Below are 57,671 nucleotides of genomic sequence, written 5' to 3' on the forward strand. Positions count from 1 at the left end.
TAATTATGTATTTTTAATCGTCGCTCAATCTATCACCTTAATGAATATATGTCATCTGGTGATCAGGAATGCTAAACATTTCTAATGTAAAACAGAATCTACACAAGCGCTGACAAACGAGAAATTATATCATATGATATTGGTTATCATTACCAATTGATGAGATAGAGATAATGTTACAACGGCAGTTAGAAAGTGCGTGGGCAGTGTTGATACCTGGAGGAATTGTCGCCGCATTGTTGTATCTGGATCTTTCTTTTAGTCAGTGGCGAGTGCTGATTGTGCTGGGATTATTGGTGACGACGGCAATGCTCTACCATAAACGGTTACGTCATTTTGTCTTGTTGCCATCATGCGTTGCATTTGCCAGTGGGCTTGCACTAGTGATGATGAATCTCGAAGCTATGAAATAGGGATGTGAAACAGAGAATGACGAGAGTGAAGCCAGAAGAGGGTGATAAGAATTGGTGCGAAGAGAGGGACTTGAACCCTCACGCCCGTTAGAGCACTAACACCTGAAGCTAGCGCGTCTACCAATTCCGCCACCTTCGCAAATCAAATCTTATCTGATATCGCCTTCGCATTGGTGCGAAGAGAGGGACTTGAACCCTCACGTCCGTAAGAACACTAACACCTGAAGCTAGCGCGTCTACCAATTCCGCCACCTTCGCGCAGTGCGAACGATATCTTGCGTGGTTAATGGTGCGAAGAGAGGGACTTGAACCCTCACGTCCGTAAGAACACTAACACCTGAAGCTAGCGCGTCTACCAATTCCGCCACCTTCGCATACCCACAACACCGAAGTATTGTAACCACGGAGGCGCATTCTAGATGTTTTCTGCGCGTCGTCAACAGTTAATTTAGTGCCGCTTTTCTAATCGCTGCAAAAAGCGGCACAACAACGTGTTAGCGCTTCTTCACGCCACGCATCACAACGGAGCGGTAAACTTTGAAACGGCCTGTCTGAGCGATAACTTCGTGGTTGCCGAAGGTTTCATCCAGCACGTCCGGATACGCCAGGAAGGCGTTCGCCACGATACGCAATTCACCACCCATATTCAGGTGGCGTACTGCGCCACGAATCAGCTGGTGAGCCGCATCCAGGCTGGTTTGTAAACCATCATGGAACGGTGGGTTTGAGATAATCATGTCGAAACGGCCATTCACTTCGGAATAGACGTTACTGGCGATAACTTCGCCTGCAATTTCGTTGGCGGCAAGCGTTGCACGGCTTGCCGCAACGGCTGGTGCAGAAACATCACACAAAGTCAGACGGACTTTTGGTGAATGCTTAGCAAGCGTTACCGCCAACACGCCTGCGCCGCAACCGACATCCAACACTTTGCCTTTGGTGTGCGGTGTCAGCGTGGAAAGCAGCAATTTACTGCCAGTGTCCAGACCGTCACGGCTAAACACGCCAGGCAGAGTTTTTACGGTCAGGCTTTCGTGTTGATACTCATCCCACCAGGAATTCTCATCAAACTGCGGCTGTTTTTCCAGGCGACCATGATAGAAACCGCAACGACGTGCGCTATCAATTTTATTGAGTGGGCTAAATTCGGCGAGCATCTGCTCAGCACTGCGCACACCACTACGGTTTTCACCAACGACAAAAATATCGCTGCCAATTGGCATCAACGATAAAATGTTCATCAGCTGGAACTGAGCTTCTGGCTTATTCTTCGGCCAGTAATAAATTAATGTATTGCAGTCGCCAATGCTGCTGGCGTCAGCCACCAGGCCGTATTGTGCATCTTCGCCCATCTGAGCGCTCAATACCTGCCAGTGGTGAAATTGTTGGGTATGGACGCGACTTGCTGCCGTTTCGAAACGGGCAGGCATGTCGTCTTGTAAATCACCGGCAAACAGCACGCGGCTCTCGGTAAAATCATCGCTATGGCGCAGCAGCACTTCACTTGCCGGGGTTAACGCAGTCATCAAATTACTCCTGGGAAATCAGAACCGGGATTATAGAGCTTTAATGGCGCACATTCGATGAATTTGCTATATTTGCGCCCCAATTGGCACTCTCTACCTGGTTTCGCTATGCCCCATATACCTTTGCGACGTGACTGGTTGTTACAACAGCTGGGCATCACCCAGTGGGAGCTGCGGCGCCCGGCTGCGTTGCAGGGCGAAATCGCGGTCTCGCTGCATGAAAACGTTAAGTTATTGATAATCGCCGAAGATCTTCCTGACTTAAACGATCCTTTCGTTTGCGATGTTTTGCGCAGCCTGAATCTGGATGCACAGCAGATTATGCAACTGACCCCGGAACGAGCTGCAATGCTGCCAGGTGAAAGTCGTTGTAATAGCTGGCGACTGGGTGTGAGTGAACCGCTCCCTATTTCGGGCGCGCAGTTAGCGACCCCGAATTTAAACGAGCTTTATCATAATGGCGCTGCCAGACAGGCGCTGTGGCAACAAATTTGCGAACATGAACACGATTTCTTCCCTCAACACCAGTGACTTGAGCCTGGCTTACGCCATCGAACAACGCAGCCATGCTTTCCCATGGAGTGAAAAAACCTTCGCCAGTAACGAGGGCGAACGCTATTTGAACTTACGACTCGATGTTGACGGTAAAATGGCAGCGTTTGCGGTGACGCAGGTCGTGCTGGATGAAGCGACGTTATTTAATATTGCGGTCGATCCGGATTTCCAACGACAAGGTTTGGGCCGCCAGTTGCTGGAGCATTTAATCAGCGAGCTGGAAGCGCGAGATGTGTTTACCCTGTGGCTTGAAGTGCGCGCCTCGAATACGGCGGCGATTGCGCTTTATGAAAGCCTGGGCTTTAACGAGGCGACGATTCGCCGTAACTATTACCCCACAAAAGAGGGTCGGGAAGATGCCATCATCATGGCATTACCTTTAGGCTGAAACGACAGGTGTGTAAATGAACTGGGACTGGATTTTATTTGATGCTGACGAAACGCTGTTTACCTTTGACGCGTTCGGCGGCTTACAGCGGATGTTTCTCGATTATAGCGTGACGTTTACCGCTGAAGATTTCCAGGATTACCAGGCTGTTAACAAACCTTTGTGGGTCGATTATCAGAACGGTGCTATTAGCGCGCTTCAGTTACAGCATCAGCGTTTTCTGGGCTGGTCGGAAAGATTGTCGGTGCCTGCGGGTGACCTGAACGCTGCGTTTCTCAATGCTATGGCCGAAATTTGTGTGCCGTTGCCCGGTGCTGTTTCGCTGCTTAATGCGTTAAAAGATAAAGTAAAAATCGGTATTATCACCAACGGTTTTACTGCGCTGCAGCAAATCCGCCTGGAACGCACGGGTCTGCGCGATTATTTCGATTTGCTGGTGATTTCCGAACAGGTCGGTGTCGCGAAACCCGATCGTAAGATTTTTGATTACACCTTTGAGCAAATGGGCCATCCGCCGCGCGACCGCGTCATGATGGTTGGCGACACCGCAGAATCAGATATTCTGGGCGGCATGAATGCAGGAATTGCCACCTGCTGGCTCAACGCCCACGGACGAAGCTTACCGGAAGGCATCTCACCGACCTGGGAAGTGACCACACTAAATGAACTGGAGCGATTGTTGTGTAATTGATGATTGCATCACAGCTGATTGTTAAACCTGACCTGATGGGTAAAATAGCCGCCAGGTAACGTTCATTTGCCGCGCAGTTACGCCTGTGCGCAATTCACAGAAGAATTCATTATGACTTTGTCTCCTTTTTTGCAAGAAGTGGGGAAACGCCGCACTTTTGCGATCATTTCTCACCCCGATGCCGGTAAAACGACCATCACGGAAAAAGTGTTGCTGTTCGGACAGGCGATTCAAACTGCGGGTACGGTAAAAGGCCGTGGCTCCAACCAGCATGCAAAATCTGACTGGATGGAAATGGAAAAGCAGCGTGGTATCTCGATTACCACCTCCGTCATGCAGTTCCCGTATCGCGACAGCCTGGTTAACCTGCTGGATACCCCAGGGCACGAAGACTTCTCCGAAGATACTTATCGTACGCTGACCGCGGTTGACTGCTGTTTGATGGTTATTGATGCCGCGAAGGGTGTTGAAGATCGTACCCGTAAGCTGATGGAAGTTACCCGTCTGCGCGATACGCCAATCCTCACTTTTATGAACAAACTTGACCGCGACATCCGTGACCCAATGGAAGTGATGGATGAAGTTGAACGCGAGCTGAAAATTGCCTGTTCACCTATCACCTGGCCAATCGGCTGCGGCAAGCTATTTAAAGGTGTTTATCACCTCTATAAAGACGAAACTTATCTGTACCAGACCGGTAAAGGTCACACCATCCAGGAAGTGCGTATCGTGAAAGGGTTAAACAACCCTGATCTGGATGTGGCGGTAGGTGAAGAACTAGCAGCACAGCTGCGTGACGAGCTGGAACTGGTACAAGGTGCTTCCCACGAATTTGACCGTGAGTTGTTCCTTGAAGGCGAACTGACTCCGGTGTTCTTCGGTACAGCATTGGGTAACTTCGGTGTTGACCATATGCTGGACGGCCTGGTCGAGTGGGCTCCGGCGCCAATGCCACGCAAAACTGATACGCGTGTAGTAGAAGCGGCTGAAGATAAATTCACCGGTTTCGTGTTTAAGATTCAGGCCAACATGGACCCGAAACACCGTGACCGCGTGGCTTTCATGCGTGTGGTTTCCGGCAAGTACGAAAAAGGCATGAAGCTGCGCCAGGTTCGTACCGGTAAAGACGTGGTGATTTCTGATGCGCTGACCTTTATGGCGGGTGACCGTTCGCACGTTGAGGAAGCCTTCCCTGGCGATATCATCGGCCTGCACAACCACGGCACCATTCAAATTGGTGATACCTTCACCCAGGGCGAAATGATGAAGTTCACCGGTATTCCGAACTTCGCACCGGAACTGTTCCGTCGTATTCGTCTGCGTGATCCATTGAAGCAGAAGCAGTTGCTCAAAGGCCTGGTACAGCTTTCTGAAGAGGGCGCGGTACAGGTATTCCGCCCAATCGCCAACAACGATTTGATTGTGGGTGCGGTCGGTGTGCTGCAGTTTGATGTGGTTGTGGCGCGTCTGAAGAGTGAATACAACGTTGAAGCGATTTACGAATCCGTCAACGTTTCGACCGCGCGTTGGGTTGAAAGCACTGATGTGAAGAAGTTTGAAGAATTCAAACGGAAAAACGAAATGCAGTTGGCTCTTGATGGCGGCGACAACCTCGCTTATATCGCTCCAACCATGGTGAACTTGAACCTGACGCAAGATCGTTACCCGGAAGTGACGTTCCGTAAAACTCGCGAGCACTAATCCCCTCTCAGGGCGCGGCAGTCGTCGCGTCCTGCTACTTTTCCCGTCTTATTAATCCCTTACGGATTGTTCTTAATTTCCTGCATTTTCCTTACGTTCCTCCATTCACACCATGCAAATCTGTGATTGTTGTCTATATTTAACAAACCAGTGACAAATTGGTTGGTCGAATATGCCATGTAAACGAAGCTTTCTGGCGGGTTCATCCACTCTAATTTTTGTTGGCGTTATTAAAAACTGAACGGAAAATTTTTGGGCCGTAACACTTGGCCTGAGGTTTAAGGAAAGCCGTTACGTTAAGGCTTGTGCTCAAATTGTGAGCAAAACTATAGGAATTAATCGATGACTATGACTACGACTAAGATTTCTAAAACTCTGTTAGCTGTTGTTCTTGGCTCTGTGCTGGCAAGCGGTAGCGCTTTAGCAGAAGACAAGATGCTTAACAAAACCGAATCGACAGCGGACACAGCAGGCGAAAAAATTGATAGCTCCGTAAAAGACGTCGGTAATTTCATGGATGACAGCGCTATCACTGCGAAAGTGAAAGCCGCCCTGGTCGATCACAAAGATATTAAAAGTACCGATATCTCAGTGAAAACCGACAAAAAAATCGTCACGTTAAGTGGGTTCGTTGAAAGCCAGGCGCAGGCTGAGCAGGCCGTAACAGTTGCCAAAGGCGTGGAAGGGGTCTCTTCTGTCAGCGACAAACTGCATGTGCGTGACGGGGCCGATAAATCAGTCAGCGGTTATGCAGGCGATACTGCTACCACCAGCGAAATTAAAGCTAAACTTTTAGCAGACGACATCGTGCCTTCGCGCCATGTGAAAGTTGAAACCACCGAAGGTGTAGTCCAGCTATCGGGTACTGTGGAATCAAGCGCGCAGTCCGAGCGGGCTGAAAGTGTTGCCAAAGCAGTTGATGGCGTTAAAAGCGTCAAAAACGACCTGAAAGTGAAGTAACCGATCAATCGAAACTTTCTCCTCTGGTTATGCCGGGGGAGTCAGTAACCAAGTAAGCAACATCAATACCAAATATCGCCAATGAGTGCGCATCCCGCACCCATCCAGAAGCGATTCGGGTTCACTATGGTTAAGGAGAGGCTTATGTTTCGTTGGGGCATTATTTTTCTGGTCATTGCGTTGATTGCAGCAGCTCTGGGTTTTGGTACTCTTGCGGGTACTGCGGCAGGTGCTGCAAAAATTGTCTTTGTGGTAGGTATTATTCTGTTCCTGGTTAGCCTGTTTATGGGCCGAAAACGCCCATAGCGATTTTTACGTGCTATAACCATTAGAGACAGACCAGAGAGCCAGTCTATTTAGACTGGCTCTCGCGTTTTTAAGCGACTAACAAATAACCAATAATAAATATCCTTTAGATTAAGGAAAGCAGGGTGGGACAAAGAATACCCGTAACGCTCGGCAACATTGCGCCGCTTGCGCTTCCAACGTTTCGTCCAGGAAAACTCGCCATTATTTGTGAAGGTGGCGGGCAGCGTGGGATATTTACAGCCGGCGTGCTGGACGAGTTTATGCGCGCTAACTTCAACCCGTTCGATCTCTTCTTAGGCACCTCCGCGGGTGCGCAAAACCTTTCCGCTTATGTTTGTCACCAGCCTGGTTATGCCAGAAGAGTGATCACCCGTTTTACCACGACCCGTGAATTTTTTGATCCTCTGCGCTTTGTGCGTGGCGGGCATCTTATCGATCTCGACTGGCTGGTTGAGGCCACATCGTCAAAAATTCCGCTCTCAATGTCGAGCGCGGAAAAACTGTTTGAGTCCGGTAAAGCGTTCTATATGTGCGCCTGTCGCAGTGATGATTACACCCCAGGTTACTTTTCGCCGAACAGCACAAGTTGGCTGAATATCCTCAAAGCCTCCAGCGCCATCCCGGGTTTTTACCGTAGCGGGGTAGAGATTGATGGCATCGGTTATCAGGATGGTGGAATAAGCGATGCGATTCCGGTTCGCGAAGCCGTGCGCCTGGGGGCTGATACGTTGGTGGTTATCCGTACTGTTCCTTCGCAAATGTATTACACGCCTGAATGGTTTAAACGCATGGAGCGCTGGCTTGGCGATAGCAGCCTGCAACCGTTGCTCCATTTGGTGAAACATCACGAGGCAAGTTATCGTGAGATACAGAATTTTATTGAAAAGCCACCGGGCAAACTGCGTATTTTCGAAATCTATCCGCCGAAGCCACTGATGAGCATGGCGCTTGGCAGCCGAATGCCCGCGCTGAATACGGACTATAAAACGGGCCGTTTATGCGGGCGCTATTTCCTTGCTACCGTGGGTAAACTGCTGGCGGCTCAACCGCCGATAAAACGCCATCATCCGCGTATTATCGTGCCAGGCCCGGTTGTGGTGGCGCCGGGAATCGTGACGCATGAGCCTTTATCTCAGGCGGTGATTGAAACCCCAGAGGCGAACGATTCCACCTTTAATAATGAGGGTACGGCGTGACAATGACTTTTTACGATACGCATTGTCACTTCGACTTCCCGCCGTTTAGCAATAACGAAGCCAGTAGTCTGGCGCTTGCTGCACAAGCGGGTGTCGAAAAAATTATCGTTCCAGCCATTGAAGCCGAGCGCTTTGGTGTCGTTCTGGCTCTGGCCGACAATTATCCGCCGTTGTATGCCGCGCTGGGCTTGCACCCGATTGTGATTCACAAACACCAGGATGCGTCACTGGCGTTGCTGGAACATCATCTGCAACAACGTCCGAAAAAGCTTGTGGCAATTGGCGAGATCGGTCTTGATCTCTATATGGATAATCCGCTTTTTGAGAAACAAGAAGCGATGCTCGATGCGCAGTTAAAGCTGGCAAAACGTTATGATTTGCCGGTCATCCTTCATTCACGTCGTACCCACGACAAACTCGCTGCCCATTTAAAACGCCACGATTTACCGCGAGCCGGTGTGGTGCATGGTTTTTCGGGCAGCCTGCAACAGGCTGAACGTTTTGTGGCATTGGGCTACAAGATTGGGGTGGGGGGAACCATAACCTATCCGCGAGCCAGCAAAACGCGCGATGTGATGGCGCAACTACCGCTCAGCGCGTTGGTGCTGGAAACGGATGCGCCCGATATGCCACTCAATGGCTGGCAAGGACAGGCTAATCGTCCGGAACGCATTGTTGAGGTTTTTCAAACCCTTTGTTCTCTCCGTTCTGAACCTGCGGATGTTATCGCAGATACTTTCATTCATAACTGCAATGAATTATTCAATCTGAAATAGTCAGTAACAAAATGTGATCCAGCTCACCTTATAAGATAAACGTTTCCATGAATGTGTATAAATACGTGATTGCCGTTCCATTTGCTGGCTTCCCTGCCGTTATAATCCCGCCAGTTGTCGGTTTTTAGCTCGCTTTCACTTTTATCAACTAATACACAGGGATTCTGTATGCAACTCTTCATGGGATTGATCGGCATGATCGTTCTGCTGCTGATCGCCGTTTTACTTTCCAGTCATCGCAAAGCGATTAATCTTCGCACTGTTCTGGGCGCATGGATTATCCAGGTCGGCATCGGTGCTCTTATCCTGTATGTTCCGGTCGGTCGTAAAGTTCTGTTGGCCATGTCTGAAGGTGTCGCTAACGTTATCGCTTACGGTAACGCCGGTATTTCCTTCCTGTTTGGTGGCCTGGTTTCGGACAAAATGTTCGAAGTCTTTGGCGGCGGCGGCTTTGTATTTGCCCTGCGCGTTCTGCCAATCATTGTCTTCTTTTCCTCACTGATTGCAGTGCTTTACTACTTGGGCATCATGCAGTTAGTGATTCGTGTTCTCGGCGGCGGCCTGCGTAAGTTGCTGAAAACCTCTCGCACTGAATCCCTGTCTGCGACAGCCAACATCTTTGTTGGCCAGACTGAAGCTCCGCTGGTGGTCCGTCCTTATATCGCGACCATGACGCGTTCAGAACTTTTCGCCGTCATGTGTGGTGGTTTGGCATCCGTGGCAGGTTCCGTGTTGGCCGGTTACGCACAAATGGGCGTACCGCTAGAATATCTGATTGCAGCATCCTTCATGGCGGCACCCGGCGGTTTACTGTTTGCAAAAATCATCCTGCCTGAAACAGAAACACCAAACGATGCACCAGAGCTGGAATCCATGAAAAATGATCCAGATCGCCCAGCGAACGTGCTGGATGCTGCGGCATCAGGTGCAGCTTCGGGTATGCAGTTGGCTCTAAACGTAGGCGCAATGTTGCTGGCGTTTGTGGCTCTGATTGCCTTACTGAACGGGATGCTTTCTGGCATTGGCGGCTGGTTGTTTAACTACCCGCAACTGTCGATGGAACTGATCCTTGGTTGGGTGTTCTCACCGCTGGCGTGGGTTATCGGTGTGCCATGGAGCGAAGCTAACGTTGCGGGTTCCTTCATCGGCCAAAAACTGATCATCAACGAATTTGTCGCCTACCTGAACTTCGGGGAATACCTGAAAGATGACGCCACCGTTGCGGCAGCAGGCCTGCAAGTTCTTTCAGATCACACCAAAGCCATTATTTCCTTCGCGCTGTGTGGTTTTGCTAACCTTTCTTCTATCGCTATCCTGATTGGTGGCCTGGGAAGCATGGCTCCAAACCGCCGTCACGATATTGCTCAGCTTGGCCTGAAGGCTGTAGCAGCAGGTACCTTGTCTAACCTGATGAGTGCGACAATTGCCGGGGTGTTCCTGTCATTATAAAAAGGTGATGTTAAAATTATAACATCCCTGTGAAATCAATGGTCGGCACTTTTGCCGGCCATTTTTTTATATTTGAATCACATTTTTACTCTATCTAACCTTGTTAAATCACATATACTGTACAAAGCATGTAATTTCTCCTTTGGCTTTTGTGAAGCGAGACACAATATTATCAAGATGGTGAATGTTATAATTATAACATTACTACATATGATGTGCGGTGAGAAGGATCTCAACGTGACGGTGACCCGTGTTACCTCTGCTCTTCAAGGAACCAAGTCCGCTCCAACGTGTTGAGTTTCGAAGCCAGAGACTTCTATATCTTTTGTTGGAGAGTGTTATGACCGATTTAACTGCAAGCAGTCTGCGTGCCCTGAAATTGATGGACCTGACTACCCTGAACGACGATGACACCAATGAAAAAGTGGTAGCACTTTGTCATCAGGCCAAAACAGCGGTAGGTAATACTGCGGCGATCTGCATTTATCCTCGTTTCATCCCAATTGCTCGTAAAACTCTGAATGCCCAGGGCACTCCTGAGATCCGCATTGCTACCGTGACCAACTTCCCACACGGCAACGACGACATCGAAATTGCGCTGGCTGAAACCCGCGCGGCTATCGCTTACGGTGCCGACGAAGTTGACGTGGTGTTCCCATACCGCGCGCTGATCGCGGGTAACGAACAAGTGGGTTTTGACCTGGTGAAAGCCTGTAAAGAAGCCTGTGCTGCGGCAAACGTTTTGCTGAAAGTGATCATCGAAACCGGCGAGCTGAAAGAAGAAGCCCTGATTCGTAAAGCGTCGGAAATTTCTATCAAAGCCGGTGCTGATTTCATCAAAACCTCAACCGGTAAAGTACCGGTCAATGCCACGCCGGAAAGCGCTCGCATCATGATGGAAGTGATCCGTGACATGGGCGTTGAGAAAACCGTTGGTTTCAAACCAGCCGGTGGCGTGCGTACTGCTGAAGATGCGGCGCTGTTCCTGTCTATCGCGGATGAACTGTTTGGTGCTGACTGGGCTGATTCCCGTCACTACCGTTTTGGTGCGTCCAGCCTGCTCGCGAGCCTGTTAAAAACGCTGGGTCACGGTGACGGCAAAAGCGCCAGCGGCTACTAATTACTCGTCATACTTCAAGCTGCAGGTGCGTTGGCTGCACTCTCTCACCCCAGTCACTTACTCGTGTAAGCTCCTGGGGATTCTTTCCCTTGCCGCCTGCCTGCAACTCGAATTATTTAGAGTAATATTTATTTGCGGCGGTTTCCCCGCCGCATTTCACCTGATGAATTCAGGGGGTTACCTTGTTCCTCGCTCAAGAAATTATTCGTAAAAAACGTGATGGTCATGCGCTAAGCGATGAGGAAATTCGTTTCTTCATCAATGGTATTCGGGATAACACTATCTCTGAAGGGCAGATTGCAGCATTGGCAATGACCATTTTCTTCCACGACATGACTATGCCGGAACGCGTATCTCTGACCATGGCGATGCGAGATTCAGGAACCGTGCTGGACTGGAAGAGCCTCAATCTGAACGGCCCAATCGTTGATAAACACTCAACGGGCGGCGTCGGTGATGTGACTTCATTAATGCTTGGCCCAATGGTGGCGGCATGTGGCGGTTACATCCCAATGATTTCTGGCCGTGGTTTAGGCCATACCGGTGGTACGCTCGATAAACTCGAAGCAATCCCTGGATTTGATATTTTCCCGGACGATAACCGTTTCCGCGACATCATTAAAAACGTCGGCGTGGCAATTATCGGCCAGACAAACTCGCTTGCTCCGGCGGACAAACGCTTCTACGCCACGCGTGACATTACCGCGACCGTAGACTCCATCCCGCTGATTACCGCTTCCATTCTGGCGAAGAAACTGGCCGAAGGCCTGGATGCGCTGGTGATGGACGTGAAAGTCGGCAGCGGTGCATTTATGCCGACTTATGAGCTTTCTGAATTGCTCGCCGAAGCGATTGTTGGCGTGGCAAATGGCGCAGGCGTTAAAACCACTGCGCTGCTGACCGACATGAACCAGGTGCTGGCCTCCAGCGCAGGTAATGCGGTGGAAGTTCGCGAAGCGGTGCAATTCCTGACCGGCGAATACCGCAACCCGCGCCTGCATGAAGTCACCATGGCGCTGTGCGTGGAAATGTTACTTTCCGGCAATCTGGCAAAAGATGACGCCGAAGCCCGCCAGAAACTGCAAGCGGTGCTCGATAACGGTAAAGCGGCTGAAGTGTTTGGTCGCATGGTTGCGGCGCAAAAAGGCCCGACAGACTTCGTCGAAAACTATGCGAAGTACCTGCCAACCGCCGTGCTGAGCAAAGCGGTTTATGCAGATAAAAATGGCTTCATCTCTGAAATGGACACCCGCGCGCTAGGTATGGCGGTGGTAGCGATGGGCGGCGGTCGTCGTCAGGCTTCTGATTCCCTGGATTACAGCGTCGGCTTCACCGATATGGTGCGCCTGGGCGATAGCGTTGAGATTTCTCGCCCGTTAGCGGTGATTCACGCTGCAAGCGAAAGTCAGTGGCAAGAAGCGGCTCGTGCGGTTAAAGCGGCAATTAAAGTTAACGATACGGCACCGGCTAAAACGCCAGACGTTTATCGCCGTATTAGCTAAATGCTGGCATACTGATCTGATCACTTTTTGAAACGCTCTCGGGCGTTTCAGGCGCAACGACGCAGGAGAAATTATGAAACGTGCATTTATTATGGTGCTGGACTCTTTCGGCATTGGCGCGACTGAAGATGCTGACCGCTTTGGCGACGTTGGCTCTGATACCTTCGGCCATATCGCGCAAGCTTGTGCAAATGGCGAAGCCGACAAAGGCCGTAAAGGGCCACTGCATTTGCCTAACCTGACTCGCCTGGGTCTGGTGAAAGCGGCTGAAGGTTCTACCGGTAAAATCCCGGCGGGTATGGACGGTAACGCAGAAGTTATCGGTGCATACGGTTGGGCGCATGAACTTTCGTCTGGTAAAGACACTCCGTCAGGCCACTGGGAAATCGCCGGTGTTCCTGTGCTGTTCGAGTGGGGCTACTTCTCCGATACCCAAAACAGCTTCCCGCAAGAATTGCTGGATAAACTGGTCGAGCGCGCAAACCTGCCAGGTTACCTCGGTAACTGCCACTCTTCCGGTACTGTGATTCTGGATGAACTGGGCGAAGAGCATATGAAAACCGGCAAGCCGATTTTCTATACCTCCGCTGACTCCGTGTTCCAGATTGCCTGCCACGAAGAAACCTACGGCCTCGATAAACTCTACGAACTGTGCGAAATCGCCCGCGAAGAGTTGACCGAAGGCGGCTACAACATTGGTCGCGTTATCGCGCGTCCGTTTGTTGGTGACAAAGCGGGTAACTTCCAGCGTACCGGCAACCGCCATGATCTGGCTGTTGAACCGCCAGCTCCAACCGTGTTGAAAAAACTGGTTGATGAGAAAAATGGTCAGGTTGTTTCCGTGGGTAAAATCGCAGATATCTATGCTGAAGTCGGTATCACCAAAAAAGTGAAAGCGACCGGTCTGGATGCGCTGTTTGACGCGACAATTACCGAGATGAAAGAAGCGGGTGACGACACTATCGTGTTCACCAACTTCGTCGATTTCGACTCCTCTTACGGTCACCGTCGTGACGTAGCAGGTTATGCCGCCGCGCTGGAACTGTTCGACCGTCGTCTGCCAGAACTGATGGAATTGCTGAAAGAGGACGATATTCTGATCCTCACCGCTGACCACGGTTGTGACCCAACCTGGCAAGGTACTGACCATACTCGCGAACACATTCCGGTATTGGTCTACGGCCCGAAAGTGAAAGCTGGCTCTCTGGGCCATCGTGAAACCTTCGCGGATATCGGCCAGACCGTGGCGAAACACTTCGGTGTTTCAGATATGGACTACGGCAAGAACATGCTGTGATACCCGTCATTCTTCGAGCCGCAGGGGTGTTGGCTGCAAAAGCTCACCCCAGTCACTTACTCAAGTAAGCTCCTGGGGATTCGCTTTCTTGCCGCCTACCTGCGACTCGAATTATTTAGGGTATATGGATTACGGATTTGGGTGAGATGTTTTATCCGCCCAGACGTTAACCTCTTAAAACAAGGAATAAAAACATGGCAACGCCACACATTAATGCAGAAATGGGTGATTTCGCAGACGTCGTTTTGATGCCAGGCGACCCGCTGCGCGCAAAACATATCGCTGAAACTTTCCTTGAAGATGTTCGTGAAGTGAACAACGTGCGTGGCATGTTGGGCTTCACCGGGACTTACAAAGGCCGCAAAATTTCTGTAATGGGCCACGGCATGGGTATCCCATCCTGCTCGATTTACACCAAAGAGCTAATCACAGATTTCGGCGTGAAGAAAATCATCCGTGTGGGTTCTTGCGGTGCAGTACGTATGGATGTGAAATTGCGTGACGTGGTTATCGGCATGGGTGCTTGCACCGATTCCAAAGTGAACCGTCTGCGTTTCAAAGACCATGACTTCGCTGCAATCGCTGACTTCGACATGGTGCGTAACGCGGTTGATGCAGCTAAAGCGCTGGGCGTTGATGCTCGCGTGGGCAACATCTTCTCTGCCGACCTGTTCTACTCCCCAGACCCGACTATGTTCGACGTGATGGAAAAATACGGCATCCTGGGTGTGGAAATGGAAGCCGCGGGCATCTACGGCGTGGCAGCAGAATTTGGTGCTAAAGCACTGACCATCTGCACCGTGTCTGACCATATCCGTACTCACGAGCAGACTACTGCTGAAGAGCGCCAGACAACCTTTAACGACATGATCAAGATCGCTCTTGAATCTGTGTTACTGGGCGACAAAGAGTAAGATTTTAAAGGGTGCTCCGGCACCCTTTCTCTTTTCAAATTATCTATTCATTTTAATCCATCTATTCCGCTTATCTGCTTTATCTTTCAATTATATAGCGCTATATATCTATTCAAGTATCTATTCATATGAGCGCTCTGACAGATTTATTGCTGCATGGCCCACAAACTGCAACCTCATTACGCCAGCGTTTGGGTGTCAGCCAGGCGACGTTTTCACGTCTGGTGAATACTGAAAGCGATGTCATAAAAGCAGGCGCTGCCAGAGCGACCCAATATGCCCGGATCAGACCAGTGCGCCAGATCCGGCAATTTCCATTGTGGCAAATAGATGATGCGGGGCAGGCCTGGCGTTTCGGTGACTTGTATCCCATCTGGCGCAGGGAAGCTGTCTGGTGATACTGAATAATGGCACCGCGCAATGGTTTAACGGTATCCCATGGTATTTAACCGATCTGCGTCCTCAGGGTTTTTTGGGGCGAGCGTGGGGGAAGCGCTTAGCACAGCAAACAGGATTACCGGAAGATATTAGCCCGGCGTTTCGCGAGCTTTGCAGAGAGATGTCATTGCAACTTGATACCGTTGAGGCAAGCGTTAAGCGACTCGCCTAGCGCACCGTCTGCGCAATCCACGTGCTCAATTCACGTAATTCCATTTCTTGTTCCGGGAAGTCGGCAATCAGCGTTTCGCATTGCTGTTGCAACATGTCACTGCGATACAAACAGCCCTGCAAACGGGCCGCCAGCGCTTCAAGAGGCGCGGGGTTTAGGCTGTCTGTGAATATTTTCGCTTGGGTGATATGCCCTTTCTCAACGTCGAAATGCAGTTCAACACCACCCCAGGTAAAACGCTGATCCAGTAAATGGCTAAATGCCGGAGCCTGGCCGAAATTCCATTCCCAGCTACTTTGGCGGGCAAAGGTTTCAGCAAAGCCGGGTAGGTCGGGCAGGGCATCAGGAGAAATATGTTCTGCTGCCACTCGTTCGCCGTAGAAGGCAAAAAATGACTCACGTACCGCATCGCAAACTTGCTCGTGTGTCAGGCCAGGCAGCAGATCGCTGAGGTTTGCCACTCGTCCACGTACTGAAGTTATGCCTTTGGCCTGCAGCTTTTTCTGGTCTGGATTCAAGTAGTTTGCCAGGCGGCTTAAATCGGCATTAAGCAATAACGTGCCATGGTGAAATCCCCGATCCATCGTTTCCTTATAAGCCGAGCCGGAAACTTTGCGCACTCCCTCCGCGGTGGCAACTTCCAGATCATTGCGTCCGGAAGCGGTGGCACTGATGCCGAGCGCATTAAGCGCATTCACCACAATTGCCGTCGACACACTTTTGTCGTATTCCGGTTTTCCCGCCATAAAGGTGAAACAGGTGTTGCCCAAATCGTGGAATACCGCGCCACCGCCGCTGCTGCGTCTGGCCAGCCGCACGTTATCTTCTTCCATGCGCCGGGTATTACATTCTTTCCACGGGTTTTGCGCCCGGCCAATGACCACGGTATCCGCGTTGCGCCATAAGAACAGCACGCGCTGGGTTGCAGGCATCTGGCGGAAAATACACTCTTCCACCGCCAGGTTGAACCAGGGATCGTAAGAGTCCGAAATAAGCAGACGTAATGTAGACATAGCAGAAGTCCTTTCTTATTGGGGTTTATTGGCGCTCGGTTCTTCCTCATCTTCTTTTACTTCGGTATTCGCCGTCAGAAGAAAAGGAGATTGTTGCCAGCGGGTGCGTTTGCCCTGCAAAAGCGTGCGCGTCAGCACAATGCCAATTGCCAGCGCCAGTAACATCATCAGGCGCAAAATATTGGTGGTGTTATCCACTTGCTTGGCTTCAGTGGGCAGCGTGTGGGTATCGAGCGTGATGCGCAGATAGCCTACAGGCCCATCTTTATCTTCAATCGGTTGAACAATTTGCTGATTAAAATAACTGCCCGCTTTTTTCCCATCCAGAGCGAGTCGATCGCGCACGGCGATCCCTTCGCCCGCATGTGCGACCTGGCTGCCGCCGTTGTCGTAAACACCTGCATCCAGAATTCGGCTGTCCTGAGTCAATAAATTCAGCACTGTTGAAATCTTTTTCTCATCAGGATTTTCAGACTTCATCAATGGAATCAGGTTATAGCTCACCTGCCGTGCCAGGGTTCTTGCCAGTTCTTCAAGTTGCACGTTCCGGGCTTGTTGATGCCCCTGGCTAAACCACGACGCGCCCTGCATCAGTGCGACTAAAAGTGCGAGGCAGATAAGCACAATCACTGCACGATGCAGCCTAAATTTCATTTTTGCCCGAGCCATAATGCACCTTCAATAAATTGCTTACTTTAATGTTGCCAGAAGCGGCGTGGACAAGGTAGCCTCATGCGTTGTTTTGTTCCGAATACCCTTAATCATTCGAATTGCTGCAGTGTTGGCTGTAATCCGAATGATTAATGCTATCTCTTAAATCTTTCCTGGAGTTGTGATGCCGAATAGTCTGACCTGGTGCGACCTGCCAACCGACGTATCTCTCTGGCCTGGTTTGCCGCTATCGTTAAGTGGCGATGAAGTTATGCCACTCGATTACCGTGCTGGCCGCAGCGGCTGGCTTCTGTATGGTCGGAATCTGGATAAAGAGTGCCTGAATCGCTATCAACGTAAGTTAGGAGCGGCGATGGTTATCGTCACCGCGTGGTGCGTTGAAGATTATCAGGTTATTCGCCTGGCCGGTTCATTAACTCCTCGCGCTACCAAACTTGCCCACGAAGCCGGTCTGGATGTTGCGCCACTGGGCAAAATCCCGCATCTGCGCACGCCTGGCCTGCTGGTGATGGACATGGATTCCACCGCCATCCAAATAGAATGTATCGATGAAATCGCGAAACTGGCTGGCACTGGCGAAATGGTGGCTGAAGTCACCGAGCGCGCGATGCGTGGCGAGCTGGATTTTGCCGCAAGCTTGAAACAACGCGTTGGCACGCTTAAAGGTGCTAACGCGTCTATTCTGCGCCAGGTGCGTGATGAACTACCGTTGATGCCAGGGCTGACGTCACTGGTACTTAAGCTTGAATCTCTTGGCTGGAAAGTTGCGATTGCCTCCGGTGGTTTCACCTTCTTCGCCGAATATCTGCGCGACAAATTGCATTTAGATGCAGTGGTGGCAAACGAGCTGGAAATCTGCGACGGCAAGCTCACTGGCGAAGTCATCGGTCAAATCGTTGATGCACAATTCAAAGCCACAACGCTCCAGCGTCTGGCAGATAAATACGAAATCCCCGTCGCGCAAACCGTCGCGATTGGTGATGGGGCGAATGACTTACCGATGATTCAATCGGCGGGCCTGGGCATTGCTTTCCACGCTAAACCTAAAGTGAATGAGAAAACAGAAGTCACCATCCGTCATGCTGATTTGATGGGCGTATTCTGCATTCTGTCCGGTAGCCTTATCCAGGAAGAACGCTAATGGCAAAAGCTCCGAAACGCGCCTTTGTCTGCAACGAGTGCGGCGCAGACTATCCTCGCTGGCAGGGGCAATGCAGCGCCTGTCACGCATGGAACACGATCACTGAGGTGCGCATTGCCGCCTCGCCGACGGTTGCGCGTAATGAGCGTTTGTCAGGTTATGCCGGTAGTGCGGGCGTCAGTAAAGTTCAAAAACTTTCTGAAATCAGCCTCGAAGAGCTGCCGCGTTTTTCTACTGGTTTTAAAGAGTTTGACCGCGTGTTAGGCGGCGGTGTGGTGCCGGGAAGTGCCATTCTGATTGGTGGTAATCCTGGTGCAGGTAAATCCACGCTGCTGTTGCAAACCTTATGCAAGCTCAGCGAACAGATGAAAACGTTGTACGTCACCGGTGAAGAGTCGCTGCAACAAGTGGCGATGCGCGCCCACCGTCTTGGGTTGCCGACCAATAACCTGAATATGCTTTCGGAAACTGGCATCGAACAAATCTGTATGATTGCCGAAGAAGAAGCGCCGAAGCTGATGGTTATCGACTCCATTCAGGTGATGCACATGGCCGACGTACAGTCGTCGCCTGGCAGTGTGGCGCAGGTGCGTGAGTCAGCCGCTTATCTGACGCGCTTTGCTAAAACGCGCGGTGTGGCGATTATCATGGTCGGCCACGTCACCAAAGATGGTTCGCTTGCCGGGCCAAAAGTGCTCGAACACTGTATCGACTGCTCGGTGATGCTCGATGGCGATGCCGATTCCCGTTTCCGCACGCTGCGCAGCCACAAAAACCGCTTTGGTGCGGTGAATGAGTTAGGCGTGTTTGCCATGACGGAGCAAGGGCTGCGTGAAGTGAGCAACCCTTCCGCTATTTTCCTGAGCCGTGGAGATGAAGTGACGCCCGGCAGTTCGGTGATGGTGGTGTGGGAAGGCACGCGCCCATTGCTGGTAGAGATTCAGGCGCTGGTGGATCAATCCATGATGTCCAACCCGCGCCGTGTCGCCGTGGGTCTTGAGCAAAACCGCCTGGCGATTCTGCTGGCCGTTTTGCACCGCCACGGTGGCCTGCAAATGGCTGACCAGGATGTGTTTGTCAACGTGGTCGGTGGCGTGAAAGTTACCGAAACCAGTGCTGACCTTGCCTTGTTATTGGCGATGGTTTCCAGCCTGCGCAACCGCGCTTTGCCGCAAGATTTGGTGGTGTTTGGTGAAGTCGGGTTAGCCGGGGAAATTCGTCCGGTGCCAAGCGGCCAGGAGCGTATTTCAGAAGCCGCAAAACACGGCTTTAAACGTGCGATTGTGCCGCAGGCCAACGTGCCGAAAAAACTACCGGAAGGGATGCAGGTCTTCGGTGTGAAAAAACTGGCTGATGCGTTGTCGGTGTTTGACGACTTATAATTGATATTTGCCCAATTTTGCAGGAGGCAGCATGTCGTCTTTTGATTATCTGAAGACTGCTATTCGTCAGCAGAGCGTTACGCTACAGCAAGTTGCAGAATCCTGCGGCATGACCAAGGGCTATCTTAGCCAGTTACTGAACGCCAAAATCAAAAGCCCAAGCGCGCAGAAACTGGAAGCATTGCATCGTTTTTTGGGGCTGGAATTTCCACGGCGTGAGAAAAAAGTGGGCGTGGTATTCGGTAAGTTTTATCCGTTGCATACTGGCCATATCTATCTGATTCAGCGCGCGGCAAGCCAGGTTGATGAACTGCATATCATCATGGGCTATGACGAAACCCGCGATCGCTTGCTGTTTGAAGACAGTGCGATGTCGCAGCAACCGACCACCGGTGACCGCCTGCGCTGGCTGTTACAGACCTTCAAGTATCAGAAAAATATCCGCATTCATTCGTTTAACGAAGAAGGGATGGAACCGTATCCGCACGGTTGGGATGTCTGGAGCCGTGGCATCAAAGCGTTCATGGAAAGCAAAGGGATTAACCCCGACTGCATCTATACCTCCGAAGAGAGCGATGCGCCCCGTTTTATTGAACAGCTCGGCATTGAAACGGTGCTTATCGACCCGAAGCGCACCTTCATGAATATCAGCGGCGGCCAGATTCGCGAAAATCCGTTCCGCTATTGGGAATATATTCCCACCGAAGTAAAACCGTTCTTTGTGCGAACCGTGGCTATTCTGGGCGGCGAATCGAGCGGTAAATCGTGGATGGTGAATAAGCTCGCCAACATTTTTAATACCACCAGTGCCTGGGAATATGGGCGTGATTACGTCTTTTCGCACCTTGGCGGTGATGAGATGGCGCTGCAATATTCTGACTACGACAAGATTGCTATTGGGCATGCTCAGTACGTTGATTTTGCCGTTAAATACGCCAATAAAGTGGCATTTATCGATACCGATTTTGTCACCACGCAGGCATTCTGCAAAAAGTATGAAGGCCGCGAACACCCGTTTGTGCAGGCGCTTATTGACGAATACCGTTTTGACCTGGTGATTTTGCTGGAGAACAACACGCCGTGGGTAGCGGATGGTTTACGCAGCCTTGGCAGTGATACCGACAGGAAATCTTTCCAGAACTTGCTGGTGTCGATGCTGAATGAAAACAACATTAGCTACGTGCATGTGGAAGAGTCTGACTACGATTCACGCTTCTTGCGCTGTGTGGATTTGGTGAAGGGCTTAATTGGCGAGCGTGGATAAAACAACCCTCACCCCGGCCCTCTCCCTGAGGGAGAGGGAGAAAACCGTTAATTCCCTCTCCTGGGGGAGAGAGAGAAAACCGTTTAATTCCCTCGCCTGAGGGAGAGGGAGAAAGCCGTTAATTCCCTCTCCTGGGGGAGAGGGTTAGGGTGAGGGCGTTACAACAATTACTTCGTTACACGCTTGTACTTAATACGCTTAGGTTCCAGCGCATCCGCACCCAGGGTGCGTTTCTTGTACTCTTCGTACTCAGTAAAGTTACCTTCAAAGAACTCCACTTTACCTTCATCCTGGTAATCCAGAATATGCGTGGCGATACGGTCAAGGAACCAACGGTCGTGCGAGATAACCATGGCACAGCCTGGGAACTCCAGCAGGGCGTTTTCTAACGCGCGCAGGGTTTCGATATCCAGGTCGTTGGTTGGTTCATCGAGCAGCAGTACGTTGCCGCCAACTTGCAGCAGCTTCGCCAGGTGCAGACGACCACGCTCACCACCGGACAACTCACCAACACGTTTACCCTGGTCAACGCCTTTAAAGTTAAAGCGACCAACGTAAGCGCGGCTTGGCATTTCGGTGTTGCCGATACGCATGATGTCCTGACCGCCGGAAACTTCTTCCCACACGGTTTTGCTGTTATCCATCGCGTCACGGAACTGATCGACAGAAGCCAGTTTCACGGTTTCACCTAGTTCAATGGTGCCGCTGTCTGGTTGTTCCTGGCCTGACATCATACGGAACAGGGTAGATTTACCCGCGCCGTTCGGGCCGATGATCCCGACAATCGCGCCTTTCGGTACGGCGAATGTCAGGTCTTCAATCAGCAGGCGGTCGCCGTAGGATTTACGCAGGTTGGTAACCTCAACGACTTTATCGCCCAGACGTGCGCCTGGTGGGATAAACAGTTCGTTGGTTTCGTTACGTTTCTGGTATTCAGTGCTGTTAAGTTCTTCAAAGCGAGCCAGACGCGCCTTGCCTTTAGACTGGCGGCCTTTCGCACCCTGACGTACCCACTCCAGCTCTTTCTCAATGGATTTACGGCGAGCCGCTTCCGATGAGGCTTCCTGAGCCAGACGTTCGTCTTTCTGCTCAAGCCATGAGGAGTAGTTACCTTCCCACGGAATACCTTCGCCGCGGTCAAGTTCCAGAATCCAGCCAGCCACGTTATCGAGGAAGTAACGGTCGTGGGTAATCGCCACAACGGTGCCTTCGAAATCGTGCAGGAAGCGCTCGAGCCACGCCACGGATTCAGCATCCAGGTGGTTCGTTGGTTCGTCGAGCAGCAGCATGTCTGGTTTTTCGAGCAGCAGGCGGCAAAGTGCTACGCGGCGGCGCTCACCACCAGACAGGTTTTCAATTTTAGCGTCCCACTCCGGCAGACGCAGTGCATCAGCAGCACGCTCCAGTTGAACATTCAGGTTATGGCCATCGTGTGCCTGGATAATTTCTTCAAACTTGCCTTGCTGTGCAGCAAGCTTATCGAAGTCAGCGTCTGGTTCGGCATATTTTGCGTAGACTTCATCCAGACCTTTCAGCGCGTTAACGACTTCGGATACCGCTTCTTCAACGGATTCACGAACCGTGTGCTCAAGGTTGAGCTGAGGTTCCTGAGGCAGATAGCCAATTTTCAAACCAGGTTGTGGACGGGCTTCGCCTTCGATGTCGGTATCAATGCCGGCCATAATGCGCAGCAGCGTGGATTTACCGGAACCGTTCAGACCCAGTACACCAATTTTGGCGCCAGGGAAGAAACTGAGCGAGATGTTTTTCAGAATATGGCGTTTCGGCGGAACAACTTTGCCGACACGATGCATGGTATAAACGAATTGAGCCACAGTGCGACTTCGCCTCTTTTTCGTGATTTAAGATGGTGCGTATTAGTGGCGAAGTGTAGCCGTTTTCAGCAGGTAATCCCAGCAGGGGAAGCGGGATGTGTTACCCGAAACCGCCTTAACGCTTTTATCGACAAAATAACGCCCTTTGGCGTGGCGAATCTGTAATACCAGGGTTAGCATGAAGTAATTAATGGCGGCACGATGCTGCCGGTGAACATGTGAGGAGAACTTGTGGGGATAGCCAAACAAGTCGTGGGACAATTGCTGGTCGCAGTTGTAAGCCTTGCGGCAATAACTCATGCAGTTCGCGCGGATTCGCTCGACGAGCAACGCAGCCGATATGCACAAATCAAACAAGCATGGGATAACAAGCAAATGGATGTGGTGCAGCGCATGTTGCCCACGTTGCAGGATTATCCACTTTATCCTTATCTCGAATATCGCCTTATCACTGATGATTTAATGAATGAGCCAACGCTCGCCGTCAGTCAGTTTATTGAGGCTAACCCTACGTTACCACCAGCCCGCGCGCTGAAATCACGCTTTGTTAATGAACTGGCTCGCCGCGAAGACTGGCGTGGTCTGCTGGCGTTTAGCCCTGAACAACCGGGCACCACCGAATCCAAATGTAATTATTACTACGCAAAATGGAATACCGGCCAGGTAGATGCCGCATGGGTCGGGGCCAAGGATCTGTGGCTAACGGGCAAAAATCTGCCATCGAGCTGCGATCGTCTGTTCTCAGCATGGCGATCGTCGGGAACGCAAGATCCGTTGGCTTACCTGGAACGTATTCGTCTGGCGATGAAAGAAGGTAACTCTTCACTGGTGACCAATCTCGCAAGCCAAATGCCTGCGCAATTCCAGACCATTTCCAGCGCACTGATCAGCCTACAAAACGACCCGAAAACAGTGCTGTCGTTTGCCCGCACCGTTGGTGCAACTGACTTTACGCGCCAGGCGGCTGCGGTGGCGTTCACGCGTGTCGCGCGCGATGACGTAGAAAATGCGCGTTTGATGATCCCCTCACTGATTCAGGCGCAGCAATTGAATGACGCACAGGCTCAGGAACTCAGAGACACTGTTGCCTGGCGGTTAATGGGCAACGATGTGACGGCTGAGCAAGCGGCATGGCGTGATGATGCAATCATGCGTTCTGAATCAACCTCGCTGGTTGAGCGACGTGTGCGTATGGCGCTGGGAACGGGTGATCGTACTGGCCTGAATACCTGGCTTGCACGCTTGCCAATGGAAGCTAAAGAGAAAGATGAATGGCGCTACTGGCAGGCAGATTTGTTGCTGGAACGTGGTCGTGATTCGGAAGCAAATGAGATCCTTCTCTCGCTGATGCAACAACGCGGATTTTATCCAATGGTGGCGGCTCAACGCCTGGGGGAAGAATATCCGTTACGCGTCGACAAAGCGGTGGCGGTGAATCCGGCGTTAGTTCAGGGGCCAGAAATGGCGCGTGTTCGCGAGCTGATGTACTGGAATTTGGATAACACTGCACGCAGCGAATGGGCTAATTTGATCTCCAGTCGCAGCAAACCAGAACAGGAAGGATTAGCACGTTACGCGTTTGATCAAAATTGGTGGGATCTCAGCGTGCAGGCGACGATCGCCGGGAAGCTTTGGGATCATCTGGAAGAGCGATTCCCACTGGCTTACAAAGATATTTTCGCCCGCTACGTGAGCGGCAAAGACATCTCGCAAAGTTATGCCATGGCGATTGCGCGTCAGGAAAGTGCCTGGAACCCGAAAGTCAGGTCACCGGTGGGGGCGAGTGGTCTGATGCAGGTTATGCCGGCTACAGCCGCACATACGGTGAAGGTTTTTGGTATTCCGGGTTACAGCAGCCCATCGCAACTGCTTGAGCCAGAAACCAATATCAATATTGGTACGACTTATTTGCAGTCCGTCTCTCAGCAATTTGAGAACAACCGGATTTTCTCATCCGCTGCTTATAACGCGGGGCCTGGGCGAGTCAGAACCTGGCTTGGCAACAGTGCCGGACGCATTGACGCGGTGGCGTTTGTTGAGAGTATTCCTTTCTCGGAAACACGTGGATATGTGAAAAACGTGCTGGCATATGATGCGTACTATAAGTACTTCATGGGTAAATCTGCACCATTGCTGACAGAGGCTGAATGGCAACGCCGTTATTGATTTTGCAGTGTCTATGATATTGTATCGTACTAGTTGAATAGTATGGTGGCGACATGACTCAGCATTCTCAATACTCGGCAGAGCACGCCGAGCAAAGCAATCAGGAGTGGCTCCGTTTTGTGGAGCTGCTCCAGCAATCGTTCGATAAACAGCTGCATATGCCGTTGTTAATGTTGTTGCTGACCCCAGACGAACGTACCGCCCTCGGAACACGGGTCAGAATTATCGAAGAGTTATTGCGGGGTGAGATGAGCCAGCGGGAACTCAAAAATGAACTTGGCGCGGGAATTGCCACCATTACGCGCGGTTCAAATAGCCTGAAATCTGCTCCACCGGCATTGCGTGCCTGGCTGGAGCAGGAATTATTAGGCAATAAAAGTTAGCTATAAATCGCGTTGTGGAACGGGCTAAGCGCCAGAATCACCGCCTGCTGGTAAACGCTGCTGCGCGTGAGCTTCCCGGCGGTAAATACCCCAATCGCGCCTTCTTTATTGCCAATTTTATCGATGCCGGTATATGCCGACATCACCGGCCCTAAAGCTTCTCCCGCGCGGACTTTTTCAAGAATAATCGACGGTAGAGGCAGTGTGGCCGAACGGGCTTCGCCGCGCTGGTTTTGGTTTTCAATAACCACCCAGCTAAAAGTACTGTCGTCATCAATTCCCGCTTCAACCGCAACCCAAAAATCGGCTTCAGGGCGAACCTGACGGGCATTCATTACCCGGCATCGTGCGCCAGTTCGCGTTTCATGGTTTCCGAAGGGTTGTTCTGGCACTCCGCTATCGACGGCAACGGGTTCAATATGGCAGCATCCTTCACCAAAGATGTCGTCGAATGCCTGGTGAATTGCCTGAATTTTAGCTGGATTGGTTGTTGCGCAGACGACATGGTACATAATCAGTGAAACTCTCTAGAAATTGTTGCCGCAGTATAACGGATAAATCGCATGTTACAGGTATACCTTGTTCGCCACGGCGAAACGCAGTGGAATGCAGAACGTCGCATTCAGGGCCAGTCAGACAGTGCGCTGACTGAAAAAGGGGAACGTCAGGCCGAGCAGGTGGCCGAGCGTGCCAAAACGTTAGGCATTACACACGTCATCTCCAGTGATTTAGGGCGTACCCGCCACACTGCTGAGATTATCGCTCTTGCATGTGGTGTAGATGTCACGCTGGATTCGCGTTTACGTGAACTGGATATGGGGGTGTTAGAACGCCGCAATCTGGACACGCTAAACGAAGAAGAAGAAGGCTGGCGTCGCCAACTGGTGAATGGCACGACCGATGGGCGAATTCCCGATGGGGAAAGCATGCTTGAGATGAGCGAGCGTATGCACGCGGCTTTAAATGCTTGCCTGGATTTACCATCTGGTAGCCGCCCATTGCTGGTTAGCCACGGTATGGCGTTAGGTTGCCTGGTGAGTACCATTCTGGGATTACCGGCCTGGGCTGAACGTCGCTTACGTTTAAGAAACTGTTCGATTTCCCGTGTCGATCACCAGCACAGCCCGTGGTTAGCTTCTGGCTGGGTGGTAGAAACGGCAGGGGACATCTCACATTTAGACGCCCCTGCGTTGGATGAATTACAGCGCTAATTAACGACGTACTGGGATCAGATATTCACATCTGATCTGCATTGGTCGGTCCTGAACACGCGCTTCTTCTAGCGGGAAGAAGCGTTCAATATCCTGACCTTTACGGCGCGTCAGATTAAGCGATGGCATGCAGGTGCCATAAATTGTCAGGATGAACTCCTGCAAACCGGTGCCCGGGCCTTCGTAGTCGAATTGCACGTAATCACCACCTTCCAACCTGACCGGATGAGAGTCTGGTAAGAATCCATTCACCATTTCTGGTGTCAGCGCAGTGGTATAGAAGACTTCCTGTTCGTCATCTTTCTCAATGCTTGGACGTGGCTCATGCAGGCCGTATAACACACGTGGCAACGTTGGCGCATTGCCGAGGAATTGTGTCCAGAACTGAATACGCATTTCATTACGGAAATCAGATATTTGCTCAAGCGTACAGCTGTAGCTTTGCGTGACACCCACTAAATGGGTTTCCGGCAGCGTGACAAATTGCGCTTGCGGCAGTGTAAACGCATCTAAACGCAGCGGTGGACGCATACCGAACGAGCTCCAGTCTGGAGAACGGCGATAGAGCGCTGGCGTTTGAGCAAACTGCTTTTTGAATGCACGAGTAAAGGTTTGCTGTGAGTCAAAACGATACTGCAACGCAATATCGAGAATCGGTCGCGCAGTCAGGCGCAGTGCCACAGCAGATTTTGAAAGTCGGCGAGCACGGATGTATGCGCCAATGGCGTGACCCGTGACCTCTTTAAACATCCGTTGTAGATGCCACTTGGAATAACCTGCTTTTGCCGCCACATTATCCAGTGACAGAGGTTGATCCAAATGGCCCTCTAGCCAGGTTAATAGATCACGAATGATCCCTGCCTGATCCATATAATATCCTCATCCTGACACGGTGAGTGCCGTTAATGTGGGCGATGATAGCACTTTTTGTTGTTTTGACATTCAGAGTTTTTTTTAACAAGACGTGCCAAAATCAGCTACTCATTCGGAAAATTTTATTAATAACGTGATATTAAACGATTTTTTAGCACAAAGAGTTAATAGTCTCTAAAGGCAACCTTAACTAATGGTAACAATATGAAATATAAAGTTTTAGCTCCCCTCAGTTTATTACTGCTTGTTTCGTTGGGCGTCAAAGCCGAACAAATTGGTTCAGTAGACACTGTTTTTAAGATGATTGGCCCGGACCATAAAATTGTTGTTGAAGCATTTGATGACCCGGATGTACAAAACGTGACTTGCTATGTTAGCCGTGCAAAAACGGGTGGCATTAAAGGCGGACTGGGTCTGGCAGAAGATACTTCCGATGCGGCGATTTCTTGCCAGCAAGTGGGGCCAGTTGAGCTAAACGAAAAGATAAAAGCAGGTAAAACAGAGGGTGATGTTGTTTTCCAGAAGCGGACATCACTGGTCTTCAAGAAGCTGCAAGTAGTACGTTTCTACGATGCTAAACGCAACACGCTGGCGTATCTGGCTTACTCCGATAAAGTGGTCGACGGTTCGCCTAAAAACGCGATAAGCGCCGTGCCGATTATGCCGTGGAAATAACAGGGAGTTCGTGATGAGCCAGGCCACTATCTGGTTAGTTGAAGATGAAACCAGTATTGCGGATACGTTGATCTATACGTTGCAGCAGGAGGGGTTTTCTGTGCGTGCTTTCGAACGGGGTTTGCCTGTGCTGGATGCCGCGCGAGAAGAACGTCCTGATCTGGCGATTCTTGATGTCGGCTTGCCAGATATTAATGGCTTCGAGCTTTGTCGCCGTTTACTTGCGGATTATCCAGATCTCCCGTTGCTATTTCTGACAGCTCGCAGTGAGGAGGTTGATCGGCTGATTGGCCTGGAGATCGGTGCTGATGATTATATCGCGAAGCCGTTTTCACCTCGTGAAGTGTGTGCGCGGGTGCGAACAGTGCTACGTCGTTTGCAAAAACAACGGCAAGGTCTGACGATAAGTGTACAGCGCATTGGTCAGTTCGAAGTCAATGAAATGGCGGCGCATATTACCTGGTGCCAGCAGCCATTGCTGCTCACCCGCTATGAGTACTTGTTACTGAAGACTTTTTTGCAATGGCCTGGGCGTGTGTTTTCACGCCAGCAACTCATGGATTTAGTGTGGAGTACAGCCGAGGATAGTTTTGATCGAACGGTTGATACACACATCAAAACCTTGCGCGCCAAACTGCGTGCAATTAACCCCGATCTTTCACCGATCAATACGCACCGTGGCTTAGGCTACAGCCTTGGAGTGAGTTGATGCGTATTGGGATGCGTCTGTTGCTGGGCTATTTTTTGATTGTGGCGATTGCGGCCTGGTTTGTTCTCTCTATATTTTTGCAAGAGGTGAAACCAGGCGTCCGGCGTGCAACGGAAGGCACGTTAATTGATACAGCTACATTGCTTGCTGAATTTGCGCGTGCAGATATGCTGGCGGGTAACGCGCAAAATGGTGAGCTGGCCCAGGCTTTTTCCCATCTCAATCAACACAAGCTTAGTGCCAATATCAGCGGCATTACCAAGTCTAAAAATGAATACCGTGTTTATCTGACCAATGACAAAGGCATAGTGCTTTTTGATTCCACTGGAAAAGCGACAGGCCAGGATTACTCGCAATGGAACGATGTTTGGCTCACGTTGAAAGGAAAATACGGCGCACGCAGTACGCCAGTTAATGCAAACAATCCTGAAAGCACCGTAATGTATGTGGCTGCACCCGTCCGCGACGGACAAAACATTATCGGCGTGTTGAGCGTAGGCAAACCAAATAGCGCAATGGACCCGGTAATACGTCGCAGCGAGCGGCGTATTTTGTGGGCGGGTGTTGCGCTGCTTGGCATTGCTTTGATGATTGGTTTCGGGTTTGTGCTGTGGATTAACCGGGCTATCGGGAAACTGGTTCGCTATGCCGACTCGGTCACTACGGAACACCCTTTACCGCTGCCTAAACCTGCCAGTAGTGAATTACGTAAGTTGGCGTTAGCTCTGGAAAGTATGCGGCTGAAACTCGAAGGGAAAACCTACATTGAGCAGTACGTTCATGCTCTGACTCACGAGTTGAAAAGCCCGATGGCGGCGATTCGTGGTGCGGCAGAAATATTACGTGAAGGCCCACCGCCAGAAGTGGTGGAGAAGTTTTCGGCTAACATTCTTCAGCAAAATCTACGCATGCAGCAGTTGGTCGATAATTTATTACGCCAGGCTAAGTTAGAAAGCCGCGCTGAAATTACGGCACAGGCGATAAATCTGCCCACACTTTTTTCCACGTTATGCGATAGCCGTGAAGTGGTCGCTAGCAGTAAACAGATAACGTTAAGAATCGATGAAAACAGCCCTGACGGCACTGTCGTAGAAGGTGACGCCGCCTTACTTGAACAATCGATCGGTAATTTGCTGGATAACGCGCTCGATTTTACCCCGCCAGGTGGTGAGATTGTGTTGAGTGTTGAGCAAAACATTGGGCAGACCGTCATTGTTGTTTCAGACACCGGAAGTGGGATTCCAGATTACGCTCAAGGCCGTTTGTTCGAACGCTTTTACTCATTGCCGCGTAGCAACGGGCAAAAGAGCAGTGGCCTGGGGCTGGCTTTTGTTCAGGAGGTGGCGCGTTTGCACCGCGGAACGATTTCTCTTGAGAATCGCCCTGAGGGTGGTGCGGTCGCTCGTCTGATTTTGCCCGGGAAATAATAATTTCTTCACTTCACTGTCTCTTCACATAACTTCATATCGTCCCCACAAACGCTCGCTATCCTCGCCAAATCAAAAATGGAGGGGATTATGTTTAAATCTGCGTTGTTCTGGAAAGTGATGACTTTGTTGGGATGTATGGCTGTGTTGTTGATTCCGTTGAGTATGCTGAGTTCGCTGATTAATGAACGCAGCAGTTACCGGGATGATGTTGAGCAGTCGCTACGCCAAAGTGCCAGTGGGCCGCAAACCCTTACCGGGCCGCTTATCGCCATTCCTGTCGCGGAGCTGACGACTGTTATGGAAGATAATAAAGAGGTCAAAAAAGAGCGCCGCTTCATTCGCTATTACCTCCCGGAAAACCTGGATATTGTGGGAAAGCAGACCGTTGAACCACGTCATATCGGCATTTATGAGGGGCAAATTTGGCGTACGGCGGTGACTGTGGATGCCACGTTTAATCGCCAGTTGCTCAATCACGATATGGATGAAAATACTCGTTTTGGTACGCCATACGTGGTGCTGGCGGTCGGTGATTCGCGCGGTATCGGCAAAGTAGGTGAACTGGAAATCAACGGAAAAACCTATCCTATTGAACCCGGTAGCAATCTGCCTGGCGTTGAGCAGGGTTTGCATGCCATTCTCCCCATCGAACGCCTTCAGGATGAAAAGCTAACACTGCGTTTTAATCTGGATTTGATGGGCACGAAGCAGCTCGCTGTCGTGCCAATCGGGCGTAATAGCCAGTTCAGCTTAACCAGTAACTGGCCGCATCCTAATTTTATGGGTGATTTCCTGCCACGTGGGCGTACCGTTACGGAAACCGGGTTTACCGCGAACTGGCAAAGTACCTGGTTTGCCAACAATCTTAATGCCAACTTCAGTGATGCTCAGTTAATCGATGTTAATCGCCTTCCTGCGTTTAGCGTCACCGTAGCGAATCCGGTAGACCAGTATCAACTGACAGATCGCGCAGTAAAATATGCCATCTTGCTGATTGGTCTGACGTTTATGTGTTTCTTCCTGCTGGAAACATTGACCGGTTTACGCGTTCACCCAATGCAGTATTTACTGGTCGGCCTTTCGCTGGTGATGTTCTATCTCGTTCTGTTAGCCGTTTCTGAACACACAGGGTTTAACCTGGCCTGGCTGCTGGCAAGTTTGGTCTGCGCGGGAATTAACGGTTTCTATCTCAAAGCGGTGCTGAATAGCTGGAAAGCGAGTGCGATGTTTACGCTTGGGTTACTGACTCTTGATGCGGTGCTCTGGCAACTGCTTCAGTCTGAAGACAGTGCTTTGTTGCTTGGCACTGGGGTACTGTTCGTTGCTCTTTCCTCCATTATGCTGCTAACCCGACATATCGATTGGTATGGGATGGGGCAAAAAGTGCAGGCGCTGGCAACAGACGATGCCCAGAAAGATCCAGAGCGGTTCAGGCTGTGGAAATAGCGGTTTAATTTTGGCAAAAGAAAAGGGCGGATTAAAAATCCGCCCTTTCGCAATCATGTTTGATTACAGGTTTATTCCTGTAAATCGCCGCAGAAGCGATAACCTTCGCCGTGAATCGTGGCGATGATTTCAGGTGTATCTGGGGTCGATTCGAAGTGCTTACGAATGCGACGAATCGTGACGTCAACAGTACGGTCGTGTGGTTTCAGCTCACGGCCAGTCATCTTCTTCAGCAATTCAGCACGAGACTGAATTTTCCCAGGGTTTTCACAGAAGTGCAGCATGGCGCGGAATTCGCTACGCGGCAACTTGTACTGCTCGCCATTTGGGCTGACCAATGAACGACTGTTGATATCCAGTTCCCAACCATTGAACTTGTAGCTTTCAACGGAACGACGTTCTTCGCTGATTGCACCGAGGTTCATCGTGCGAGACAACAGGTTGCGCGCGCGGATGGTTAATTCACGTGGATTGAATGGCTTAGTGATGTAATCATCTGCACCGATTTCAAGGCCCAGGATTTTATCCACTTCGTTGTCGCGGCCAGTCAAGAACATCAATGCGACATTGGCTTGCTCACGCAATTCACGCGCCAGCAGCAGGCCATTTTTGCCAGGCAAGTTAATATCCATAATGACCAGGTTGATGTCATTATCGGAAAGAATCTGATGCATTTCAGCGCCATCGGTCGCTTCAAAAACATCATAACCTTCAGCTTCAAAAATGCTCTTTAACGTGTTGCGTGTTACTAATTCGTCTTCGACGATAAGAATGTGCGGGGTCTGCATGTTTGCTACCTAAAATTGCCAACTAAATCAAAACAGGAAGTACAAAAGTCCCTGACCTGCCTAATACATGCCATAAATTAACATGTCTGGCGTAACATGACTAAAGTACGTAATTGCGTTCTTGATGCACTTTCCATCAACGTCAACAACATCATTAGCTTGGTCGTGGGTACTTTTCCCTCTGGACCCGACGGTGTCAAAAACGGTTGTTATCCTATACCATTTTAACAGCAACATAACAGGCAGGACCGCTTTAGACATCTGATAAAACTACGCTTCGTTGACATATATCAAATTCAATTGTAGCACGTTAACAGTTTGATGAAATCATCGTCGCGTTTTGCGAGCATGCGTCACATTTTTCCAATAATCAATATAGTTACGCGTATTGATTATTAAACAATGCAAATCTGATTATTGATAGCAAGCTTATGTATTATTTATCATATAAAACAGAATGATAATGAGCATCAATACATCTTGTAATACTGGTCTAACTACGAAAAAGCATTCAGTGTGTTTATGATTCCAATTGAATGTATTTTATAGATGAATGTTGCGCTAATGTAAATTTTTGCCGCGTATTATCATTTTAATTTTGTGACTATCCATATTTGGATACTTTTTTAAGAGAGTTTTAATGCGTTTTCTAATTATTTTGGTCGCTCCTGCCAGAGCTGAAAATGTTGGTGCAGCAGCCCGCGCAATGAAGACCATGGGATTTGCTGAGTTGCGTGTTGTGGCTAGTGAAGCTGACCGTCAACCAGAAGCCCGTTGGGTCGCGCATGGTTCTGGTGATGTGCTGGATAATGCTCAGCATTTCAATACGCTGGAGGAAGCTTTGCATGACGTCGACTTTACCATCGCGACTACCGCTCGTAGTCGCGCAAAATTCCATTACTACGCCACACCGCAGCAACTGTTTCCGTTACTCGAAGAAAAGCGTAATTGGGTGGGCACTGCCGCGTTGGTGTTTGGGCGTGAAGATTCAGGGTTGACCAACGAAGAGCTTGAACTGGCCGATGTGCTAACTGGCGTACCGATGGTGGCAGATTATCCATCGCTTAATCTCGGGCAGGCTGTAATGGTTTACTGCTATCAGTTATCAGCACTGATGCAGCAAAATGTACCAGAGCATGATGTGGTTGACGCTCAGCAACTGAGTGCACTGCGTTCCAGAATGGCAACGCTCCTTGAGCGTGTAGAAGCCAGCGACGACCAAAAAATGGTCGACTGGCTGCAACAGCGGCTTGGTCTATTAGCTCAGCGTGACACGGCAATGTTGCACCGTTTGCTGCATGATATTGAAAAAAAACTGCCAGTGAAAAATGCTGATAGCTGAATTAATATCAGTGAAAATGGGGTGTGATGCCCCTGCTTTTTCAGCGCAATAAGTACGTTTTTTGATGGTTTATCAGCGTTCAGTCATAGTCTTGCTCTTTGTGGCAAAATTAAAAATAAATTGACTTAGCCTACCGGATACTTTAGTCAATATAGGTAAATCATATTACGAGCACACAACATCCATGATTCGCATCAGCCCAATGACAACAATTATTACAACCACCATTACCACAGGTAACGGTGCGGGCTGACGCATACAGGAAAAACGAAAAAAGCCCGCACCTAAACAGTGCGGGCTTTTTTTTGGACCAAAAACTCAAAGGTAATAATAAATGCGAGTGTTGAAATTCGGTGGTACTTCAGTGGCAAATGCAGAACGTTTTCTGCGTGTTGCCGATATCCTGGAAAGCAATGCCAAACAGGGGCAGGTGGCAACCGTGCTGTCTGCCCCGGCGAAAATTACCAATCACCTCGTTGCCATGATTGAAAAAACCATCGGCGGCCAGGATGCAGTACCGAATATCAGCGACGCAGAGCGTATTTTTAGTGAGCTTTTGAAAGGCCTTGCTGATGCACAACCTGGTTTTCCACTCGAACAACTCAAAGCTACGGTTGACCAGGAGTTTGCTCAGCTGAAACATGTTTTGCATGGTATCAGCTTGCTGGGACAATGCCCGGACAGCATCAATGCGGCAATCATCTGCCGTGGTGAAAAGCTCTCTATCGCGATCATGGCTGAATTGCTCAAAGCTCGTGGACACAATGTGACAGTCATCAATCCGGTAGAGAAACTTCTTGCCGTTGGTCACTACCTTGAGTCCACTGTCGATATCTCCGAATCCACTCGCCGCATCGCCGCAAGCCGCATTCCGGCGGACCATATGATCCTGATGGCAGGCTTTACTGCCGGGAACGACAAAGGTGAGTTAGTTGTTCTGGGACGCAACGGTTCTGATTATTCTGCTGCCGTGCTGGCTGCCTGCTTACGTGCGGATTGTTGTGAGATCTGGACGGATGTAGATGGTGTTTATACCTGTGACCCGCGCCAGGTTCCTGATGCCAGATTATTGAAATCTATGTCGTATCAGGAAGCCATGGAGCTTTCTTATTTCGGCGCTAAAGTTCTTCATCCACGTACCATTTCCCCCATCGCTCAGTTCCAAATTCCTTGCCTGATTAAAAACACCGGAAACCCACAAGCGCCTGGCACCCTCATCGGCGCGGAAAGCGATGATGATGAACTTCCGGTCAAAGGCATCACCAACCTGAATAACATGGCGATGTTCAACGTTTCAGGTCCTGGCATGAAAGGCATGGTTGGCATGGCGGCCCGCGTTTTTGCGGCGATGTCACGCGCCGGAATTTCTGTGGTGCTGATTACTCAATCATCTTCTGAATACAGCATCAGTTTCTGTGTGCCGCAGGCGGATAGCGTACGTGCACGTCGTGCGATGGATGATGAGTTTTATCTGGAGCTCAAAGAGGGGCTACTGGAGCCGCTGTCTATCATGGAGCATCTGGCGATCATCTCCGTGGTGGGTGATGGCATGCGTACCCTGCGTGGTATTTCTGCCAAGTTCTTTGCAGCGCTGGCTCGCGCCAACATTAATATCGTGGCGATTGCCCAGGGCTCTTCCGAGCGCTCTATCTCTGTTGTGGTCAGCAATGACGAGGCCACCACCGGCGTGCGCGTGACTCATCAGATGTTGTTCAATACCGACCAGGTTATCGAAGTGTTCCTGATTGGTGTCGGCGGTGTGGGTGCGGCATTGGTTGAGCAGGTGAAACGCCAGCAGGCGTGGCTGAAGCAAAAGCATATTGACCTGCGCGTCTGTGGTATCGCGAACTCGAAAGCGTTGTTAACCAATATTCATGGCCTGAATCTGGATAACTGGCAGGCAGAGCTGGCGGTGGCGAAAGAGCCATTCAATTTGGGTCGTTTAATTCGTCTGGTGAAAGAGTATCACCTGCTCAATCCAGTGATTGTTGACTGTACCTCCAGCCAGGCGGTGGCGGATCAGTATGCTGATTTCCTCGGCGAAGGTTTCCACGTGGTGACGCCGAACAAAAAGGCGAACACTTCCACCATGAATTACTACCACCAGATGCGTAACGCTGCGGCGAAATCACGCCGTAAATTCCTTTACGACACCAACGTGGGGGCGGGTCTACCGGTTATCGAAAACCTGCAAAACTTGCTCAATGCCGGTGACGAATTGCAGCGTTTCTCTGGCATTCTTTCAGGTTCGCTGTCGTTTATCTTTGGCAAACTTGAGGAAGGTATGAGCCTGTCAGAAGCCACCATCGTTGCCCGCGACATGGGCTACACCGAACCTGATCCGCGTGATGATCTTTCTGGTATGGATGTCGCGCGCAAATTGCTGATTTTGGCTCGTGAAACAGGCAGCAATCTGGAGCTGTCCGACATTGTCATTGAGCCAGTATTACCGCCGTCGTTTGATTCCAGTGGTGATGTTGAATCATTCATGGCGCGCATACCGCAGCTGGATGATGAGTTTTCAGCGCGTGTGTCACAAGCCCGCGACGAAGGCAAAGTGCTGCGCTACGTTGGCGTGATTGAAGCTGATGGCAGCTGCAAAGTTAAAATTGATGCGGTCGATGGTAACGACCCGTTGTATAAAGTTAAAAACGGTGAGAACGCTCTGGCATTCTACAGCCATTACTATCAGCCGTTACCGCTGGTGCTTCGCGGCTACGGAGCAGGAAATGATGTGACTGCGGCCGGTGTATTCGCCGACTTATTGCGCACTTTGTCATGGAAGTTAGGAGTTTAAGATGGTTAAAGTATACGCCCCGGCTTCCAGTGCCAATATGAGTGTCGGGTTTGATGTGCTGGGTGCAGCCGTTTCGCCTATTGATGGCTCGCTGCTCGGTGATTATGTCACCGTTGAAGCGGCAGACACCTTTAGTTTGAATAACATCGGCCGTTTTGCCAGCAAATTACCCGCTGAGCCACGCGAAAACATCGTCTATCAGTGCTGGGAGCGTTTCTGCCAGGAAATTGGCAAAAATATTCCAGTGGCAATGACGCTAGAAAAAAGCATGCCGATTGGCTCCGGCTTGGGGTCGAGCGCGTGTTCCGTGGTCGCAGGTTTAATGGCGATGAACGAATACTGCGGCAAACCGTTGAGCGATACTCGTTTGCTCAGCCTGATGGGTGAACTAGAAGGACGCATTTCGGGCAGCGTTCACTACGACAACGTAGCGCCGTGTTTCCTGGGCGGTATGCAGTTGATGATTGAAGAAAATGGCATCATCAGCCAGTCTGTTCCGGGGTTTGATGAATGGCTGTGGGTTCTGGCATATCCAGGCATTAAAGTTTCTACCGCTGAAGCTCGCGCTATTCTTCCTGCACAATATCGCCGTCAGGATTGCATCAGCCACGGTCGCCATCTGGCGGGCTTTATTCACGCCTGCCACACTCGCCAGCCACAGCTGGCGGCAAAACTGATGCGTGATGTGATTGCCGAGCCTTACCGGGCTAAATTACTGCCGCGCTTTAATGAAGCGCGCCAGGCCGCAGCAGATATCGGGGCAGTGGCGAGTGGTATTTCGGGCTCCGGCCCAACTTTGTTTGCGTTGTGCGATAACACTGATACCGCACAACGTGTGGCTGACTGGCTCAGCCAACATTATTTGCAGAACCAGGAAGGTTTTGTACATATTTGCCGTCTGGACACGGCGGGCGCACGAGTTCTGGGATAACGCATGAAACTGTATAACCTTAAAGATCATAACGAGCAGGTCAACTTTGCCCAGGCGATTGTGCAGGGGTTGGGTAAACAGCAAGGGCTGTTTTTCCCACACGATTTACCGGAATTTGAACTGACTGAAATCGACGAAATGTTGAAGATGGATTTTGTCACCCGCAGCAGCAAAATTCTGTCTGCTTTTATCGGTGATGAAATCCCGCAAGAAATTCTCGAAGAACGTGTGCGTGCGGCGTTTGCTTTCCCTGCACCGGTGAAAAGCGTTGAGCCGGACATTGGCTGCCTTGAACTGTTCCACGGCCCGACGCTGGCGTTTAAAGACTTCGGCGGCCGTTTTATGGCGCAGATGCTGACGCATATCAGCGGCGACAAACCGGTCACTATTTTGACCGCGACTTCTGGCGATACCGGGGCTGCGGTAGCGCATGCATTCTACGGCCTGAAAAACGTGCGCGTCGTTATCCTGTATCCGCGTGGCAAAATCAGCCCGCTGCAGGAAAAACTGTTCTGCACGCTTGGCGGTAATATTGAAACTGTCGCGATTGACGGTGATTTTGATGCCTGCCAGGCGCTGGTGAAACAAGCGTTTGATGATGAAGAGTTGAAATTGGCGCTGGGGTTAAACTCCGCTAACTCAATCAACATCAGCCGTTTGCTGGCGCAGATTTGCTATTACTTCGAAGCGGTGGCGCAGTTGCCACAGGAAGCGCGTAATCAGCTGGTAGTGTCCGTCCCAAGCGGCAACTTCGGCGATTTGACGGCGGGTCTTCTGGCGAAATCGCTCGGTTTGCCAATCAAGCGCTTTATTGCGGCGACCAATGCCAACGACACTGTTCCACGTTTCTTAGCCAATGGCGAATGGACCCCGAAAACCACCGTTGCGACACTTTCTAACGCTATGGATGTTAGCCAGCCAAACAACTGGCCGCGTGTGGAAGAGTTGTTCCGCCGTAAGATTTGGCGTCTGACCGACCTCGGTTATGCGACGGTAACTGACGAAACCACCAAAGCCACCATGAAAGAGCTGAAAGCGGTGGGTTATGTTTCCGAGCCACACGCGGCGATCGCCTATCGTGCGCTGCGTGACCAGCTCAAGCCCGGCGAATACGGTTTGTTCCTCGGCACTGCGCATCCGGCGAAATTCAAAGAAAGCGTGGAGGAGATCCTCGGTGAAACTCTGCCACTTCCTGCTGAGCTTGCCGAACGCGCTGATTTACCGCTGCTTTCCCACAATCTACCTGCCGATTTTGCTGAGCTGCGTAAATTGATGATGGCCAAAGCGTAAGTTTTTCGGCTCTCGCCATGCTAATCCGAGCTGGAAAACCATAGAGTAATGCCGTTCGTTTAATCGCGAGCGGCATTTTTTTGTCTGATATTTACTGTAGCTGGCAGCCGGGTTCCACGCTTTGGCTAACCACGCGTGTGAACGTCGACAGCGGGCAGTATCCTTCAGCCGTCTGGTCGTTACAGCCAGGAATTTTTAGCTGTACGCTTCCCGCAGGTTGATTAAGGCTAAGTGGTGTTTGGGAGCGCAACTGCTCGAGAGTCTGATACACCATGCTCACGCTAACATATTGTTTCCCTGACTTATCGGCCAAACGCTCAAAGACTAAAGCGCCGCCCGGAGGGGTGTTATCGGGTTGCCCTGGTAGCGTCCAGCGCATGTTGAGCATGCCTGCGATATTGGCAATATTGGTATCGTGTCCGGCAAGAAACAGGATCTTATTGTCAGGTGAGATACCAGGCAGTTTGCTTACGTCGGCTTTCGGCTCCAGCGCGTTGCTGATGGTCTGCAATAACGGCGTGCCGTTATGTGCGGCGATGTAAGGTGTGCGCGCCATCAAATCAAACTGGGCGTTATGCAGTTTCAGTAGCGACGCCCACTCTTGCTCTGAATGAATATTCCCCCACGCCGCCTGCGGCATCCCTTGCGCATATTCCAGCAGGAAAATTTCAGCAAGCGTAGACGAGAGGCCAATAGCCCCGTCGAGAGCGACTTTGTTGCCATTATCTTTTATCGACAGTTTGCTCGGCATGGATTGCGCTAAATCACAGCTTTTATCCGCGCTGTGTTTCTGACACCAGGCAGACGTCGAAAAGTTGAGGGTCGTGTTCATCAAGGCCAGAGAGGGAATATAGTGCTGATTCAGATTATCAATGGGGGTTTGAGCTTCTTTTTCAACGGCCTGTTGGACCTGAGTTTTATCCATTGAACAGGTGCCCGCTTTCACCGGATGGAACAGCGGATCGGCTTTTTCAAGATTCTGCTGGTGGTGAATAGTTAAACCACATTGCGGAGCAAGCCCTGCCAGGAAAGCTTCGCCAGTTTTAAGCGTGCGCTGATCAACGTCTGCCCAGACATAAATTGAGTTTGGTGTGGGGCAACTGCCCTGCGATAAAATGCCCTGTTGTTGAAACTTCTCGCGATAAAACCCGCCCATCAGGCTAATCAGATGCTCACCGCGTGGCGTGATATAACCCAATTTTACTGGCCATTCGGGCCAGGTATTGGGTGTTACGTCGCGTATGGTCTGTGTCATTTTGGTTGGAGCTCGCACCCCGTGGCGGCTGAGGATTACCACTTTTTCAACCTGGTAGCCTGAAGCGGGAGTGTCGTTGGCATAGGCCGTAGAGCCTAATGAAAATATGGCGCTCAGTGCTACGAACAGACCAGGGTGAAGCGTCAGTTTTTTGCGGTTAAACGCAGAGAACGTCATTTACAGCCTCTTTTCTTTGGAGTGTTTGAGACTGATAAATATACTCCAGAAGCAAAGCGGTAACGTCGAGTTCGTCTCGTTGTTGTTTGGTATGTGAAAAAGATCCACGCAGGTGCGTGGATCTTAAAAGGCTTGCGGGAGCATTTTTAGAGCCCGCGTTTAGCCATCATTGCTGCAAGGTCGACCAGGCGGTTAGAGAAGCCCCATTCGTTATCATACCAGGCCAATATCTTGACCAGATTACCGCCAATCACCAGCGTCGAAAGCCCATCGATGATAGAAGAACGTGGATCACCCTGATAATCACTCGATACCAGCGGTTCATCGCTGTAGCCCAAAATGCCTTTCAGCGGGCCGCTTGTTGCTGCTTCCAGGAATGCTGCATTCACCTGCGCGACGGTGACCGGGCGTTTTAAGGTTACCGTTAAATCAACGATAGAAACGACGGGTACAGGCACTCGCAATGAGTAACCGGTCAGGCGTCCGTCCAGTTCAGGAATGACTTTGCCTAACGCTTTTGCCGCGCCGCTGGAGTAAGGAACGATGGAGAGGGCGGCAGCTCGCGCCCCACGCAGGTCTTTTTCCGGCTGATCGTGTAACGCCTGGCTGTTGGTGTAAGCGTGGGTGGTGTTCATCAAGCCGTGTTCAATACCAAACTGCTGATGCAAAACCTGTGCGGCAGGCGCAAGACCGTTAGTGGTACAGCTGCCATTGCTCACGACATAATGGCGTTCCGGATCGTACTGCTGGTGGTTAACGCCCATCACTATCGTCAGGTCGTCATCTTTACCCGGTGCCGAGATGATGACGCGTTTTGCTCCGCCGCTATTGATGTGTACTGCGGCCTGCTCGCGACTGGTAAAGAAACCCGTGGCCTCAATAACAATATCGACACCCACATCATGCCACGGGATATTTGCCGGATCTCTTTCGCTAAACACGTGAACAAGTTTGCCGTCTACCTGCAAATGCCCGTCAGCCGCTTCAACCGGAACAGGCAATCTTCCCATCAGTGAATCGTGTTTCAGCAGGTGAGCAAGGGTTTTGCTGTCTGTCAGATCGTTGATTGCTACAATTTCTACGTCTGCGTTACCCAGCGTGGCGCGTAATACGTTACGACCAATCCTGCCGAAACCATTAATACCGACCTTAACCATGATTGACTCCTTCTTTGAAATGTCTGGAATCACTGTAGGCTTCAGGCAAAGTGGCGTAAATGACAAAAAAGGATCAATTCACGCCATTTTTCGACAATGAAAACGCTCGCGGTATTCGCCCGGTGTGAGGTGTAGTTGACGCTCGAAGGCGCGGCGCAAAGTGATGGTATTGCCGAAGCCCACTTTACTCGCAATCTGCTCGAGCGTTTCCCGCGTTTGCTCAAGGCAATGTCGGGCTGCAGCAAGGCGGGCTTCTTCAACATAGCGCGCGGGTGTGATGCCAGTTTCTTTGCTGAAAACACGCGTGAAGTTACGAGGACTCATCGCGACCCGGTCTGCCAGTTTCTCAACCGACAAATCGGCGGATAGATTTTCCAGAAGCCAGTTTTGCAATTGACCTATCGGACTGGAGATGTCGCTTTGCTGGAGGTGGTATCGACTAAATTGCATTTGCCCACCGGGACGACGCAGATACATCACCAGATCCTGTGCCACGTCGCGAGCAAGCGTAAAGCCATAATCTTCTTCGACCAGTGCGAGGGTCAGATCAAAACCTGAGCTTACTCCGCCAGAAGTCCAGATAGGGCCATCCTGAAGATAGAGCGGACCACTTTCGACTTTGACGTGCGGGTAAGTGGATTGCATCTTTTCCAGTAGATGCCAGTGGGTTGTCGCACGACGGCCGTTAAGTAGCCCAGCCTGTGCCAACAACATTGCTCCGCCGCAAATGGAAACAATGCGCTGAGCGTGAGGTGCGGCAAGCTTTAACCAATCGACCACCGCGGTACCTTCTAACTCATCTGATCCTCTCCCCGTGATCATAATGGTATCCCGAGGTTCATAAGGATCAAGTTCGTGCAGGCGATAGTCGGCCAGCAAGTTCAGCCCGGATTGACCGTGGATCACCTGATGAGGCTGAGTGGTCGCAAGTCTTATCTGGTAGCGAGGTTGAGACAAACCTTCCGCCTGTAAGCGGTTGGCATGCATCAGTATGTCGGCAATTCCGGCGGCTTCGAACAGCACCCCGCCATCCGGAACAATAATCAGAAAGGTTTTCATGTCCTGAAAAGTACGCTTTTAACAAAATAAGTCAAGGTGGGTGTGAGTCTGAATCATGGAGGAAATATGCAGGAAACAAGGAGGGAAAATGTAGGAATTCCCATTAAATGCGGGCGTTCAGAGATTAGGATTGCACAGTATAACAACTCCGCGTTGTTCGGCTTATGCTTTCCTTAACGACCCATAGCGGGTGTGAATGTAGTAAGGAGTGACTTATGTTGAAATCAATAATGTTGGCTTTATCGATTCTGGTGGTGACTCCGCTGGCAGCGCAAGCTTCTGAAATTACGCTTGTCCCGTCAGTCAAACTGCAAATTGGCGAGCAGGACCGGGGCGGTAACTACTGGGACGGTGAACACTGGCGCGACCGTGGCTGGTGGGACGACCACTATGAGTGGCGTGATAATAGATGGCATCCGCATGATAATCACGGTAAGAAAAATGGCCATTATAAAAAAGATAAACATGACAACGGTAATCACTACGGCCAACACAAAAATCACTAAACGGGGTTTGTAGGGTGGATGAGCGTTAGCGTCATCCACCATTTACGCCAGTGGTGTCGGATGACGCAAGCTTATCCGACCTGGGAAGAGGTTTACTGTTCGTGACGCTTAAACACTAACTCATGTTTGCCCGATGCAGCTTCATCAAAGAAGTAGCCATCGGTGTTAAAACCAGTGAGTTGTTCAGGTTTAGTGAGTCGATTCTCAATGATGTAGCGACTCATCAAACCACGCGCTTTCTTGGCATAGAAGCTGATGACTTTAAACTTGCCATTCTTCTCATCCAGGAATACCGGCTTGATGATTTCTGCATTGAGCTTTTTCGGTTTTACCGATTTGTAATACTCGTCTGATGCCAGGTTAATCACCACATTGTCGCCCTGAGCTGCCAGCGCCTGGTTCAGCTTTTCGGTGATGGTGTCGCCCCAGAAATGATACAGATCTTTGCCCTTCGGGTTTTCAAGCTTAATGCCCATCTCCAGACGATAAGGCTGCATCAGATCCAGCGGGCGTAACACGCCATATAGCCCTGAAAGCATGCGTAAATGCTGCTGGGCAAAATCGAAATCTGCGTCGCTAAACTCTTCAGCTTGTAATCCGGTATACACATCGCCTTTGAACGCCAGAATCGCCTGACGCGCATTTTGCGGTGTGAAATCAGGCTGCCATTCATGAAAACGGGTTTCGTTCAATGACGCCAGCTTGTCACTGATGTGCATCAATGACGAAATTTGCGGTGCGCTAAGCTTGCGCGCCACCGCAATCAACTGCTGCGAATGGTCCAGCAGTTCTGGCTGAGTATAACGATCGGTAGGAAGATCGCTTTGATAATCCAGTGTTTTTGCAGGTGAAATTAGTATGAGCATCTCTGTTCCTTGCCGCCGCGATGTAACTCGACATATTTTGGCTACATGGTAGCAAATTTACTGAAAGTATCTGCCAATGGTTGCGATTAGCGCCTGGTTTCAGGTGGCTTGTGATTGTCCCAAATACCGGGTTCCAGTTGGCTTTTAATTTCGGGAAAACGATTCGGATCGAAAACCGGCGTCATACCGAGGCGCAACTGGCGCAGGTAATCGGCGCTCAAATCACGTGCGATAGGCGATAGCAATAAAATCGCCGTGAGATTAGTGACCGCCATAAACGCCATTGCCACATCTGCCATCTGCCAGACTATCGGCAACGGAGATAAAGTACCAAACATCACCATCACCAGCGCCATGCAGCGAAATAACACGATGGAAAATGGACTTTTATTTTGTAGAAACAAAAGGTTGTTTTCTGCGTAGGCATAGTTGGCGATAATCGACGTGAAGGCAAACAGCAACACAATTAGCGCGATAAACCCCGCCCCCCATGAACCGACCACATTACTCAGCCCCTGTTGCACCAGCGTAACACCATTCATCTGTGGATTTGCGGTATCCAGAATTCCTGAAAAAAGGATGATTCCCGCGGTGGCGGTACAGATGATCATGGTATCGATCAACACGCCGAACATTTGCACCAGCCCTTGCGAGGCGGGGTGTGGAGGCCAGGTGGCTGCTGCGGCTGCGGCGTTGGGTGATGACCCCATTCCTGCTTCGTTGGAGAACATTCCTCGCTGAAAACCGGTGGTAATGGCCTGGCTGATGCTAAATCCAATCGCACCCGATGCCGCTTCTTGCCAACCAAACGCGCTTCTGAATACCAGTGAAACGACTTCAGGCAGGCGTTCGATGTTCATTGCTACAACCACGAGGCTCATCAACACCCAGATAAATGCCATGAACGGCACTAGCCATTGGGAGACACGCGCAGTGCCACGCATTCCGCCCCAAATCACGCCAGCCGTCAAAACAACAAGTGCGATGCCAATCCAGGTTTTAGGGATCCCGAAAGCATGGTTAACTGCGCTGGCGATGGAGTTGGCTTGTACCGCGTTGAAAATCAATCCAAAGGCGACCATCAGGAAGACGGAAAACATCACCCCCATCCAGCGCATTCCAAGCCCGCGTTCCATGTACCAGGCGGGGCCACCACGGTAATTACCTTCACTATCACGGGTTTTATAGAGCTGGGCGAGGGTACATTCGGCAAAGGATGTTGCCATTCCAAGCATGGCGACTACCCACATCCAAAAAATAGCGCCAGGGCCACCGAGAGTTAGTGCAATTGCGACGCCGGAAAGATTACCGCTGCCGATGCGTGCGGCAAGGCTTGTACACAGCGCCTGAAATGAGGAAAGTCCGGAAGAATCTTCGTTTTTATTGGTAAGGATGAGACCGCGAAGCTGGGTCAGATAGCGAAACTGGACAAAGCCACATTGCCAGGTAAACCAAATACCGGCCCCGACTAATAAATAAATGAGAATAGAACCCCACAGTATCTCATTGATGAACATAAAAAAATCGGCCATTAACATCCCTCGTTTACATGCACTGCGAGCACGACTAATGCGCGGTGGTTGCGCATGTTCCATTAGATTGCAGGCGAATAATACACAGAATATATCAGTTTCGCGTTCAGTTCCTGACGATGTGTTGCTGCGGTTGCGCCTGAATGACGTCGTGATATCATCAAGCCAGACCGGTTACATCCCCCTAACAAGTTACACCTAACGAGAAACACTATCATGACGGATAAATTGACCTCCCTGCGTCAGCTAACCACAGTTGTGGCGGACACCGGGGATATTGCGGCAATGAAGCTGTATCAACCGCAAGATGCTACCACCAACCCATCTCTGATCCTGAACGCTGCGCAAATTCCTGAATACCGCAAACTGATTGATGATGCGGTTGCATGGGCGCGTGAGCAAAGCAGCGATCGTGCACAACAAGTTGTGGATGCAACTGACAAGCTTGCGGTGAATATTGGTCTGGAAATCCTCAAACTGATCCCTGGTCGCATTTCTACTGAAGTTGATGCGCGTCTGTCTTACGACACCGATGCCAGCATCACCAAAGCAAAACGTCTGATCAAAATGTATAACGATGCGGGCATCAGCAATGACCGCATCCTGATCAAACTGGCTTCTACCTGGCAGGGCATTCGTGCTGCTGAACAGCTGGAGCAAGAAGGTATCAACTGTAACCTGACGCTGCTGTTCTCCTTCGCTCAGGCTCGTGCTTGTGCTGAAGCTGGCGTGTTCCTGATTTCTCCATTCGTGGGCCGTATCCTCGACTGGTACAAAACCAATACCGATAAGAAAGAGTACGCTGCGCACGAAGATCCAGGTGTGGTTTCTGTTTCTGAAATCTACCAGTACTACAAACAACACGGTTACGAAACCGTCGTTATGGGCGCAAGCTTCCGTAACCTGGGCGAGATTATCGAACTGGCTGGTTGTGACCGTCTGACCATCGCGCCTGCTCTGCTCAAAGAGCTGGCTGAAAGCGAAGGTGCGGTTGAGCGTAAACTGGCTTACACCGGTGAAGTTAAAGCACGCCCTGAGCGTATGACTGAATCCGAGTTCCTGTGGAGCCATAACCAGGATCCAATGGCAGTTGATAAACTGGCTGACGGCATCCGTAAGTTTGCTATCGACCAGGAAAAACTGGAAAAAATGATCGGCGACCTGCTGTAATCATTGGCGTGGCCGGAGTGTTCCGGTCACGCTTTTTAGTGTTTCACCCTGTCTGCAATTCCCTTCGCCGTGTATCATTCCGTTAAGTTTGCTGATTTCCCGGGAATGATATGAATACCTTACGCATTGGCTTAGTTTCGATCTCTGACCGCGCTTCAAGCGGCGTTTATCAAGATAAAGGCATTCCGGCGCTCGTTGCCTGGCTGGAGAAAACCTTAACCACTCCTTTTCAAATAGAAACCCGCTTAATCCCTGATGAACAGCCGCTGATTGAACAAGCGCTGTGTGAGTTGGTGGATGAAATGGCCTGTCATTTGGTGCTCACCACGGGTGGTACGGGGCCGGCGCGTCGCGATGTCACTCCTGACGCAACGCTTGCCATTGCTGACCGTGTGATGCCGGGCTTCGGCGAGCAGATGCGCCAGATCAGCCTGCAGTTTGTGCCAACGGCGATTCTTTCGCGCCAGGTGGGCGTTATCCGTAAGCAGGCGCTAATCCTCAATTTACCTGGCCAGCCAAAATCGATTCAAGAAACGCTTGAAGGCGTTAAAGATGCTGATGGCAAAGTTGTGGTACCGGGTATTTTTGCAAGTGTACCGTATTGTATACAGCTTCTGGATGGTCCTTACATTGAAACAGATACGAATGTTGTAGCATCTTTTCGTCCAAAAAGTGCAATCCGTGAAGTAAATATCTAAAAATAGGTTGTTTGTGACATAAGATGTAGTGGCTCTGGTATGTCGTGTGGGGAACGTTATAGTAAGTTTTGCTTTACAGCAAAATGGAAACTAAAAACCACACTCATCTTTATGCGCAGGTTCTTATGTCACAACAATTGCCGTCAACACCACACACAAGACCTCTGAATCGTCAGGATTACAAAACCCTGACCCTTGCCGCCCTTGGTGGCGCGCTCGAATTCTACGACTTCATCATCTTCGTCTTCTTTGCCACCGTCGTCGGGGCACTGTTCTTCCCCGCGGATATTCCTGAATGGCTACGTCAGCTACAAACGTTCGGCATCTTTGCTGCGGGTTATCTGGCGCGCCCGCTAGGTGGCATCATCATGGCGCACTTTGGTGATCTGGTTGGACGCAAAAAAATGTTCACCCTGAGCATTTTGCTGATGGCGTTGCCGACTCTGGCGATTGGTATGTTGCCGACCTACGAAACTCTCGGCATTGCCGCACCGGTATTACTGCTGTTGATGCGCGTTCTTCAAGGGGCGGCAATCGGCGGTGAAGTGCCGGGCGCCTGGGTGTTTGTTGCCGAGCACGTACCTTATAAACGTATCGGCATCGCCTGTGGCACGTTAACTGCTGGTTTAACTGCCGGGATTTTGCTGGGTTCCGTTGTCGCCACCATTATTAATACTTCGATGACGCAGCAGGCGATTCATGATGGCGGCTGGCGTATTCCGTTCTTCTTAGGCGGTATTTTCGGGCTGGTGGCGATGTACTTGCGCCGCTGGTTGCAAGAGACGCCGATTTTTATTGAGATGCAGCAACGTAAAGCACTGGCAGAAGAGTTGCCGTTGAAATCCGTCATCGTGAACCATAAAAAGGCTGTCGTGGTTTCGATGCTGCTGACCTGGTTGCTGTCTGCAGGAATTGTTGTGGTTATTTTGATGGCGCCAACCTGGTTGCAAAAACAGTTGGGCATCGCGCCAGCACTGACGCTTCAGGCAAACAGTATTGCGATTGTGATGTTGTGTATCGGGTGTATCTTAGCCGGGATGATTATCGACCGTATTGGTGCCAGCAAGACCTTTATCATCGGTAGTGTGTTGCTGGCGGTTTGTAGCTGGATGTTCTATCACCTGACGGCGAGCCATCCTGAATATTTGTTCTTCTTATATGGCCTGGTTGGTTTGAGCGTTGGCGTGGTAGGTGCGGTGCCATACGTAATGGTCAGGGCATTCCCGGCAGAAGTGCGGTTTAGTGGGATTTCGTTCTCTTATAATATGTCTTATGCCATTTTTGGTGGTCTGACACCTATTTTTGTCACCATGTTGTCGGCGGTATCACCGATGGCTCCTGCCTGGTATGTGCTGGCACTGGCAATGGTTGGCCTGGCACTGGGAATTTGGCTGAGAAATGATTTAACGCATGAAGGGAAGGTGGTTGAAAGACCGCTGCAACATTCATAAAAAAACGCGGAGCCTGGCTCCGCGTTTTTGTCTTCTGACTCGTTGCTTGCCGTAATTAGTGTTTTTCACCAATTGGCAGTACGGTACGGCCAAACTGCTCGTTGAGCACTTCGCCCATCGCCAGGTAAATGGCGCTAGCACCACAAACCAGACCGATCCAACCCGCAACGCGCACGATGCTTTCGTTATCAACCAGGTGGCCAATAGCCAGCAGGGCAAACAGAACTGTCAGGCTAGCAAACACGAACTGCAGCATGCGGTTAGCTTGCAGGGTGCCGAAGAACATGAACAGAGTGAAGACACCCCACAGGCCGAGATACGCGCCAAGGAAGTGTGCGTTTGCCGCGTCTGCAAGACCCATCTTAGGCATGATCAGAATGGCGACCAGAGTCAGCCAGAAAGAGCCATAAGAAGTGAATGCTGTCAGGCCGAAAGTATTACCTTTCTTGAATTCCAGCAGGCCGGCAAAAATTTGCGCGATACCACCGTAAAAAATACCCATTGCAAGAATGTTGACATCCATAGGGAAGATGCCGGTGTTATGCAGGTTGAGCAGGATGGTGGTCATGCCGAAGCCCATCAAGCCCAGGGGAGCTGGATTAGCCAACTTAGTGTTGCCCATAGTTCCTCTAAAATTCGTCTGAAAATGGATATATGTGAGCGCCGCATAACCGCTAAAGGGCAGCGGGGCGCGGCATCATAATCAGGTGAAGGGCGCGAGTCTATGATCTAAACAGGTGTGAAGATGAAAATTTTTTTTACCTTGCCCCTTGATGGCGAGCTTAGTGACCCCATCTTGTATCCAACCGCAGTTGATGAGCCTGCAAAAAAAGCACGTTTGGGCAGTTGAAAGACTCTTGTTTGCCCGCATAACAGGTTCACAACCACATGACGAACAAATTTTAAGTGGAGACGTTTAGATGGGTAAAATTATTGGCATCGACCTGGGTACTACCAACTCTTGTGTAGCAATTATGGATGGTACTACTGCACGTGTGCTGGAGAACGCCGAGGGCGACCGCACCACTCCTTCTATTATTGCTTATACGCAGGATGGTGAGATTCTGGTAGGTCAGCCGGCTAAACGTCAGGCAGTGACTAACCCGCAGAACACTCTGTTCGCGATCAAACGCCTGATTGGCCGTCGCTTCCAGGATGAAGAAGTGCAGCGTGATGAAGCCATCATGCCGTACAAAATTATTGGCGCTGATAACGGCGATGCATGGATTGACGTTAAAGGCCAGAAAATGGCACCTCCGCAGATCTCTGCTGAAGTGTTGAAGAAAATGAAGAAAACCGCTGAAGATTACCTGGGCGAACCAGTAACTGAAGCTGTTATCACCGTTCCTGCGTACTTCAACGATGCACAGCGTCAGGCAACGAAAGATGCTGGCCGTATCGCAGGTCTGGAAGTAAAACGTATCATCAACGAACCAACCGCAGCCGCTCTGGCTTACGGTCTGGATAAAGAAGTTGGCAACCGTACTATCGCGGTTTACGACTTGGGTGGTGGTACTTTCGATATCTCTATTATCGAAATCGACGAAGTTGATGGCGAGAAAACCTTCGAAGTTCTGGCAACCAACGGTGATACCCACCTGGGTGGTGAAGACTTCGATAGCCGTCTGATCAACTACTTAGTGGAAGAGTTCAAGAAAGATCAAGGTATCGATCTGCGTAACGATCCACTGGCTATGCAGCGTCTGAAAGAAGCTGCTGAAAAAGCGAAAATTGAGCTGTCTTCTGCTCAGCAGACCGACGTGAATCTGCCGTACATCACTGCAGATGCAACTGGTCCAAAACACATGAACATCAAAGTGACTCGTGCAAAACTGGAATCCCTGGTCGAAGACCTGGTAAACCGTTCTATCGAGCCGCTGAAAGTTGCGCTGCAAGATGCTGGCCTGTCTGTATCCGATATCCAGGACGTTATCCTGGTCGGTGGTCAGACTCGTATGCCAATGGTGCAGAAGAAAGTGACTGAGTTCTTCGGTAAAGAACCACGTAAAGACGTTAACCCGGACGAAGCTGTTGCAATCGGTGCTGCTGTTCAGGGTGGTGTGCTTGCTGGTGACGTGACTGACGTACTGCTGCTGGACGTTACCCCGTTGTCTCTGGGTATCGAAACCATGGGCGGTGTGATGACTTCACTGATCAACAAAAACACCACAATCCCGACTAAGCACAGCCAGGTGTTCTCTACCGCTGAAGACAACCAGTCTGCGGTGACCATCCATGTGATTCAGGGTGAACGTAAACGTGCAGCTGATAACAAATCTCTGGGTCAGTTCAACCTGGATGGTATCAGCCCGGCACCACGTGGTATGCCGCAAGTCGAAGTCACCTTCGACATCGATGCGGATGGTATTCTGCACGTGTCTGCGAAAGACAAAAACAGCGGTAAAGAACAGAAGATTACTATCAAGGCATCTTCTGGTCTGAACGAAGAAGAAATCCAGAAAATGGTGCGTGATGCAGAAGCTAACGCCGAAGCTGACCGTAAGTTCGAAGAACTGGTTCAGACTCGCAACCAGGGTGACCACCTGATGCACAGCACTCGTAAGCAAGTTGAAGAAGCGGGCGACAAACTGCCAGCTGACGACAAAACTGCTATTGAGTCTGCATTGAGCGCGCTGGAAACTTCTTTGAAAGGCGAAGACAAAGCTGACATCGAAGCGAAAATGCAGGCTCTGGCGCAAGTTTCTCAGAAACTGATGGAACTGGCTCAGGCACAGCACGCTGAACAACAAGCGGGTAACGCGACTGATGCTGGCAACGCAGCTGGCAAAGACGACGACGTTGTTGACGCTGAGTTCGAAGAAGTTAAAGACAAAAAATAATCGCCCTTTTATTCATATTCGAAATAATTCGAGTTGCAGGTAGGCGGCAAGGGAGTGAATCCCCAGGAGCTTACTAAAGTAAGTGACTGGGGTGAATGAGCGCAGCCAACACCCCTGCAGCTCGAAGAATGATGAATAGAGCGGTTGGTAACTGGCACGGGCGTTGAGGTTTTCCTCTGCGCCCGTGCCCGCATGTTAGGGGCAGACAAAAAAGATGGCGAAGAGAGACTATTACGAGGTTTTAGGCGTTCCGAAAAACGCGGAAGAGCGTGAAATCAAGAAAGCCTATAAACGCCTGGCAATGAAGTTCCACCCGGATCGTAATCAGGGTGACAAAGAGTCCGAGGCGAAGTTTAAAGAAATTAAAGAAGCCTACGAAATCCTTACCGACGAACAAAAACGTGCAGCCTACGACCAGTATGGTCATGCCGCGTTTGAACAGGGTGGTATGGGTGGCGGCGGTCACGGTGGATTTGGTGGCGGTGGTGCTGACTTCGGCGATATCTTTGGCGACGTATTCGGCGATATCTTCGGTGGTGGCCGTCGTCAACGCGCTTCCCGTGGTGCCGATTTACGCTACAACATGGACTTAACGCTGGAAGAAGCGGTTCGTGGCGTCACCAAAGAGATCCGCATTCCAACACTCGAAGAGTGTGGCGTTTGCCACGGTAGCGGCGCGAAAGCGGGATCTAAACCGCAGACTTGCCCGACTTGTCATGGGCAAGGCCAGGTGCAGATGCGCCAGGGCTTCTTCACAGTGCAGCAAAGCTGCCCGCACTGCCAGGGTCGTGGCTCGATTATTAAAGATCCGTGCAATACCTGCCATGGCCATGGTCGTGTAGAAAAAACCAAAACCCTGTCCGTGAAGATCCCGGCGGGCGTGGATACCGGCGATCGTATTCGTCTTGCTGGTGAAGGTGAAGCAGGCGAACACGGAGCACCATCAGGTGATTTGTACGTTCAGGTTCAGGTCAAACAGCACCCAATCTTTGAGCGTGAAGGCAATAACCTGTATTGCGAAGTGCCAATTAACTTTGCAATGGCGGCGTTGGGTGGTGAGATTGAAGTGCCAACCCTGGATGGTCGTGTGAACCTGAAAGTACCTGGTGAAACGCAAACTGGCAAATTGTTCAGAATGCGTGGCAAAGGGGTGAAATCCGTACGTGGCGGGGCTCAGGGCGACCTGTTATGCCGCGTTGTGGTGGAAACACCTGTCAGCCTGAACGAAAAGCAGAAGCAGTTGCTGCGCGATCTGGCTGAAAGTTTTGGTGGGCCAAGCGGTGAAAAGAACAGTCCGCGTTCAAAGAATTTCTTTGATGGCGTGAAGAAATTCTTTGATGACTTAACCCGCTAAACTTCACACTCCTTTGTGTAGCGCCAAAGCCTGAATCGAATATTTTTGATTCAGGCTTTTTTATGCGCCGAATTTGATTAGCTCAATTAACATTCCAATTCGATTTTTTCGAGTTATTCGCGCCATATAATCTACTTTTATCGAGGTGTTGGTTGGGTTATGCTTAATACATATTAATGCCCTAAATGTTTAAGGCAGTAAAAATAAGTTGGGTGAAATAATGACAAAAAAACTAAAACGCTTTTTCCATAGCGATGCCTCAAGCGGTATCTTTTTAATCCTTGCAGCAGTTCTGGCAATGGTTCTTGCTAATCTGGGTTCCACCAGCGAGTTGTATCAATCATTTCTGAATACACCGGTTGAAGTTCGCATCGGTTCACTGGATATCAGTAAAAACCTGTTGTTGTGGGTGAATGATGCGTTGATGGCGATCTTCTTTCTGATGATTGGCCTTGAAGTAAAACGCGAAATGGTGAGTGGATCGCTTGCCAGCATGCGTCAGGCGTCATTCCCGGTCATTGCTGCTCTGGGGGGGATGGTTGTCCCTGCGGCAATTTACCTGTTGTTCAACTTCCAGGACCCAATCACTCGTGAAGGTTGGGCGATTCCCGCAGCAACAGATATTGCCTTCGCGCTGGGTATTCTGGCGTTGCTGGGCAATCGAGTGCCGGTAGCATTGAAAGTGTTCCTGATGGCACTGGCTATCATCGATGACCTGGGCGCGATTGTTATCATTGCCCTGTTCTACACCAATGATCTTTCTATGCTTTCGTTGGCTGTTGCAGCAGGTGCTATCGCAGTTCTGGCATTACTGAATATCTTCAACGTACGTCGCACCGGGCTGTACATTTTGGTCGGCGTAGTGTTATGGACTGCGGTGTTAAAATCGGGCGTACACGCAACGCTTGCTGGGGTAATTATTGGTTTCCTTATTCCGCTCAAAGACGAAAAAGGCCGTTCCCCAGCAAAAGAACTCGAGCATGTGCTTCATCCTTGGGTCGCGTTCTTGATTCTGCCGCTGTTTGCTTTCGCCAATGCCGGTGTGTCGTTAAGTGGAGTCACATTTGCAGGGTTGACCTCACTGCTGCCAATGGGAATTATGGCGGGTCTGTTTATCGGCAAGCCGCTGGGTATTAGCCTGTTTTGCTGGGCGGCTCTCAAATTGAAGTTGGCGACCTTGCCAGAAGGGACGACGTGCAAGGAAATTATGGCGGTGGGCGTACTGTGTGGCATTGGTTTCACGATGTCTATCTTCATCGCTTCACTGGCGTTTGATGGCGCTGATCCGGCACTCATTACCTGGGCGAAACTGGGTATTCTGTTGGGGTCGCTGTTCTCGGCTGTGGTTGGCTACTGGATGTTGAGAAGCCGCTTCAGCCCACAACACCAACACAATTAATATTTCCACTAACGGCTCCTCAGGAGCCGTTAGCTCATGGACTGTTGATCAGGGAGCGAAAACCATATGTCACACATCAATTACAATCATCTCTACTACTTCTGGCATGTTTGCAAAGAAGGTTCAGTTGTTGGAGCTGCGGAAGCACTTTATTTAACGCCGCAGACCATCACCGGTCAGATCAAAGCATTAGAAGAACGCCTGCAAGGTAAACTCTTCCGCCGTCAGGGCCGTGGCCTGGTGCCTTCTGAATTGGGGCAGCTCGTTTTCCGTTATGCGGATCGTATGTTTACTTTAAGCCAGGAAATGCTGGATATCGTTAACTATCGCAAAGAGTCCAGTTTGTTGTTTGATGTGGGTATTGCAGATGCGTTGTCAAAACGCCTGGTGAGTGGTGTGCTTGATGCGGCTGTCGTTGAAGATGAGCAAATCCACCTGCGCTGTTTCGAATCAACTCACGAAATGCTGCTTGAGCAACTCAGCCAGCATAAACTCGATATGATTATCTCGGATTGCCCGATTGACTCAACTCAGCAAGAAGGGCTGTTCTCGGTGAAAATTGGCGAATGCGGCATTAGCTTCTGGAGCCAGAATCCAGTACCCGATTTACCTTTCCCTGCATGCCTTGAAACCCGACGGTTGCTGATTCCTGGCCGTCGTTCAATGTTAGGGCGCAAGATCCTGAACTGGATTAACACTCAAGGACTGAACGTCGAAATTCTGGGTGAGTTTGATGATGCGGCGCTAATGAAAGCCTTTGGTGCGGCACACAATGCGATATTTGTCGCACCGACGCTTTACGGTGAAGACACCTACAAAGATGAGAGCATTGTTGAAATCGGGCGCGTTGAGAATGTGATGGAAGAATATCACGCGATATTTGCCGAACGTATGATTCAGCATCCGGCGGTTCAGCGCGTATGTAACCGTGATTACTCAGCCCTGTTCAAAGAGGCCTGAATTGCAGACATAAAAAAACCGGCATAAGCCGGTTTTTTTTAAGCTAACAACAAGTTGGCAATTAAGCCAGTTTGTTGATTTGCGCTACAAGGTTAGCCTTATGGCGCGCAGCTTTGTTTTTGTGGATCAGACCTTTGCTAGCCTGACGATCCACGATTGGTTGCATTTCGTTAAATGCTTTCTGTGCAGCAGCTTTGTCGCCAGTTTCAATCGCTGCGTATACTTTCTTGATGAAAGTACGCATCATAGAGCGACGGCTTGCGTTGTGCTTACGAGCCTTTTCAGACTGTACAGCACGTTTCTTAGCTGATTTGATATTAGCCAAGGTCCAACTCCCAAATATGATCTGTGTAGACAATTCAAAGGCCGAGGAATATGCCCTCTTAGCCTTCTTTTGTCAATGGATTTGTGCAAATAAGCGCCGTTAAATTTCCGGTGCCTCTTACGTTGTGATGGCGCGGATTCTAACAGCTTCATGGTCATGAATACAGCTTTAAGCAACAAAAATCGTCCAGTGATGCGCATCTATGTAGAAACTCAGTGCCAGTTCGATGAAATCCTTAATGCTTTATGTCTAAGGGTACAATCGCCGGTTAACCTTCACCGCGGTAATTGATATAATCCGCCGATTTCCACTGTCTTGAGCCAGCCATGAAGCTGATACGCGGCATACATAATCTACGCCAGAACCACCACGGGTGTGTCCTCACCATTGGTAATTTTGATGGTGTTCATCGAGGCCACAAGTCCCTGTTAAAAGGGCTATGTGCCCAAGGGCGTGCGCGCAATCTGCCGGTGATGGTCATGATCTTTGAACCGCAACCGCTTGAGTTGTTCGCGGGTGATAAGGCTCCTGCGCGCCTGACACGTCTGCGCGAAAAGCTACGTTATCTGGCCGAATGTGGTGTGGACTACGTGCTGTGCGTGCGCTTCGATCGTCGTTTTGCTGCCTTCACTGCGCAAAACTTCGTCAGCGATCTGTTGGTCAACCGCCTCGGGGTAAAATTTCTCGCGGTGGGGGATGATTTCCGCTTTGGTGCTGGTCGCCAGGGGGATTTCTTGTTATTACAGAAGGCAGGCGTTGAATATGGCTTTGACGTCACCAGTACGCAAACTTTCTGTGAAGGCGGTGTGCGCATCAGCAGCACAGCGGTGCGTCAGGCTCTGGCTGAAGACGACTTAGCACTTGCCGAAAGTTTACTGGGTCATCCGTTTAGCATCTCCGGGCGAGTTGTCCACGGTGATGAACTGGGAAGAACCATTGGTTTCCCAACGGCGAATTTACCGTTGCGTCGTCAGGTTTCCCCGGTAAAAGGGGTGTTTGCGGTAGAAGTCGCAGGCCTTGGCGATAAACTGCTGCCGGGCGTTGCCAATATAGGCACGCGGCCAACGGTGGCGGGTCTGCGCCAACAGCTGGAAGTCCATTTGCTGGACGTTGCAATGGACTTATATGGGCACCATATAGATGTGGTGCTGCGTAAAAAAATACGCAATGAACAACGGTTTGCTTCACTTGATGAACTGAAAGCGCAAATCGCCAAAGATGTGGTAACCACCCGCGAATTTTTTGGGTCTAAGACCTGAGCAAGCTAACTACGGAACCGAGAATCTAATGAGTGACTTTAAATCTACCCTGAATTTGCCGGAAACAGGGTTCCCGATGCGTGGCGATCTCGCTAAACGTGAACCGGGCATGCTGGCTCGCTGGAATGATGATGACCTGTACGGCATCATCCGTAATGCAAAGAAAGGCAAAAAATCCTTCATTCTGCATGATGGCCCTCCATACGCGAACGGCAGCATTCACATTGGTCACTCCGTTAACAAGATTCTGAAAGACATTATCGTTAAGTCCAAAGGGCTTTCTGGTTTTGACTCGCCGTATGTTCCAGGTTGGGACTGCCACGGTCTGCCAATCGAGCTGAAAGTAGAACAGCTGATTGGCAAACCGGGTGAGAAAGTCTCCGCCGCTGAATTCCGTGCGGCGTGCCGCAAATACGCCGCAGAGCAGGTTGATGGCCAACGTGCCGACTTCATCCGTCTGGGTGTGCTGGGCGACTGGTCACGTCCTTACCTGACCATGGATTTCAAAACCGAAGCGAACATCATTCGTGCGCTGGGTAAAATCGTCGGTAACGGCCACCTGCATAAAGGGGCTAAACCTGTGCACTGGTGCGTCGACTGTCGTTCGGCCCTGGCTGAAGCGGAAGTTGAGTATTACGACAAAACCTCTCCTTCTATCTTCGTTAACTTCCAGGCTGTCGATGCTGATGCCGTGAAAGCGAAATTCGGTGCCACGCAAGTTAATGGCCCAGTTTCGATGGTTATCTGGACCACCACTCCGTGGACGCTGCCTGCTAACCGCGCAGTTTCTCTGAACGCAGAATTCGAATATGTGCTGGTGCAGGTTGACGGCCAGGCGCTGATCGTCGCCAAAGACTTGCTCGAAAGCGTAATGAAGAGCGCGGCAATCGTCGAGTGGACAGTTCTGG

53 protein-coding genes, 3 tRNA genes, 2 pseudogenes and 1 other annotated feature (1 of these 59 running past the window's edge) are annotated in these 57,671 nt (G+C 50.5%); of the genes and pseudogenes, 41 read left to right on the top strand and 17 right to left on the bottom strand.

Annotated elements, in window-relative coordinates; genetic code table 11:
* Positions 1-173: 173 nt before the first annotated feature.
* On the top strand, positions 174-413 hold the full coding sequence (locus MES37_RS02925) for a DUF1435 domain-containing protein (RefSeq protein ID WP_064543322.1): 240 nt from the start codon (positions 174-176) through the stop codon (positions 411-413).
* A gap of 52 nt (positions 414-465) precedes the next feature.
* On the opposite strand, the gene MES37_RS02930 is transcribed toward MES37_RS02925, so the two are convergent.
* From MES37_RS02930 to rsmC, 4 genes are all read right to left on the bottom strand, one after another.
* A tRNA-Leu gene (locus MES37_RS02930) sits at positions 466-552 on the bottom strand.
* Between the two features lie 32 nt (positions 553-584).
* Positions 585-671, bottom strand: a tRNA-Leu gene (locus MES37_RS02935).
* A gap of 29 nt (positions 672-700) precedes the next feature.
* Positions 701-787 (bottom strand) — tRNA-Leu (locus tag MES37_RS02940).
* 120 nt (positions 788-907) lie between these two features.
* A complete protein-coding gene (rsmC, locus tag MES37_RS02945) occupies positions 908-1,939 on the bottom strand; it encodes a 16S rRNA (guanine(1207)-N(2))-methyltransferase RsmC (protein WP_064543324.1) in 1,032 nt (343 codons plus the stop codon).
* 108 nt (positions 1,940-2,047) lie between these two features.
* Here rsmC and MES37_RS02950 point away from each other — a divergent pair, with 108 nt between their 5' ends.
* The 14 genes and pseudogenes from MES37_RS02950 to MES37_RS03015 form a co-directional block, all read left to right on the top strand.
* Entirely contained in the window at positions 2,048-2,470 is a 423-nt protein-coding gene (locus MES37_RS02950) for a DNA polymerase III subunit psi (RefSeq protein ID WP_064543326.1), read from the top strand.
* On the top strand, positions 2,439-2,882 hold the full coding sequence (gene rimI / locus MES37_RS02955) for a ribosomal protein S18-alanine N-acetyltransferase (protein WP_064543328.1): 444 nt from the start codon (positions 2,439-2,441) through the stop codon (positions 2,880-2,882). The genes MES37_RS02950 and rimI overlap by 32 nt, the downstream gene beginning before the upstream one ends.
* A 16-nt stretch (positions 2,883-2,898) precedes the next feature.
* Positions 2,899-3,573, top strand: a complete 675-nt coding sequence (yjjG, locus tag MES37_RS02960; protein ID WP_064543330.1) for a pyrimidine 5'-nucleotidase — start codon at positions 2,899-2,901, stop codon at positions 3,571-3,573.
* Positions 3,574-3,684: 111 nt separating this feature from the next.
* A complete protein-coding gene (gene prfC, locus MES37_RS02965) occupies positions 3,685-5,274 on the top strand; it encodes a peptide chain release factor 3 (protein WP_064543556.1) in 1,590 nt (529 codons plus the stop codon).
* A gap of 342 nt (positions 5,275-5,616) precedes the next feature.
* Entirely contained in the window at positions 5,617-6,234 is a 618-nt protein-coding gene (osmY, locus tag MES37_RS02970; protein ID WP_064543331.1) for a molecular chaperone OsmY, read from the top strand.
* Between the two features lie 144 nt (positions 6,235-6,378).
* Entirely contained in the window at positions 6,379-6,540 is a 162-nt protein-coding gene (locus tag MES37_RS02975; RefSeq protein WP_064513877.1) for a DUF1328 domain-containing protein, read from the top strand.
* A gap of 125 nt (positions 6,541-6,665) precedes the next feature.
* The gene (locus MES37_RS02980; RefSeq protein WP_064543333.1) at positions 6,666-7,739 is read left to right on the top strand and encodes a patatin-like phospholipase family protein; all 1,074 of its coding nucleotides are present in this window, start codon (positions 6,666-6,668) and stop codon (positions 7,737-7,739) included.
* Entirely contained in the window at positions 7,736-8,515 is a 780-nt protein-coding gene (locus MES37_RS02985) for a TatD family hydrolase (RefSeq protein ID WP_064543335.1), read from the top strand. The genes MES37_RS02980 and MES37_RS02985 overlap by 4 nt, the downstream gene beginning before the upstream one ends.
* 168 nt (positions 8,516-8,683) lie before the next feature.
* Positions 8,684-9,964, top strand: a complete 1,281-nt coding sequence (locus MES37_RS02990) for a NupC/NupG family nucleoside CNT transporter (RefSeq protein WP_064543337.1) — start codon at positions 8,684-8,686, stop codon at positions 9,962-9,964.
* A 340-nt stretch (positions 9,965-10,304) separates the two neighbouring features.
* The gene (deoC, locus tag MES37_RS02995; RefSeq protein ID WP_064543339.1) at positions 10,305-11,084 is read left to right on the top strand and encodes a deoxyribose-phosphate aldolase; all 780 of its coding nucleotides are present in this window, start codon (positions 10,305-10,307) and stop codon (positions 11,082-11,084) included.
* A 182-nt stretch (positions 11,085-11,266) separates the two neighbouring features.
* On the top strand, positions 11,267-12,586 hold the full coding sequence (deoA, locus tag MES37_RS03000) for a thymidine phosphorylase (RefSeq protein WP_064543341.1): 1,320 nt from the start codon (positions 11,267-11,269) through the stop codon (positions 12,584-12,586).
* 73 nt (positions 12,587-12,659) lie between these two features.
* A complete protein-coding gene (deoB, locus tag MES37_RS03005) occupies positions 12,660-13,883 on the top strand; it encodes a phosphopentomutase (RefSeq protein ID WP_064543343.1) in 1,224 nt (407 codons plus the stop codon).
* Between the two features lie 194 nt (positions 13,884-14,077).
* A complete protein-coding gene (gene deoD, locus MES37_RS03010; RefSeq protein WP_064543345.1) occupies positions 14,078-14,797 on the top strand; it encodes a purine-nucleoside phosphorylase in 720 nt (239 codons plus the stop codon).
* A 128-nt stretch (positions 14,798-14,925) separates the two neighbouring features.
* Positions 14,926-15,326 (top strand): annotated as a pseudogene (locus tag MES37_RS03015) (type II toxin-antitoxin system HipA family toxin YjjJ); the annotation flags it as partial.
* Between the two features lie 77 nt (positions 15,327-15,403).
* Here the strand turns inward: MES37_RS03015 and lplA are convergent.
* Positions 15,404-16,420 (bottom strand): lipoate--protein ligase LplA, encoded by a 1,017-nt coding sequence (gene lplA, locus MES37_RS03020; protein ID WP_133522255.1) that lies wholly within the window; start codon positions 16,418-16,420, stop codon positions 15,404-15,406.
* A 15-nt stretch (positions 16,421-16,435) separates the two neighbouring features.
* Positions 16,436-17,089 carry a YtjB family periplasmic protein gene (locus MES37_RS03025; RefSeq protein ID WP_064543354.1) on the bottom strand — a complete coding sequence of 218 codons (654 nt, stop codon included), beginning with the start codon at positions 17,087-17,089 and terminating at the stop codon, positions 16,436-16,438.
* A gap of 166 nt (positions 17,090-17,255) precedes the next feature.
* On the opposite strand from MES37_RS03025, the gene serB reads away from it, so the two are divergent.
* Genes serB through nadR form a run of 3 tightly spaced genes read left to right on the top strand, consistent with a single transcriptional unit; the run spans position 17,256 to position 20,879 of the window.
* Complete coding sequence (gene serB / locus MES37_RS03030; RefSeq protein WP_064543357.1) at positions 17,256-18,233, top strand: phosphoserine phosphatase; 978 nt, start codon at positions 17,256-17,258, stop codon at positions 18,231-18,233.
* A complete protein-coding gene (radA, locus tag MES37_RS03035; RefSeq protein ID WP_064543359.1) occupies positions 18,233-19,615 on the top strand; it encodes a DNA repair protein RadA in 1,383 nt (460 codons plus the stop codon). Before serB ends, radA begins: the two co-directional genes overlap by 1 nt.
* A gap of 31 nt (positions 19,616-19,646) precedes the next feature.
* Positions 19,647-20,879: a multifunctional transcriptional regulator/nicotinamide-nucleotide adenylyltransferase/ribosylnicotinamide kinase NadR gene (gene nadR / locus MES37_RS03040; protein ID WP_064543361.1), complete on the top strand. Its 1,233-nt coding sequence runs from the start codon at positions 19,647-19,649 to the stop codon at positions 20,877-20,879.
* 167 nt (positions 20,880-21,046) lie between these two features.
* Here nadR and ettA read toward each other — a convergent pair whose 3' ends face one another.
* Entirely contained in the window at positions 21,047-22,714 is a 1,668-nt protein-coding gene (gene ettA, locus MES37_RS03045) for an energy-dependent translational throttle protein EttA (RefSeq protein WP_064543363.1), read from the bottom strand.
* Between the two features lie 231 nt (positions 22,715-22,945).
* On the opposite strand from ettA, the gene sltY reads away from it, so the two are divergent.
* Both sltY and trpR read left to right on the top strand, forming a co-directional pair.
* Positions 22,946-24,880: a murein transglycosylase gene (gene sltY, locus MES37_RS03050; RefSeq protein ID WP_064543365.1), complete on the top strand. Its 1,935-nt coding sequence runs from the start codon at positions 22,946-22,948 to the stop codon at positions 24,878-24,880.
* A gap of 53 nt (positions 24,881-24,933) precedes the next feature.
* Positions 24,934-25,263 (top strand): trp operon repressor, encoded by a 330-nt coding sequence (trpR, locus tag MES37_RS03055; protein WP_133522254.1) that lies wholly within the window; start codon positions 24,934-24,936, stop codon positions 25,261-25,263.
* On the opposite strand, the gene yjjX is transcribed toward trpR, so the two are convergent.
* Positions 25,260-25,775, bottom strand: a complete 516-nt coding sequence (gene yjjX / locus MES37_RS03060) for an inosine/xanthosine triphosphatase (RefSeq protein WP_064543369.1) — start codon at positions 25,773-25,775, stop codon at positions 25,260-25,262. The genes trpR and yjjX overlap by 4 nt on opposite strands.
* Before the next feature lie 51 nt (positions 25,776-25,826).
* Between yjjX and gpmB the strand changes: the two genes are divergently transcribed.
* The gene (gene gpmB / locus MES37_RS03065) at positions 25,827-26,474 is read left to right on the top strand and encodes a 2,3-diphosphoglycerate-dependent phosphoglycerate mutase GpmB (protein WP_064543371.1); all 648 of its coding nucleotides are present in this window, start codon (positions 25,827-25,829) and stop codon (positions 26,472-26,474) included.
* On the opposite strand, the gene robA is transcribed toward gpmB, so the two are convergent.
* Entirely contained in the window at positions 26,475-27,344 is an 870-nt protein-coding gene (robA, locus tag MES37_RS03070) for an MDR efflux pump AcrAB transcriptional activator RobA (RefSeq protein WP_237930059.1), read from the bottom strand. It abuts the gene before it with no gap.
* Between the two features lie 207 nt (positions 27,345-27,551).
* Here robA and creA point away from each other — a divergent pair, with 207 nt between their 5' ends.
* The 4 genes from creA to creD all read left to right on the top strand — a co-directional run bounded on the left by creA (position 27,552) and on the right by creD (position 31,607).
* Positions 27,552-28,022 (top strand): protein CreA, encoded by a 471-nt coding sequence (gene creA / locus MES37_RS03075; RefSeq protein ID WP_064543375.1) that lies wholly within the window; start codon positions 27,552-27,554, stop codon positions 28,020-28,022.
* Between the two features lie 13 nt (positions 28,023-28,035).
* Positions 28,036-28,731, top strand: a complete 696-nt coding sequence (gene creB, locus MES37_RS03080; RefSeq protein WP_121814868.1) for a two-component system response regulator CreB — start codon at positions 28,036-28,038, stop codon at positions 28,729-28,731.
* Positions 28,731-30,158, top strand: a complete 1,428-nt coding sequence (creC, locus tag MES37_RS03085) for a two-component system sensor histidine kinase CreC (protein ID WP_064543379.1) — start codon at positions 28,731-28,733, stop codon at positions 30,156-30,158. Before creB ends, creC begins: the two co-directional genes overlap by 1 nt.
* A gap of 90 nt (positions 30,159-30,248) precedes the next feature.
* Positions 30,249-31,607, top strand: a complete 1,359-nt coding sequence (gene creD, locus MES37_RS03090) for a cell envelope integrity protein CreD (RefSeq protein WP_133522251.1) — start codon at positions 30,249-30,251, stop codon at positions 31,605-31,607.
* 71 nt (positions 31,608-31,678) lie between these two features.
* Here creD and arcA read toward each other — a convergent pair whose 3' ends face one another.
* The gene (arcA, locus tag MES37_RS03095) at positions 31,679-32,395 is read right to left on the bottom strand and encodes a two-component system response regulator ArcA (RefSeq protein WP_034459438.1); all 717 of its coding nucleotides are present in this window, start codon (positions 32,393-32,395) and stop codon (positions 31,679-31,681) included.
* A gap of 96 nt (positions 32,396-32,491) precedes the next feature.
* Between arcA and yjjY the strand changes: the two are divergent.
* From yjjY to thrC, 6 genes and pseudogenes are all read left to right on the top strand, one after another.
* Positions 32,492-32,634: pseudogene (gene yjjY, locus MES37_RS03100) on the top strand (protein YjjY).
* A gap of 401 nt (positions 32,635-33,035) precedes the next feature.
* The gene (locus MES37_RS03105) at positions 33,036-33,737 is read left to right on the top strand and encodes a tRNA/rRNA methyltransferase (RefSeq protein ID WP_237930060.1); all 702 of its coding nucleotides are present in this window, start codon (positions 33,036-33,038) and stop codon (positions 33,735-33,737) included.
* Between the two features lie 184 nt (positions 33,738-33,921).
* Positions 33,922-33,990: a thr operon leader peptide gene (gene thrL, locus MES37_RS03110; RefSeq protein ID WP_072009468.1), complete on the top strand. Its 69-nt coding sequence runs from the start codon at positions 33,922-33,924 to the stop codon at positions 33,988-33,990.
* Positions 33,929-34,045: a sequence feature (Thr leader region), on the top strand. (Overlaps the previous gene by 62 nt.)
* Before the next feature lie 26 nt (positions 34,046-34,071).
* Positions 34,072-36,534: a bifunctional aspartate kinase/homoserine dehydrogenase I gene (gene thrA, locus MES37_RS03115; protein ID WP_064543385.1), complete on the top strand. Its 2,463-nt coding sequence runs from the start codon at positions 34,072-34,074 to the stop codon at positions 36,532-36,534.
* A gap of 1 nt (position 36,535) precedes the next feature.
* Entirely contained in the window at positions 36,536-37,465 is a 930-nt protein-coding gene (gene thrB, locus MES37_RS03120; protein ID WP_133522249.1) for a homoserine kinase, read from the top strand.
* Between the two features lie 3 nt (positions 37,466-37,468).
* On the top strand, positions 37,469-38,755 hold the full coding sequence (thrC, locus tag MES37_RS03125) for a threonine synthase (protein ID WP_237930061.1): 1,287 nt from the start codon (positions 37,469-37,471) through the stop codon (positions 38,753-38,755).
* Positions 38,756-38,846: 91 nt separating this feature from the next.
* Here the strand turns inward: thrC and MES37_RS03130 are convergent, their stop codons facing one another.
* The 3 genes from MES37_RS03130 to MES37_RS03140 all read right to left on the bottom strand — a co-directional run bounded on the left by MES37_RS03130 (position 38,847) and on the right by MES37_RS03140 (position 42,403).
* The gene (locus MES37_RS03130) at positions 38,847-40,187 is read right to left on the bottom strand and encodes an AppA family phytase/histidine-type acid phosphatase (protein WP_083963259.1); all 1,341 of its coding nucleotides are present in this window, start codon (positions 40,185-40,187) and stop codon (positions 38,847-38,849) included.
* A gap of 146 nt (positions 40,188-40,333) precedes the next feature.
* Positions 40,334-41,344 (bottom strand): type I glyceraldehyde-3-phosphate dehydrogenase, encoded by a 1,011-nt coding sequence (gene gap, locus MES37_RS03135; protein WP_237930062.1) that lies wholly within the window; start codon positions 41,342-41,344, stop codon positions 40,334-40,336.
* A gap of 78 nt (positions 41,345-41,422) precedes the next feature.
* Positions 41,423-42,403 carry a GlxA family transcriptional regulator gene (locus tag MES37_RS03140; protein ID WP_237930063.1) on the bottom strand — a complete coding sequence of 327 codons (981 nt, stop codon included), beginning with the start codon at positions 42,401-42,403 and terminating at the stop codon, positions 41,423-41,425.
* Between the two features lie 215 nt (positions 42,404-42,618).
* Between MES37_RS03140 and MES37_RS03145 the strand changes: the two genes are divergently transcribed.
* Positions 42,619-42,909, top strand: a complete 291-nt coding sequence (locus MES37_RS03145; protein ID WP_121814875.1) for a DUF2502 domain-containing protein — start codon at positions 42,619-42,621, stop codon at positions 42,907-42,909.
* A gap of 92 nt (positions 42,910-43,001) precedes the next feature.
* Here the strand turns inward: MES37_RS03145 and yaaA are convergent, their stop codons facing one another.
* Both yaaA and MES37_RS03155 read right to left on the bottom strand, forming a co-directional pair.
* Complete coding sequence (gene yaaA, locus MES37_RS03150; protein ID WP_064543393.1) at positions 43,002-43,775, bottom strand: peroxide stress protein YaaA; 774 nt, start codon at positions 43,773-43,775, stop codon at positions 43,002-43,004.
* 86 nt (positions 43,776-43,861) lie between these two features.
* Positions 43,862-45,307, bottom strand: coding sequence for an alanine/glycine:cation symporter family protein (locus tag MES37_RS03155; RefSeq protein WP_064543394.1), 1,446 nt, complete (start codon positions 45,305-45,307; stop codon positions 43,862-43,864).
* Between the two features lie 216 nt (positions 45,308-45,523).
* Here MES37_RS03155 and tal point away from each other — a divergent pair, with 216 nt between their 5' ends.
* The 3 genes from tal (at position 45,524) to MES37_RS03170 (ending at position 48,626) form a co-directional block, all read left to right on the top strand.
* Entirely contained in the window at positions 45,524-46,477 is a 954-nt protein-coding gene (gene tal, locus MES37_RS03160; protein ID WP_064543395.1) for a transaldolase, read from the top strand.
* A gap of 110 nt (positions 46,478-46,587) precedes the next feature.
* Positions 46,588-47,175, top strand: a complete 588-nt coding sequence (mog, locus tag MES37_RS03165) for a molybdopterin adenylyltransferase (protein ID WP_237930064.1) — start codon at positions 46,588-46,590, stop codon at positions 47,173-47,175.
* Positions 47,176-47,300: 125 nt separating this feature from the next.
* The gene (locus MES37_RS03170; protein WP_064543560.1) at positions 47,301-48,626 is read left to right on the top strand and encodes an MFS transporter; all 1,326 of its coding nucleotides are present in this window, start codon (positions 47,301-47,303) and stop codon (positions 48,624-48,626) included.
* 55 nt (positions 48,627-48,681) lie between these two features.
* Here MES37_RS03170 and satP read toward each other — a convergent pair whose 3' ends face one another.
* Positions 48,682-49,248 (bottom strand): acetate uptake transporter, encoded by a 567-nt coding sequence (satP, locus tag MES37_RS03175; protein WP_064543398.1) that lies wholly within the window; start codon positions 49,246-49,248, stop codon positions 48,682-48,684.
* A 298-nt stretch (positions 49,249-49,546) separates the two neighbouring features.
* Here satP and dnaK point away from each other — a divergent pair, with 298 nt between their 5' ends.
* From dnaK to nhaR, 4 genes are all read left to right on the top strand, one after another.
* Positions 49,547-51,466 carry a molecular chaperone DnaK gene (gene dnaK, locus MES37_RS03180; protein WP_064543399.1) on the top strand — a complete coding sequence of 640 codons (1,920 nt, stop codon included), beginning with the start codon at positions 49,547-49,549 and terminating at the stop codon, positions 51,464-51,466.
* Positions 51,467-51,680: 214 nt separating this feature from the next.
* Positions 51,681-52,820: a molecular chaperone DnaJ gene (dnaJ, locus tag MES37_RS03185; protein ID WP_064543401.1), complete on the top strand. Its 1,140-nt coding sequence runs from the start codon at positions 51,681-51,683 to the stop codon at positions 52,818-52,820.
* 220 nt (positions 52,821-53,040) lie between these two features.
* Complete coding sequence (nhaA, locus tag MES37_RS03190; RefSeq protein ID WP_064543403.1) at positions 53,041-54,219, top strand: Na+/H+ antiporter NhaA; 1,179 nt, start codon at positions 53,041-53,043, stop codon at positions 54,217-54,219.
* A 66-nt stretch (positions 54,220-54,285) separates the two neighbouring features.
* Positions 54,286-55,179 carry a transcriptional activator NhaR gene (nhaR, locus tag MES37_RS03195; RefSeq protein WP_064543405.1) on the top strand — a complete coding sequence of 298 codons (894 nt, stop codon included), beginning with the start codon at positions 54,286-54,288 and terminating at the stop codon, positions 55,177-55,179.
* A gap of 61 nt (positions 55,180-55,240) precedes the next feature.
* Here nhaR and rpsT read toward each other — a convergent pair whose 3' ends face one another.
* Positions 55,241-55,504, bottom strand: a complete 264-nt coding sequence (gene rpsT, locus MES37_RS03200) for a 30S ribosomal protein S20 (protein WP_034459390.1) — start codon at positions 55,502-55,504, stop codon at positions 55,241-55,243.
* A 326-nt stretch (positions 55,505-55,830) separates the two neighbouring features.
* On the opposite strand from rpsT, the gene ribF reads away from it, so the two are divergent.
* A complete protein-coding gene (gene ribF / locus MES37_RS03205; RefSeq protein ID WP_064543406.1) occupies positions 55,831-56,763 on the top strand; it encodes a bifunctional riboflavin kinase/FAD synthetase in 933 nt (310 codons plus the stop codon).
* 28 nt (positions 56,764-56,791) lie between these two features.
* Positions 56,792-57,671: the 5' portion of an isoleucine--tRNA ligase gene (gene ileS, locus MES37_RS03210; protein ID WP_064543408.1), read on the top strand. 1,937 nt of this gene lie beyond the right edge of the window; 880 of the gene's 2,817 nt are visible here — the first part of the coding sequence; it begins with the start codon at positions 56,792-56,794; the stop codon falls past the right edge of the window.

Origin of the sequence: Buttiauxella sp. S19-1 (assembly GCF_022134725.1) — a bacterium.
Taxonomy (GTDB): domain Bacteria; phylum Pseudomonadota; class Gammaproteobacteria; order Enterobacterales; family Enterobacteriaceae; genus Buttiauxella; species Buttiauxella ferragutiae.

Excerpts from the sequence above, each read along its gene's own strand:
- MES37_RS02925 (WP_064543322.1), top strand. The coding sequence starts at position 174 with ATGTTACAACGGCAGTTAGAAAGTGCGTGGGCAGTGTTGATACCTGGA.
- rsmC (WP_064543324.1), bottom strand. The coding sequence starts at position 1,939 with ATGACTGCGTTAACCCCGGCAAGTGAAGTGCTGCTGCGCCATAGCGAT.
- MES37_RS02950 (WP_064543326.1), top strand. The coding sequence starts at position 2,048 with ATGCCCCATATACCTTTGCGACGTGACTGGTTGTTACAACAGCTGGGC.
- rimI (WP_064543328.1), top strand. The coding sequence starts at position 2,439 with ATGAACACGATTTCTTCCCTCAACACCAGTGACTTGAGCCTGGCTTAC.
- yjjG (WP_064543330.1), top strand. The coding sequence starts at position 2,899 with ATGAACTGGGACTGGATTTTATTTGATGCTGACGAAACGCTGTTTACC.
- prfC (WP_064543556.1), top strand. The coding sequence starts at position 3,685 with ATGACTTTGTCTCCTTTTTTGCAAGAAGTGGGGAAACGCCGCACTTTT.
- osmY (WP_064543331.1), top strand. The coding sequence starts at position 5,617 with ATGACTATGACTACGACTAAGATTTCTAAAACTCTGTTAGCTGTTGTT.
- MES37_RS02975 (WP_064513877.1), top strand. The coding sequence starts at position 6,379 with ATGTTTCGTTGGGGCATTATTTTTCTGGTCATTGCGTTGATTGCAGCA.
- MES37_RS02990 (WP_064543337.1), top strand. The coding sequence starts at position 8,684 with ATGCAACTCTTCATGGGATTGATCGGCATGATCGTTCTGCTGCTGATC.
- deoC (WP_064543339.1), top strand. The coding sequence starts at position 10,305 with ATGACCGATTTAACTGCAAGCAGTCTGCGTGCCCTGAAATTGATGGAC.
- deoB (WP_064543343.1), top strand. The coding sequence starts at position 12,660 with ATGAAACGTGCATTTATTATGGTGCTGGACTCTTTCGGCATTGGCGCG.
- deoD (WP_064543345.1), top strand. The coding sequence starts at position 14,078 with ATGGCAACGCCACACATTAATGCAGAAATGGGTGATTTCGCAGACGTC.
- lplA (WP_133522255.1), bottom strand. The coding sequence starts at position 16,420 with ATGTCTACATTACGTCTGCTTATTTCGGACTCTTACGATCCCTGGTTC.
- MES37_RS03025 (WP_064543354.1), bottom strand. The coding sequence starts at position 17,089 with ATGGCTCGGGCAAAAATGAAATTTAGGCTGCATCGTGCAGTGATTGTG.
- serB (WP_064543357.1), top strand. The coding sequence starts at position 17,256 with ATGCCGAATAGTCTGACCTGGTGCGACCTGCCAACCGACGTATCTCTC.
- radA (WP_064543359.1), top strand. The coding sequence starts at position 18,233 with ATGGCAAAAGCTCCGAAACGCGCCTTTGTCTGCAACGAGTGCGGCGCA.
- nadR (WP_064543361.1), top strand. The coding sequence starts at position 19,647 with ATGTCGTCTTTTGATTATCTGAAGACTGCTATTCGTCAGCAGAGCGTT.
- trpR (WP_133522254.1), top strand. The coding sequence starts at position 24,934 with ATGACTCAGCATTCTCAATACTCGGCAGAGCACGCCGAGCAAAGCAAT.
- yjjX (WP_064543369.1), bottom strand. The coding sequence starts at position 25,775 with ATGTACCATGTCGTCTGCGCAACAACCAATCCAGCTAAAATTCAGGCA.
- gpmB (WP_064543371.1), top strand. The coding sequence starts at position 25,827 with ATGTTACAGGTATACCTTGTTCGCCACGGCGAAACGCAGTGGAATGCA.
- robA (WP_237930059.1), bottom strand. The coding sequence starts at position 27,344 with ATGGATCAGGCAGGGATCATTCGTGATCTATTAACCTGGCTAGAGGGC.
- creA (WP_064543375.1), top strand. The coding sequence starts at position 27,552 with ATGAAATATAAAGTTTTAGCTCCCCTCAGTTTATTACTGCTTGTTTCG.
- creB (WP_121814868.1), top strand. The coding sequence starts at position 28,036 with ATGAGCCAGGCCACTATCTGGTTAGTTGAAGATGAAACCAGTATTGCG.
- creC (WP_064543379.1), top strand. The coding sequence starts at position 28,731 with ATGCGTATTGGGATGCGTCTGTTGCTGGGCTATTTTTTGATTGTGGCG.
- creD (WP_133522251.1), top strand. The coding sequence starts at position 30,249 with ATGTTTAAATCTGCGTTGTTCTGGAAAGTGATGACTTTGTTGGGATGT.
- arcA (WP_034459438.1), bottom strand. The coding sequence starts at position 32,395 with ATGCAGACCCCGCACATTCTTATCGTCGAAGACGAATTAGTAACACGC.
- MES37_RS03105 (WP_237930060.1), top strand. The coding sequence starts at position 33,036 with ATGCGTTTTCTAATTATTTTGGTCGCTCCTGCCAGAGCTGAAAATGTT.
- thrA (WP_064543385.1), top strand. The coding sequence starts at position 34,072 with ATGCGAGTGTTGAAATTCGGTGGTACTTCAGTGGCAAATGCAGAACGT.
- thrB (WP_133522249.1), top strand. The coding sequence starts at position 36,536 with ATGGTTAAAGTATACGCCCCGGCTTCCAGTGCCAATATGAGTGTCGGG.
- thrC (WP_237930061.1), top strand. The coding sequence starts at position 37,469 with ATGAAACTGTATAACCTTAAAGATCATAACGAGCAGGTCAACTTTGCC.
- MES37_RS03130 (WP_083963259.1), bottom strand. The coding sequence starts at position 40,187 with ATGACGTTCTCTGCGTTTAACCGCAAAAAACTGACGCTTCACCCTGGT.
- gap (WP_237930062.1), bottom strand. The coding sequence starts at position 41,344 with ATGGTTAAGGTCGGTATTAATGGTTTCGGCAGGATTGGTCGTAACGTA.
- MES37_RS03140 (WP_237930063.1), bottom strand. The coding sequence starts at position 42,403 with ATGAAAACCTTTCTGATTATTGTTCCGGATGGCGGGGTGCTGTTCGAA.
- MES37_RS03145 (WP_121814875.1), top strand. The coding sequence starts at position 42,619 with ATGTTGAAATCAATAATGTTGGCTTTATCGATTCTGGTGGTGACTCCG.
- yaaA (WP_064543393.1), bottom strand. The coding sequence starts at position 43,775 with ATGCTCATACTAATTTCACCTGCAAAAACACTGGATTATCAAAGCGAT.
- MES37_RS03155 (WP_064543394.1), bottom strand. The coding sequence starts at position 45,307 with ATGGCCGATTTTTTTATGTTCATCAATGAGATACTGTGGGGTTCTATT.
- tal (WP_064543395.1), top strand. The coding sequence starts at position 45,524 with ATGACGGATAAATTGACCTCCCTGCGTCAGCTAACCACAGTTGTGGCG.
- mog (WP_237930064.1), top strand. The coding sequence starts at position 46,588 with ATGAATACCTTACGCATTGGCTTAGTTTCGATCTCTGACCGCGCTTCA.
- MES37_RS03170 (WP_064543560.1), top strand. The coding sequence starts at position 47,301 with ATGTCACAACAATTGCCGTCAACACCACACACAAGACCTCTGAATCGT.
- satP (WP_064543398.1), bottom strand. The coding sequence starts at position 49,248 with ATGGGCAACACTAAGTTGGCTAATCCAGCTCCCCTGGGCTTGATGGGC.
- dnaK (WP_064543399.1), top strand. The coding sequence starts at position 49,547 with ATGGGTAAAATTATTGGCATCGACCTGGGTACTACCAACTCTTGTGTA.
- dnaJ (WP_064543401.1), top strand. The coding sequence starts at position 51,681 with ATGGCGAAGAGAGACTATTACGAGGTTTTAGGCGTTCCGAAAAACGCG.
- nhaA (WP_064543403.1), top strand. The coding sequence starts at position 53,041 with ATGACAAAAAAACTAAAACGCTTTTTCCATAGCGATGCCTCAAGCGGT.
- nhaR (WP_064543405.1), top strand. The coding sequence starts at position 54,286 with ATGTCACACATCAATTACAATCATCTCTACTACTTCTGGCATGTTTGC.
- ribF (WP_064543406.1), top strand. The coding sequence starts at position 55,831 with ATGAAGCTGATACGCGGCATACATAATCTACGCCAGAACCACCACGGG.